Origin of the sequence: Aeromonas sp. QDB14, from assembly GCF_027707845.1 — a bacterium.
GTDB classification, from domain to species: Bacteria; Pseudomonadota; Gammaproteobacteria; order Enterobacterales; family Aeromonadaceae; genus Aeromonas; species Aeromonas caviae.
Window position 1 is genome coordinate 1 of the sequence record NZ_JAPCJD010000003.1, and the last position, 56,772, is coordinate 56,772.

Annotated in this window: 52 protein-coding genes, 1 tRNA gene and 3 rRNA genes (1 of these 56 only partly in view); 28 read left to right on the plus strand and 28 right to left on the minus strand. The window is 61.7% G+C overall.

The window, feature by feature from the left end:
• From PG887_RS01400 to PG887_RS01450, 11 genes are all read left to right on the plus strand, one after another.
• Window positions 1-127 (plus strand): 23S ribosomal RNA (locus PG887_RS01400); the annotation flags it as partial.
• 78 nt (window positions 128-205) lie between these two features.
• Window positions 206-320: ribosomal RNA gene (gene rrf, locus PG887_RS01405) — 5S ribosomal RNA — on the plus strand.
• A gap of 47 nt (window positions 321-367) precedes the next feature.
• Window positions 368-443: transfer RNA gene (locus tag PG887_RS01410), tRNA-Thr, on the plus strand.
• A gap of 22 nt (window positions 444-465) precedes the next feature.
• Window positions 466-580: ribosomal RNA gene (rrf, locus tag PG887_RS01415) — 5S ribosomal RNA — on the plus strand.
• 164 nt (window positions 581-744) lie between these two features.
• Window positions 745-1,710: a transcriptional regulator EbgR gene (gene ebgR / locus PG887_RS01420; RefSeq protein WP_069651541.1), complete on the plus strand. Its 966-nt coding sequence runs from the start codon at window positions 745-747 to the stop codon at window positions 1,708-1,710.
• Between the two features lie 321 nt (window positions 1,711-2,031).
• Window positions 2,032-5,106: a beta-galactosidase subunit alpha gene (gene ebgA, locus PG887_RS01425; RefSeq protein WP_270821040.1), complete on the plus strand. Its 3,075-nt coding sequence runs from the start codon at window positions 2,032-2,034 to the stop codon at window positions 5,104-5,106.
• Window positions 5,103-5,558 (plus strand): beta-galactosidase subunit beta, encoded by a 456-nt coding sequence (locus PG887_RS01430; protein ID WP_270821041.1) that lies wholly within the window; start codon window positions 5,103-5,105, stop codon window positions 5,556-5,558. The genes ebgA and PG887_RS01430 overlap by 4 nt, the downstream gene beginning before the upstream one ends.
• 101 nt (window positions 5,559-5,659) lie before the next feature.
• Window positions 5,660-7,105 carry an amino acid permease gene (locus tag PG887_RS01435; protein WP_270821042.1) on the plus strand — a complete coding sequence of 482 codons (1,446 nt, stop codon included), beginning with the start codon at window positions 5,660-5,662 and terminating at the stop codon, window positions 7,103-7,105.
• 76 nt (window positions 7,106-7,181) lie between these two features.
• Window positions 7,182-7,520 (plus strand): tRNA-binding protein, encoded by a 339-nt coding sequence (locus PG887_RS01440; RefSeq protein ID WP_043170707.1) that lies wholly within the window; start codon window positions 7,182-7,184, stop codon window positions 7,518-7,520.
• Between the two features lie 166 nt (window positions 7,521-7,686).
• Window positions 7,687-9,132, plus strand: a complete 1,446-nt coding sequence (locus tag PG887_RS01445) for an amino acid permease (protein WP_270821043.1) — start codon at window positions 7,687-7,689, stop codon at window positions 9,130-9,132.
• A 295-nt stretch (window positions 9,133-9,427) separates the two neighbouring features.
• Window positions 9,428-10,399 (plus strand): bile acid:sodium symporter family protein, encoded by a 972-nt coding sequence (locus PG887_RS01450; RefSeq protein WP_104455070.1) that lies wholly within the window; start codon window positions 9,428-9,430, stop codon window positions 10,397-10,399.
• A gap of 57 nt (window positions 10,400-10,456) precedes the next feature.
• On the opposite strand, the gene ovoA is transcribed toward PG887_RS01450, so the two are convergent.
• A complete protein-coding gene (gene ovoA / locus PG887_RS01455) occupies window positions 10,457-12,604 on the minus strand; it encodes a 5-histidylcysteine sulfoxide synthase (RefSeq protein WP_270821044.1) in 2,148 nt (715 codons plus the stop codon).
• A gap of 298 nt (window positions 12,605-12,902) precedes the next feature.
• Between ovoA and PG887_RS01460 the strand changes: the two genes are divergently transcribed.
• Window positions 12,903-13,625, plus strand: a complete 723-nt coding sequence (locus PG887_RS01460; protein ID WP_266110138.1) for a GIN domain-containing protein — start codon at window positions 12,903-12,905, stop codon at window positions 13,623-13,625.
• A 72-nt stretch (window positions 13,626-13,697) separates the two neighbouring features.
• Here the strand turns inward: PG887_RS01460 and PG887_RS01465 are convergent, their stop codons facing one another.
• The 3 genes from PG887_RS01465 to PG887_RS01475 form a co-directional block, all read right to left on the minus strand.
• Window positions 13,698-14,204, minus strand: a complete 507-nt coding sequence (locus PG887_RS01465; protein ID WP_270821045.1) for a DinB family protein — start codon at window positions 14,202-14,204, stop codon at window positions 13,698-13,700.
• A gap of 63 nt (window positions 14,205-14,267) precedes the next feature.
• Entirely contained in the window at window positions 14,268-15,116 is an 849-nt protein-coding gene (gene fghA, locus PG887_RS01470; protein WP_039039543.1) for an S-formylglutathione hydrolase, read from the minus strand.
• A gap of 51 nt (window positions 15,117-15,167) precedes the next feature.
• On the minus strand, window positions 15,168-16,295 hold the full coding sequence (locus PG887_RS01475; RefSeq protein WP_010672469.1) for an S-(hydroxymethyl)glutathione dehydrogenase/class III alcohol dehydrogenase: 1,128 nt from the start codon (window positions 16,293-16,295) through the stop codon (window positions 15,168-15,170).
• Window positions 16,296-16,413: 118 nt separating this feature from the next.
• Between PG887_RS01475 and PG887_RS01480 the strand changes: the two genes are divergently transcribed.
• Window positions 16,414-17,319 carry a LysR substrate-binding domain-containing protein gene (locus PG887_RS01480; RefSeq protein WP_039039541.1) on the plus strand — a complete coding sequence of 302 codons (906 nt, stop codon included), beginning with the start codon at window positions 16,414-16,416 and terminating at the stop codon, window positions 17,317-17,319.
• A gap of 166 nt (window positions 17,320-17,485) precedes the next feature.
• Window positions 17,486-17,926, plus strand: coding sequence for a TM2 domain-containing protein (locus tag PG887_RS01485; protein ID WP_033131364.1), 441 nt, complete (start codon window positions 17,486-17,488; stop codon window positions 17,924-17,926).
• Between the two features lie 169 nt (window positions 17,927-18,095).
• Here the strand turns inward: PG887_RS01485 and PG887_RS01490 are convergent, their stop codons facing one another.
• The 4 genes from PG887_RS01490 to PG887_RS01505 form a co-directional block, all read right to left on the minus strand.
• Complete coding sequence (locus tag PG887_RS01490) at window positions 18,096-19,061, minus strand: ABC transporter permease (RefSeq protein ID WP_010672471.1); 966 nt, start codon at window positions 19,059-19,061, stop codon at window positions 18,096-18,098.
• Window positions 19,062-19,063: 2 nt separating this feature from the next.
• Window positions 19,064-20,182, minus strand: a complete 1,119-nt coding sequence (locus PG887_RS01495; protein ID WP_010672473.1) for an ABC transporter permease — start codon at window positions 20,180-20,182, stop codon at window positions 19,064-19,066.
• Window positions 20,183-20,261: 79 nt separating this feature from the next.
• On the minus strand, window positions 20,262-21,839 hold the full coding sequence (locus PG887_RS01500; RefSeq protein ID WP_043153609.1) for an ABC transporter ATP-binding protein: 1,578 nt from the start codon (window positions 21,837-21,839) through the stop codon (window positions 20,262-20,264).
• A 101-nt stretch (window positions 21,840-21,940) separates the two neighbouring features.
• Window positions 21,941-22,939: a BMP family lipoprotein gene (locus PG887_RS01505; RefSeq protein ID WP_041212138.1), complete on the minus strand. Its 999-nt coding sequence runs from the start codon at window positions 22,937-22,939 to the stop codon at window positions 21,941-21,943.
• A 588-nt stretch (window positions 22,940-23,527) separates the two neighbouring features.
• Between PG887_RS01505 and PG887_RS01510 the strand changes: the two genes are divergently transcribed.
• From PG887_RS01510 to uvrD, 3 genes are all read left to right on the plus strand, one after another.
• A complete protein-coding gene (locus PG887_RS01510; RefSeq protein WP_270821046.1) occupies window positions 23,528-25,435 on the plus strand; it encodes a hypothetical protein in 1,908 nt (635 codons plus the stop codon).
• A 4-nt stretch (window positions 25,436-25,439) separates the two neighbouring features.
• Entirely contained in the window at window positions 25,440-25,901 is a 462-nt protein-coding gene (locus tag PG887_RS01515; RefSeq protein ID WP_162540528.1) for a hypothetical protein, read from the plus strand.
• Between the two features lie 68 nt (window positions 25,902-25,969).
• Entirely contained in the window at window positions 25,970-28,141 is a 2,172-nt protein-coding gene (gene uvrD, locus PG887_RS01520) for a DNA helicase II (protein WP_043153584.1), read from the plus strand.
• Between the two features lie 132 nt (window positions 28,142-28,273).
• Here uvrD and PG887_RS01525 read toward each other — a convergent pair whose 3' ends face one another.
• The 5 genes from PG887_RS01525 to PG887_RS01545 form a co-directional block, all read right to left on the minus strand.
• Window positions 28,274-29,266: a retron St85 family RNA-directed DNA polymerase gene (locus PG887_RS01525; protein ID WP_270821047.1), complete on the minus strand. Its 993-nt coding sequence runs from the start codon at window positions 29,264-29,266 to the stop codon at window positions 28,274-28,276.
• A 154-nt stretch (window positions 29,267-29,420) separates the two neighbouring features.
• Entirely contained in the window at window positions 29,421-30,329 is a 909-nt protein-coding gene (locus PG887_RS01530) for a retron St85 family effector protein (RefSeq protein WP_265774005.1), read from the minus strand.
• Between the two features lie 166 nt (window positions 30,330-30,495).
• The gene (locus PG887_RS01535) at window positions 30,496-31,026 is read right to left on the minus strand and encodes an REP-associated tyrosine transposase (RefSeq protein ID WP_270821048.1); all 531 of its coding nucleotides are present in this window, start codon (window positions 31,024-31,026) and stop codon (window positions 30,496-30,498) included.
• Between the two features lie 182 nt (window positions 31,027-31,208).
• Window positions 31,209-32,102 carry a LysR family transcriptional regulator gene (locus tag PG887_RS01540; RefSeq protein WP_270821049.1) on the minus strand — a complete coding sequence of 298 codons (894 nt, stop codon included), beginning with the start codon at window positions 32,100-32,102 and terminating at the stop codon, window positions 31,209-31,211.
• Window positions 32,103-32,380: 278 nt separating this feature from the next.
• Window positions 32,381-33,166 carry a hypothetical protein gene (locus PG887_RS01545; protein WP_270821050.1) on the minus strand — a complete coding sequence of 262 codons (786 nt, stop codon included), beginning with the start codon at window positions 33,164-33,166 and terminating at the stop codon, window positions 32,381-32,383.
• Window positions 33,167-33,403: 237 nt separating this feature from the next.
• Here PG887_RS01545 and PG887_RS01550 point away from each other — a divergent pair, with 237 nt between their 5' ends.
• The gene (locus PG887_RS01550) at window positions 33,404-33,745 is read left to right on the plus strand and encodes an SH3 domain-containing protein (RefSeq protein ID WP_270821052.1); all 342 of its coding nucleotides are present in this window, start codon (window positions 33,404-33,406) and stop codon (window positions 33,743-33,745) included.
• A gap of 101 nt (window positions 33,746-33,846) precedes the next feature.
• On the opposite strand, the gene ydfZ is transcribed toward PG887_RS01550, so the two are convergent.
• Window positions 33,847-34,044 (minus strand): putative selenium delivery protein YdfZ, encoded by a 198-nt coding sequence (gene ydfZ, locus PG887_RS01555; protein ID WP_010672483.1) that lies wholly within the window; start codon window positions 34,042-34,044, stop codon window positions 33,847-33,849.
• A 290-nt stretch (window positions 34,045-34,334) separates the two neighbouring features.
• Between ydfZ and PG887_RS01560 the strand changes: the two genes are divergently transcribed.
• Complete coding sequence (locus PG887_RS01560; protein ID WP_041212145.1) at window positions 34,335-34,835, plus strand: DUF1993 domain-containing protein; 501 nt, start codon at window positions 34,335-34,337, stop codon at window positions 34,833-34,835.
• Between the two features lie 60 nt (window positions 34,836-34,895).
• Here the strand turns inward: PG887_RS01560 and PG887_RS01565 are convergent, their stop codons facing one another.
• The gene (locus PG887_RS01565; RefSeq protein WP_270821053.1) at window positions 34,896-35,552 is read right to left on the minus strand and encodes a DUF3313 domain-containing protein; all 657 of its coding nucleotides are present in this window, start codon (window positions 35,550-35,552) and stop codon (window positions 34,896-34,898) included.
• Between the two features lie 126 nt (window positions 35,553-35,678).
• Window positions 35,679-36,122, minus strand: a complete 444-nt coding sequence (locus PG887_RS01570; RefSeq protein ID WP_270821054.1) for an SRPBCC family protein — start codon at window positions 36,120-36,122, stop codon at window positions 35,679-35,681.
• Between the two features lie 198 nt (window positions 36,123-36,320).
• On the opposite strand from PG887_RS01570, the gene PG887_RS01575 reads away from it, so the two are divergent.
• Window positions 36,321-36,986 carry a chromophore lyase CpcT/CpeT gene (locus tag PG887_RS01575; RefSeq protein WP_041212148.1) on the plus strand — a complete coding sequence of 222 codons (666 nt, stop codon included), beginning with the start codon at window positions 36,321-36,323 and terminating at the stop codon, window positions 36,984-36,986.
• A gap of 53 nt (window positions 36,987-37,039) precedes the next feature.
• Here PG887_RS01575 and PG887_RS01580 read toward each other — a convergent pair whose 3' ends face one another.
• The 6 genes from PG887_RS01580 to PG887_RS01605 all read right to left on the minus strand — a co-directional run bounded on the left by PG887_RS01580 (window position 37,040) and on the right by PG887_RS01605 (window position 42,231).
• Complete coding sequence (locus tag PG887_RS01580) at window positions 37,040-37,678, minus strand: LysE family translocator (protein WP_010672488.1); 639 nt, start codon at window positions 37,676-37,678, stop codon at window positions 37,040-37,042.
• Window positions 37,679-37,763: 85 nt separating this feature from the next.
• Complete coding sequence (locus PG887_RS01585) at window positions 37,764-38,567, minus strand: AraC family transcriptional regulator (RefSeq protein ID WP_010672489.1); 804 nt, start codon at window positions 38,565-38,567, stop codon at window positions 37,764-37,766.
• Between the two features lie 56 nt (window positions 38,568-38,623).
• A complete protein-coding gene (gene rarD / locus PG887_RS01590) occupies window positions 38,624-39,520 on the minus strand; it encodes an EamA family transporter RarD (RefSeq protein ID WP_010672490.1) in 897 nt (298 codons plus the stop codon).
• Between the two features lie 122 nt (window positions 39,521-39,642).
• Window positions 39,643-39,816 carry a hypothetical protein gene (locus PG887_RS01595; RefSeq protein ID WP_010672491.1) on the minus strand — a complete coding sequence of 58 codons (174 nt, stop codon included), beginning with the start codon at window positions 39,814-39,816 and terminating at the stop codon, window positions 39,643-39,645.
• Window positions 39,817-39,940: 124 nt separating this feature from the next.
• Window positions 39,941-41,437 carry an aldehyde dehydrogenase gene (locus tag PG887_RS01600; protein WP_201997349.1) on the minus strand — a complete coding sequence of 499 codons (1,497 nt, stop codon included), beginning with the start codon at window positions 41,435-41,437 and terminating at the stop codon, window positions 39,941-39,943.
• Between the two features lie 251 nt (window positions 41,438-41,688).
• Window positions 41,689-42,231, minus strand: a complete 543-nt coding sequence (locus PG887_RS01605; RefSeq protein ID WP_010672493.1) for a cupin domain-containing protein — start codon at window positions 42,229-42,231, stop codon at window positions 41,689-41,691.
• A 171-nt stretch (window positions 42,232-42,402) separates the two neighbouring features.
• Between PG887_RS01605 and PG887_RS01610 the strand changes: the two genes are divergently transcribed.
• The 6 genes from PG887_RS01610 to PG887_RS01635 all read left to right on the plus strand — a co-directional run bounded on the left by PG887_RS01610 (window position 42,403) and on the right by PG887_RS01635 (window position 48,891).
• Window positions 42,403-43,731 (plus strand): aspartate aminotransferase family protein, encoded by a 1,329-nt coding sequence (locus tag PG887_RS01610; RefSeq protein WP_143238206.1) that lies wholly within the window; start codon window positions 42,403-42,405, stop codon window positions 43,729-43,731.
• A 98-nt stretch (window positions 43,732-43,829) separates the two neighbouring features.
• Window positions 43,830-45,326 carry a CoA-acylating methylmalonate-semialdehyde dehydrogenase gene (locus PG887_RS01615; protein WP_270821056.1) on the plus strand — a complete coding sequence of 499 codons (1,497 nt, stop codon included), beginning with the start codon at window positions 43,830-43,832 and terminating at the stop codon, window positions 45,324-45,326.
• Window positions 45,327-45,409: 83 nt separating this feature from the next.
• Window positions 45,410-46,138 carry a glutamine amidotransferase-related protein gene (locus tag PG887_RS01620; RefSeq protein WP_043153559.1) on the plus strand — a complete coding sequence of 243 codons (729 nt, stop codon included), beginning with the start codon at window positions 45,410-45,412 and terminating at the stop codon, window positions 46,136-46,138.
• Window positions 46,139-46,291: 153 nt separating this feature from the next.
• A complete protein-coding gene (locus tag PG887_RS01625; RefSeq protein WP_029313477.1) occupies window positions 46,292-47,263 on the plus strand; it encodes a LysR substrate-binding domain-containing protein in 972 nt (323 codons plus the stop codon).
• Window positions 47,264-47,323: 60 nt separating this feature from the next.
• Window positions 47,324-48,163, plus strand: coding sequence for a PfkB family carbohydrate kinase (locus tag PG887_RS01630; RefSeq protein ID WP_041212154.1), 840 nt, complete (start codon window positions 47,324-47,326; stop codon window positions 48,161-48,163).
• A 275-nt stretch (window positions 48,164-48,438) separates the two neighbouring features.
• Window positions 48,439-48,891, plus strand: coding sequence for an Rrf2 family transcriptional regulator (locus PG887_RS01635; RefSeq protein ID WP_010672499.1), 453 nt, complete (start codon window positions 48,439-48,441; stop codon window positions 48,889-48,891).
• A 52-nt stretch (window positions 48,892-48,943) separates the two neighbouring features.
• Here PG887_RS01635 and PG887_RS01640 read toward each other — a convergent pair whose 3' ends face one another.
• Window positions 48,944-49,456 (minus strand): ferredoxin-type protein NapF, encoded by a 513-nt coding sequence (locus tag PG887_RS01640; protein WP_010672500.1) that lies wholly within the window; start codon window positions 49,454-49,456, stop codon window positions 48,944-48,946.
• Window positions 49,457-49,593: 137 nt separating this feature from the next.
• Here PG887_RS01640 and PG887_RS01645 point away from each other — a divergent pair, with 137 nt between their 5' ends.
• A complete protein-coding gene (locus PG887_RS01645) occupies window positions 49,594-49,809 on the plus strand; it encodes a hypothetical protein (protein ID WP_010672501.1) in 216 nt (71 codons plus the stop codon).
• Complete coding sequence (rmuC, locus tag PG887_RS01650) at window positions 49,806-51,137, plus strand: DNA recombination protein RmuC (protein ID WP_160837014.1); 1,332 nt, start codon at window positions 49,806-49,808, stop codon at window positions 51,135-51,137. The genes PG887_RS01645 and rmuC overlap by 4 nt, the downstream gene beginning before the upstream one ends.
• Window positions 51,138-51,219: 82 nt before the next feature.
• Here the strand turns inward: rmuC and PG887_RS01655 are convergent, their stop codons facing one another.
• The 5 genes from PG887_RS01655 to def all read right to left on the minus strand — a co-directional run.
• On the minus strand, window positions 51,220-52,662 hold the full coding sequence (locus PG887_RS01655) for a TrkH family potassium uptake protein (RefSeq protein WP_270821057.1): 1,443 nt from the start codon (window positions 52,660-52,662) through the stop codon (window positions 51,220-51,222).
• A 93-nt stretch (window positions 52,663-52,755) separates the two neighbouring features.
• The gene (gene trkA, locus PG887_RS01660; protein ID WP_010672504.1) at window positions 52,756-54,132 is read right to left on the minus strand and encodes a Trk system potassium transporter TrkA; all 1,377 of its coding nucleotides are present in this window, start codon (window positions 54,130-54,132) and stop codon (window positions 52,756-52,758) included.
• A 74-nt stretch (window positions 54,133-54,206) separates the two neighbouring features.
• Complete coding sequence (rsmB, locus tag PG887_RS01665) at window positions 54,207-55,499, minus strand: 16S rRNA (cytosine(967)-C(5))-methyltransferase RsmB (RefSeq protein ID WP_270821059.1); 1,293 nt, start codon at window positions 55,497-55,499, stop codon at window positions 54,207-54,209.
• A 60-nt stretch (window positions 55,500-55,559) separates the two neighbouring features.
• A complete protein-coding gene (gene fmt / locus PG887_RS01670; RefSeq protein WP_270821060.1) occupies window positions 55,560-56,504 on the minus strand; it encodes a methionyl-tRNA formyltransferase in 945 nt (314 codons plus the stop codon).
• 12 nt (window positions 56,505-56,516) lie between these two features.
• Window positions 56,517-56,772 carry the 3' end of a peptide deformylase gene (gene def, locus PG887_RS01675; protein WP_010672507.1) on the minus strand. 257 nt of this gene lie beyond the right edge of the window, so 256 of the gene's 513 nt are visible here — the last part of the coding sequence; its start codon lies off the right edge, out of view — the gene reads right to left on this strand; its stop codon occupies window positions 56,517-56,519.

A 56,772-nucleotide genomic window follows, 5' to 3' on the forward strand; every position in this document is an offset into this window, starting at 1 on the left:
ATGAGTCATCCCTGACCCCTTGAGGGTCCTAAAGGGCCGTTGGAGACCACAACGTTGATAGGTGGGGTGTGTAAGCGTAGCGATACGTTGAGCTAACCCATACTAATTACCCGTGAGGCTTAACCATACAACACCCAAGAAGTGTTTCTGGCCTTGTAGCGAATACGAAACTACTTACGTCAGCTTTCTCAGATTGAAGATTTTGCCTGGCGGCAATAGCGCAGTGGAACCACCTGACCCCATGCCGAACTCAGAAGTGAAACGCTGTAGCGCCGATGGTAGTGTGGCATTCGCCATGCGAGAGTAGGACACTGCCAGGCACCCAATTTTAGATTACGCATTGAGCGTGGTCTTTACCGGTTAGTGTGCTGATATGGCTCAGTCGGTAGAGCGCATCCTTGGTAAGGATGAGGTCCCCAGTTCGATTCTGGGTATCAGCACCATTTTCAAGCAGTACAGCTTTTGCCTGACGGCAATAGCGCCGTGGAACCACCTGATCCCATGCCGAACTCAGAAGTGAAACGCGGTAGCGCCGATGGTAGTGTGGCATTCGCCATGCGAGAGTAGGACACTGTCAGGCACCTATTCAGAAGAGGCCTCCCATTCGGGAGGCCTTTTTGCATTTCTGTCCTCCCGCCGCAATTCCCTGCTTCTATTTCAGTAAAAATGCTGGGCTATCAAGGGATTGCTCGTTACTCTTTAGCCGTTGCCCGATGAACACGTGATGCTGCCTGCGAGGTATTGATGGCTACGTTGAAGGAAATTGCACAGGAGGCGGGGGTATCGCTTGCTACCGTATCCCGTGTGCTGAACGAGGATCCCAGCCTGAGCGTCAAGGACGAGACCAGGCAGAAGATCTTCGAGATTGCCGAGCGGCTGGAGTACAAGACCAGCAGCGCCCGCAAAGGGGTGCACAAGAGCAAGCTGCAGCTCCTGGCTGTCTACGCCTATCCCCAGAGCACCGAGGTCAACGATCCCTATTACCTCGCCATCCGCTATGGCATCGAGACCCAGTGCACCCGCCTCAACATCGAGTTGACCCACTGCTACAACGGTGCCGAGGGGCGTGAGCTCTCTGCCGTCGATGGCATCCTGGTCATCGGCCATCTGCCGGAAGAACGGCTGGCCGTGCTGCGCGGCCTGTCTGCCCAGCTGGTGTTCGTGGATTGCCGCTCTCAGGGCGATTTTGACTCGATTGATGTGGATCTGGCACTCATCAGCCAGCAGGTAGTGGACTTCTTCATCGCCGAGGGCCATCAGCGCATCGGCTATATCGGTGGCCAGGATGATGGCCCGGATCTGCGGGAACTCGCCTTTCGCGATTATGGCCAGCGGCTTGGGGTGGTACAGGAGAGCGACCTCTATCGCGGAGACTTCTCCAGCGCTTCCGGCTACAAGCTGGCGAAGGAGATGCTGGCCGGGGATTGGCCCAGGGCGCTGTTCGTGGCCTCCGACTCCATCGCCATCGGCGTGCTGCGTGCCATCCACGAGAAGGGACTGGCGATTCCCCAGCAGATCGAGCTTATCAGCGTCAACGATATCCCGACCGCCAAGTTCACCTTCCCGCCGCTCTCCACGGTGCGGATCCACTCCGAGTTGATGGGCTCCCAGGGAGTCAATCTGTTGGTCGAACGGCTACGTGACGAGCGTGATATTCCCCTTCGGGTGCTGGTACCGAGCAAGTTGACCCTGCGTGGCACTACGCGCTGATTTTAGTAAAATACCCTGCATTTTAGTCGTGCCATCTTGCGGTGGTGCGACACCCCTACCAAGCAAACTGCTTTGCCATATCATCCAATGACGTCACATCACAATGTTTTATAGTTGATTTTACTGCCATTCAGCCAGCTATCATCAACATCCATGCCACACCCATCCGCCCTATTCCCTTTTATCTTCCGCTTCTGATCTCGCTCACAAAACCATCCGCTCACTGTGATCAGGTTAAAACTTTACCTATTCAAAACTGATATTTAGTAAATATTTATCTAGAGTTTACCCAGTTAACGTTGCCTTGTTCCGGGAGGACATGTGAATAACTGGGAAAACGTCCAATTCGTTGGTGAAAACAGGCTGGCTCCGCGTGCCTACTTCTTCTCTTATGCCGACCACGCGCTGGCGGCCACCATGCAGCGCGAGCTGAGCCGCCGTTTTCTGAGCCTTACCGGTCAGTGGCAGTTCCACTACTTCGACCACCCCCTGCAGGTGCCGGAGGCCTTCTATCACAGCCCCATGGACGAGTGGGGCCAGATCACCGTGCCCAACATGTGGCAGATGGAAGGGCATGGTCAGCTGCAGTACACCGACGAGGGTTTTCCCTTCCCCATCGATGTGCCCTTCGTGCCGACCAACAACCCCACCGGCGCCTATCAGCGCAGCTTCGTGCTGAGCCCGGCCTGGGACGGCGAGCAGGTGATCATCAAGTTTGACGGGGTGGAGACCTACTTCGAGGTCTATGTAAACGGCCACTACGTCGGCTTCAGCAAGGGGAGCCGCCTCACCGCCGAATTCGACATCAGCGCCTATGCCAAAACCGGCGAGAACCTGCTCTCGGTGCGGGTGATGCAGTGGGCGGACTCCACTTACATCGAAGATCAGGACATGTGGTGGATGGCGGGTATCTTCCGCGACGTCTACCTGGTGGGCAAACCGGCGGTCCATGTGCAGGACTTCTTCATCCAGACCGCGCTGGCTGACGACAACCAGAGCGCCACCCTGAGCTGCGATATCCAGCTGGAAAATATGGGTGCGCCTGCCCGTGATCACCGTCTGGTCTGGTCCCTGCTGGATCAGGGCAGCGAGATCGCCAGCGGCTCGCTCGACCATCTCGCCATCGATGGCAAGTGTGATTGCCGCTTCACGCAGGATCTGGCCAACCCCCATCTTTGGAGTGCCGAAGATCCTTACCTCTATCAGCTGCAACTCTCCCTCTACAACGGTCAGGGCGAGCTGCTGGAAGTGATCCCGCAGCGGGTCGGGGTGCGTGAAATCAAGGTCAAGGATGGCCTCTTCTACGTCAACGGCCACTACCTCAAGCTGCACGGGGTGAACCGCCACGATAACGACCACCTCAAGAGCCGCGCGGTCGGCATGGATCGTGTTGAACGCGATATCGTGCTGATGAAGCAGCACAACCTCAACTCGGTACGCACCGCCCACTACCCGAACGACCCGCGCTTCTATGAGCTGTGCGACCAGTACGGTCTGTTCGTGATGGCGGAGACCGACGTGGAGACCCACGGCTTTGCCAACGTCGGCGATCTCAGCCGCATCACCGACGATCCCTTCTGGCAGCCGGTGTTCGTGGATCGCATCGAACGCCACGTGCATGCCCAGAAGAACCACCCCTCCATCATCATCTGGTCGCTCGGCAACGAGTCCGGCTACGGCTGCAACATCAGGGCCATGTACCAGCGCTGCAAGGCGATCGACCCGACCCGTCTGGTGCACTACGAAGAGGATCGCGACGCCGAGGTGGTGGATGTGGTCAGTACCATGTATTCCCGCGTCTCCCAGATGAACTGCTTCGGCGAGTTCCCTATGACCAAGCCGCGCATCCTCTGCGAATACGCCCACGCCATGGGCAACGGCCCGGGTGGCCTCAGCGAATACCAGCAGGTGTTCGACCGCCATCCCCACATTCAGGGCCATTACATCTGGGAGTGGTGCGATCACGGCATCCTGGATCAGGACGAGCAGGGCCGCCCGGTCTACAAGTACGGCGGCGACTACGGCGACTACCCCAACAACTACAACTTCTGCATGGATGGCCTCATCTACCCGGATCAGACCCCGGGGCCGGGCCTGCGCGAATACAAACAGGTGATCTGCCCGGTCAAGGTGCGGGCTCTGGATCTGGCGAGCGGCAAGCTGGCGGTGGAAAACCGCTACTGGTTCTCCACTCTCGACGATATCCGTCTACTGGTCGAAGTGAAGGCCGAGGGCGAACTGCTGGCCAGCCAGCAAATCCGGTTGGAAGGGATTGCTCCCGGTGCCATCACCGAGTTGCAACTCGAACTGCCATCCCTCGATGGGCGGGAAACCTTCGTCCAGCTGCGGGTCATCAAGGCCAGCGCGACCCGCTACAGCGCGGCGGAGCACGAGCTGGGCCAGTACCAGTTCCGGCTGAAAGAGTCGACTCGCCAGCTGCAGCCCTTTGCCAATCCCAACGCCACTGCGTTGCAGATTGCCGACGAGCGGCTCGCGCTGACCTTGAGCGGCAGCGGCTTTGCCCTGCGCTTCTCGCGCCTCGACGGCAAGCTGGTGAGCTGGCAGCTGGATGGTAATGAGCTCATCGAGCGCTCGCCGCGCCTCACCTTCTTCAAGCCGATGATCGACAACCACAAGCAGGAGTACGAGAGCCTGTGGCACCCGAACCACCTGCAGATCATGCAGGAGCACTTCCGCACTCTGAGCTGGCGTCAGCTGGGCGAGGCGGTCGAGGTGACGGTCGAGAGTCTGATCGCGCCGCCGGTGTTCGACTTCGGCATGCGTTGCCGCTACGTCTACACCCTGAGCCCGAACGGCCAGCTGCACGTGGCGCTGTCCGGTCAGCCCTACGGCGGCTATGACGACATCATTCCCAAGATCGGCTTCGAGCTGGGCATTCGTCAGGATCTCGACCGGGTGCACTACTACGGCATGGGCCCGGGCGAAAACTATCAGGACAGCCGCCAGAGCAACTGGATCGACAGCTTCCAGAGTACAGTCAGCGAGATGTGGGAGCACTACCCCTTCCCGCAGGATAACGGCAACCGCCAGCAGGTGCGCTGGGCGACCCTGACCAACCGTCACGGCGCCGGTCTCTACGTGCGGCCCGATGCCCCCATCAACCTGAGCGTCTGGCCCTACAGCTGGGAGCATATCCACGGGGCGCAGCACATCAACGAGCTGGAACCCTGCGGTTATCTCACCCTCAATCTGGATCACAAGGTGCTGGGGCTCGGCTCCAACTCCTGGGGCTCCGAGGTTCTGGACTCCTGGCGGGTGCGCTTCGAGCCGTTCAGCTTCGGTCTGACCCTGCTGCCCATCGCCCGTGGCAACCTCAATCCGGCTGCGCTGGCCGGGCTCGACCTCACCATCAACGGCGGGAGGAACCTCGCATGATCACCCTGGACAACCTGACCCTGTTCAAAAATATCTACCGGGAGGGCAAGAAGTGGGGCCGCTGCGTGGAGGCCATCAACAACCTGCCAAACCTCAAGCCCGGCATCTGCCACTCCATCGGTGACTCCCTCACCTACCGCTTGCAGGAGGGGGCCAGCCCGGCCACCTCACTGTTCGAGGGGCAGCGCCGCTACTTCGACGTTCACTACTACCTGGAAGGGGAAGAGACGGTGGAGTGGGCCCCCAAGTCGGATCTGCGGGTCGAGCAGGCCTATGACGACACCACAGACCGCGAGTGGCTGGCCGGCGAGGTGCGTGAGCGCCAGCAGGTGGGCAACGGCCAGGTGGTGATCTTCGAGAACGATGAGGCCTATCGCTTCGCAGGCGACGCGCCGGTGCGCAAGGTGATCATCAAGGTCACCGTCGAAGGCGGCTACTTCAAAAACAAATAACAAGCCGCTGTTTTTTTACTGACACATACCGGAAGGCGCGGGGCCACCCTACAACCCATGCCCCGCCCTTTCGTGGATAACTACAGGTCTGGAGATGCACCATGTCTGATTCCAAACGGAATACGATAGGCAAGTTCGGTCTGCTGTCGCTCACCTTCGCGGCGGTATTCAGCTTCAACAACGTCATCAACAACAACATCGAAATCGGCCTGGCCTCGGCCCCCATGTTCTTTCTGGCCACCATTTTTTACTTTATTCCGTTCTGCCTCATCATCGCGGAGTTCGTCTCCCTCAATAAAAATTCCGAAGCGGGGGTTTATGCCTGGGTGAAAAGCTCCCTCGGCGGGCGCTGGGCCTTCATTTCCGCCTACACCTACTGGTTCGTGAACCTGTTCTTCTTCACCTCCTTGTTGCCGAGGGTCATCGCCTACGCCTCCTATGCTTTCCTGGGCTACGAATACATCCTCACCCCGCTGACCACCACTTGCTTAAGCATGATCCTGTTCGCCCTGGCGACCTATGTCTCTACCAACGGCGCCAGGATGCTGGGCCCCATCACCTCGGTGACCTCGTCCCTGATGCTGCTGCTGACCCTCTCCTACATCCTGCTGGCGGGCGCTGCCCTGGTGGGTGGCGTGCAGCCGGCCGATCCCATTACGGTGGAGGCCATGGTCCCCGATTTCAGCTGGGCCTTCCTGGGTATTACCACCTGGATCTTCATGGCGGCCGGTGGCGCCGAGTCGGTGGCGGTCTACGTCAACGATGTGAAGGGCGGATCCAAATCCTTCGTGAAGGTGATCATCGTCGCTGGGATCTTTATCGGCGTGCTCTACTCCATCGCATCCCTGTTGATCAACGTGTTCGTACACAGCGACACCCTGAAATACACCGGCGGCTCGGTGCAGGTGTTTGAGGGGCTGGCGGCCCATTTCGGCCTGCCGGAGATCCTGATGAATCGCTTCGTCGGGCTGGTCTCCTTCACCGCCATGTTCGGCTCCCTGCTGATGTGGACGGCGACCCCGGTGAAGATCTTCTTCTCCGAGATCCCGGCCGGCATCTTCGGCAAGAAGACGGTCGAGCTGAACGAGAACGGCGTGCCCGCCCGCGCAGCCTGGATCCAGTACCTCATCGTGCTGCCGCTGATGGTGATCCCGACCCTGGGCTCCAACACAGCGCAGGATCTGATGAACACCGTCATCAACATGACCGCCGCCGCCTCCATGCTGCCGCCGCTGTTCATCATGCTGGCCTACCTCAATCTGCGGCTGAAGCTCGACCACCTGCCGCGGGAGTTCAAGATGGGCTCGCGCACCACCGGCATCGCCGTGGTGTCGGTGCTGATCGTCCTCTTCTCGGTGGGCTTCCTCGCCTCCACTTTCCCGACCGGCGCCGACATCCTGACCATCGTCTTCTACAACGTCGGCGGGATCGTGATTTTCCTCGGCTTCGCCTGGTGGAAGTACAACCGCTACGAAGCCTCCCTCAGCGCCGAAGCGCGTGCCAAAGAGGCCCAGCCGACGGCGCAGGTTGCCATGCAGACGTCATAGCCACGGCATTGAATCCCAATCAAACCGGGTGGCCGTTGGCCACCCGCAAACCGTTGAACCAGAGAAGGAAAAGAGCATGAGCGAGACGATCGAGTTTGCCGAATTCAAGCGGGTCGAGATGAAGGTGGGCACGGTGCTGGAGGTGGTGCGCCACCCCGGGGCCGACAAACTCTACATCGTCCAGATAGATGTGGGTGGCGAGCGGCCGCTGCAGACCGTCACCAGTCTGGTGCCCTACTACAGCGAAGAGGAGTTGATGGGCAGCGAGGTCGTGGTACTGACCAACCTCAAGCCTACCCGAATGCGCGGCGAGCGTTCCGAGTGCATGTTGCTCTGCGCCGAGACCCCGGACGAGAGCCAGAGCGTGCTGCTGCAGCCGCGGGTGCCGATGGCGCCGGGCACTCCGATCGTCTGAATGGTATTGCGAGCCGGTGCGGGAGATTGCACCGGTTCACCAGCGAGGCCGCCCACGCGGTCCGATCATAACAAGAGAGTAAAGCGCGGGGCCGACAGACCCTTGCCGAACACATCACAGAGTCACAGCGTTACCCGCAGGGAGCGCGAGTCCACTGGAGGACACCATGTCTGAATCCGTACGCGGCACCATAGGCAAGTTTGCCCTGTTGTCGATGACCTTTGCCGCCGTGTTCAACGTGCGCAACATCGTCAACAACAACATCGAGCTGGGGCTCAGCTCCGCCCCCATCTTCCTGCTGGCGACCATCGTCTACTTCATCCCGTTTGTTTTCATCATTGCCGAGTTCGTCTCGGCCAACAAAAACTCCGAGTCGGGGATGTACGACTGGTTGAAAAAGCCGCTCGGAACCCGGATGGCCTATCTGGGCTCGTTTCTCTACTGGTTCGTGAACCTGTTCTGGTTCGTCTCCCTGCTGCCCAACGTCATCGCCTACGCCTCCTACGCCATGCTGGGCTATGAGTACAGCTTCTCGCCCATGGTCACCTCAGTCATCTCCATCGTGCTGTTTGCGGCGGCGACCCACATCTCCACCAAGGGGGCGAGCTGGCTCGGCAAGATTGCCGAAATAGTGGCCTACGGGGTATTTGCCCTGTTCGCCATCTATGTGCTGGGCGCCCTCATGGCCCTGAGTGGCGATCATGTTCCGGCCCAGCCCATCACCCTGGAGGCGATGACCCCCACCGTCAACTGGGCGACGCTCGGCATCATGTGCTGGATCTTCCAGGCGGCGGGTGGTGCCGAGACGGCGGCGGCCTACCTCAATGACGTGAAGGGCGGCCAGAAGTCCTTCATCAAGGTGATCATCAGCGCCGGCATCGTCATCGGTGCCATGTATGCGGTCGGTTCCCTCTTGGTGAACGTGTTCGTGCCGCGCGAGAGCCTCACCTATGCCGGCGGCATGGTGGAGATCTTCACCGGCATGGCGCAGTATTTCGGGCTCTCCGAGGCGCTGGTGGGCCGCTTCGTCGGCGTGGTGCTGTTTATCGCCATGTTCGGCTCCATGATGATGTGGACCTCGGCGCCGGTGAAGATCCACTTCTCCGAGATCCCCCAGGGGGTGTACGGCGAGAAGACCACCCAGCTCAACGAGCACGGGGTGCCGGTGCGCGCCGCCTGGTGGCAGTTTGTCTTCGTGTTCGCGATGCTGGTGGTCAACGGTTTCGGCTCCGAGTCGGTGCAGCAGATGATGAACACCGCCATCAACCTCACCGCCGGTACCGCCATGTTGCCGCCGATCTTCATCATGGTGGCCTACTTCGTGTTCCGCTGGAAACATGACGACACCCCCCGCGACTTCCGCATGGGGTCGCGCACCTTCGGGATGGCGGTGGTGTCGGTGCTGATCGCCATCTTCGTGGTGAGCATGAGCGCCTCCGCCTTCCCGGCCGGGGTGGATCTGGTGCGCGCCTTCTTCATCAACGTCTTCATGACCGCGGTCTTCTCGGCGCTGGCCTACTGGTGGATCTCCCGCTTCGAGAAGCGCCAGGCCCGCAAGTCAGGTGGCAACGAGAAGAAAGCGGGCAGCGACACCCTGGCCAGCCAGCGCTGATCGGCTGGGTGAGAAAGCGGAACGGGCGGCCTTGGTCGCCCGTTTTTTTATCCATTTTTAGTCGTTTGGGAGCTGTCAGGGCCGTTTTATCGTCTACTTTTGCTACTCGATATGGCGAAGGCGTTAAGCATTGATGAACAATTATTCGCCGCTCAACTTTGCGCCTCTCCGTTATCGGGGTAAGCTGGAGGTTCGTTTTAGCGGGAGGTGCCAGACATCTCCCGCTCTGTTTCTTGTCCTCCCCAATCCTGACTGCTGCCATGGCTGCAGGATGCCCTTCTGATGGAGACCTTTCGTGCGTCTGGATCCCTTTACTGTTGTGCTGATTGCGGTGGTCACCCTGGCCTCCCTCTTTCCCTGCGAGGGGCAGGTAGCCGTCTGGTTCGGTCTGCTGACCAAGCTGGCGGTGGCGCTCTTGTTCTTCATGCATGGCGCCAAGCTGTCGCGCCAGAACCTGCTGGCAGGCCTCGGCCACTGGCGGCTCCATCTGGTGGTGATGCTCAGCACCTTCGTGCTGTTTCCGCTGCTGGGGCTGCTGCTCACGCCACTGGTACCGGGCTGGCTGAGCCCGGCTATCTACCTCGGCTTCCTCTATCTCTGCGCTTTGCCAGCCACCGTGCAGTCGGCCATTGCCTTCACCTCGATGGCGGGAGGCAATGTGTCGGCGGCGGTGTGCAGCGCTTCGGCCTCCAGCATCCTCGGCATCTTCCTCTCGCCGGTGCTGGTGGGGCTGATGATCAATGTGCAGGGGGAGGGGGTCGATACCTGGCACTCCATTCAGGCCATCATGGTGCAGCTGATGCTGCCCTTCGTGGTGGGGCACCTGTCACGCCCCCTCATCGGTCGCTGGGTTGACAGCCACCGGCCACTCATCGGCAAGCTGGACCAGAGCTCCATCCTGCTGGTGGTCTATGTGGCCTTCAGCGAGGCGGTGGTGCAGGGGATCTGGCACCAGGTCGGCTGGTACGATCTGGCGAGTATCGTGCTGCTGAGCTGCGTGCTGCTGGCGCTGGTGCTGGGGTGGAACGTCTGGATCAGCCGTCGCCTCGGTTTCAACAGGGCGGACGAGATCACCATCGTCTTCTGCGGCTCCAAGAAGAGCCTGGCCAACGGGGTGCCCATGGCCAACGTCATGTTCCCCGCCGCCAGCGTCGGGGTGATGGTGCTGCCCCTGATGATCTTCCACCAGATCCAGCTGATGGTGTGCGCCGTGCTGGCCCGCCGCTACCGCGAGCAGGAGGCCCTGCCCCAGGTTCAGGAGGGGTAAGCGGTCCGGATAAAGAAGAGGGAGGCCATGGGCCTCCCTCTTTCGCTTGCCGCGTCGTCAGCGTTTGCGCCAGACGGTGAGCTGGGCCACCGTGTGCTGGTACTTGCGGGCGGTCTCGCGGATGACGAAGGGGACGTCCCTCGGGGGCATGTGCTCCTCGAACTCCTCCGCCAGCAGCCGTTGCAGCGCCTGATAGGTGCCGAGGGCCTCGCCGTTTTCCCGGATGCCGCCGAGCCAGTTGGCCTTGGGGGTGTAGTCGGTCAGCCAGGTGTAGGGGCTGGTGAGCACCAGCAGGCCGCCGCTGCGAAGGCGCGGCGCAATGTCCCGCAGGAAGCGGGCGGGCTCCCGCAGTCGGTCGATCAGGTTGGAGGCGAGCACCAGGTCGTAGTCGCCGTACCTGGGCTTGAGGTTGCAGGCATCCCCCTGGCTGAAGTGGACCCGCTCGCTCTGCTCGCGACCAAGCTCGTGGCGGGAGAGGCGCGCCTCGCAATATTCCACCAGATCCCCTTCCACCGGCACCGCATAGCGGAAGCTGTCCTGTCTTGCCAGGGTCAGGGCCACGTCGATGAAGCGGGCCGAGTAGTCCACCCCGTCCACGTGGGCGAAGCGGCGAGCCAGTTCGAAGCTGGCGCGACCGGTGGCGCAGCCGATGTCGAGCGCCCGCTCATGGCGGCTGCACAGCTCGCTGGCAAGACCGGCCAGAGCCTCGGCGTAGTTGGCGACCCCGAAGTGGCTCGGACCGTACTGGAAGTCGAGATACTGGGCGACGAGCGTGTCGGTTTCATAAGGGTTCACGATGACGGGCTCCTGATGGCGTGAGACCAGGTAGCGGAAGCCCGCGTGCTGGAAGAAGTGGCGACGGAAGGCGTAGCGGGAGGACTTGAGCGCCTCGTTGCCGGTGCTGATCCAGCTCCCGCCCTTGATGAGGGTGTGCTTGCCGTCGAAGGTGGGGGTGGAGAAGTCGTCGTAGAGGGGGTGCACCTTGAACCCCTCGAAGCCGTCGATGGCGGTGCTGGTCCACTGCCAGACGTTGCCCACCAGATCGAAGAAGCTGCCCTGGGGGCAGGCATCCACCGGGCAGGAGGAGGCGAAGCGGGCCAGGTTGATGTTGCCGGGGGCCTCCATCCAGTCCGGCTGATCGCCGGCCAGTTGTTCCCGTAGCAGCATCCACTCCCCCTCGCTTGGCAACTGGACGGGCAGGCCGGTCTGATCCGCCTTCCAGCGGCAGAAGGCGGCGGCCTCCAGCTGGTTCACCTCCACCGGCCAGTCCCAGGGCATGGGGACCTGCTCGGTCATCAGCCGCAGATGCAATTGTTCGGGTTCATTGGGATCGCCGACCCAGAAGGTGGGCATGCGGGCCTTGGCATACTGGCGCCAGCCCCAGCCTTCGTGGTCCCACCAGTCACGGGTCTCGTAGCCGCCCGCCTGCACGAAGGCCAGGTATTCGGCGTTGCTCACCAGCATGCGGCTGGCCTGGAAGGGGGCCAGCTCGATGTGGCGCTCGCCGTATTCGTTGTCCCAGCCGTAGGTGGCGTCCTGCTTGCCGAGGCGCACCTGGCCGCCGGCCACCGGCAGCAGGGTGTTGACGGGGACGGCGGCGAGATCGTGGCGCGCCTCGGGGCAGACCGGCCACTGGGGCTGGCTGCGCACCCAGGCCAGGGGCAGCTGGCGGATCAGCACGCTGGAGGTCTCGAGGTGGATGCGCTCGTGCTCTATGCCCATCAGGATGACCCAGGCCGGGCTCTGCCAATGGATGGGCAGCTCGATCGGCATCCGCTCGATGAAATCACACACCAGGGCGCGCACCCGGCCGCGGTAGTCACGCAGCTCGGCCACAGTGGGCCAGTCGTAGTGGGTCTCGTCCAGATCGTCCCAGCTCATCTCGTCCACCCCGATGGCGACCAGGGCCTCGATGCGGGGGTCGAGCCGACTCTCGATGAGACGGGCCGCCAACAGCTTGTTGACGAAGAAGGCGGCGGTATGGCCGTAGTAGAAGATGAGCGGGTGGCGCAGGGGGATCGCCTTGTTGAACCAGGCCCGCTCGTCGGCCAGGCAGTCGAACAGCGAGTCGTAGAGATCGAAGGTCTGGCAGAAGTAGGCGAGGAGCTCGCGGCGCTTGTGGTCGGGATCGTCGCCGGTCAGCAGCGGGGTGCGGGTGGGGGCAGGCAGGCCCGGATGAACGAATGAGTGGCTGGCTTGGGTCACGCTCTGACTCCTTGTTGATTCTGGCGGGTGAAGCAGCGATGGAGTGCTCTATACGCACCAGGTATCACTATTGGCTCAACGAACCGGGGCGGCAACCAAAAAAATGGGTCAACGCCCTCCTTCGGGTGTGGTCAGATTGACCAGATTGTGGTCTGAATGACTCTTTGTTGTGGGCCCTTCGAGCCTCGAAATATTGAAATGGATAGATAAATCATGATGTTAACCATATGGCGCAGGGTTTGCTCATTGCCACTCACCTGCCGCGCCGTGCGGCAAAGAGGAAACGAGGAGTAGCGGGATGAAATGGATGCTGGGAGTGGTGCTGGCCCTGGGACTGACCGGATGCAGCTGGCAGGATGACGTCAAGGTGCGCGGGGAGGGGGCCGTGGTGGAGCAGCAGCATCCCCTTGGGCGGGAGGTGACCCGGGTGCTGGCAGGCGTGCCCGCCAACCTGTACCTGGTGGCGGGAGAGAGCCACACCCTCAGGGTCAAGGGGGAGGCCAACCTGCTGCCCTATCTGGTGCTCACCGAGAAGGGGGAGAAGCTGGAGATCGAGGTCAAGGATGGCTACCGGCTCGACCCCACCCAGCCTCTGGAGATCACCATCACCCTGCCGACGTTGCACGAGTTGGCACTGGCGGGGGTTGGCAACGGCGCCTTGCGCGACTTCAAGGGGGATGATCTGGTGCTCTCCCTGGCGGGCACGGGGGACATCGTCGCCAGCGGGCTGACGCTGGATCGGCTGGAGGGCAACATCGCCGGGCTGGGCAACCTGGATCTGGGGCAGGGCTCCGCCCGGGTGATGGCGCTGAACATCGCCGGCGCCGGTGGCGTCAAGGGGGCCGGGCTCGCCAGCGAGGAGGTCGAGGTGAGCATCGCCGGCAGTGGCGAGGTCGAGGTGCGGGCCCGGTCGCGGCTCAAGATAGAGATCGCCGGTGCGGGTGCGGTCAACTACTGGGGCAGCCCAGCACTGACCAGCGAGATCGCGGGCTCGGGTCAGGTGAGCCGGTTGGGGAGCTGATCCCATCCCCGCAACAATGAAAAAGGCCCCTCGGGGCCTTTTTTGCAGGATGCGACACTGTTGGGTGACGCTTCACTCGAGGGGGAGTGCGAGGCCCAGATCGGCGTTCAGGCGCATCAGCAGCCACTGCATGCCAGCGAGGTGCTGGTGGTCATGGCTAACGAGCAGGCGCACCAGACCGTCCAGGGTCACCTCCCCGTAGCCGCCATAGCGGGCGCGGCGCTGCCAGGCGTCGGACGGCACCGTCTTCAGCCATTCGACGGTCTGCAGGCGGGCGGTGCGAAACCAGTCGAGCTGCGCGGCGGTATCCTGCCGGGGGTAATCATGGTCCAGCGCCAGCTGATAGCCATCGAGGGAGGCGAGCTCCGGCAGGCTTTCCGCCAGGGTGCGACGAAACCGCACCTGATAGCCCAGCACCTCGATGTCCAGCAGGTGGCAGAGGTGCCCCCTGGCACTGAAACGCTCGGAGGGGATCCCGGCCCAGTTGGCGGGTTCCCAGTCCAGGTAGTCGGTGGGGACCTGTGCCAGCAGCCGCTCGAACTGGTCCGGCATGGCCAGCAATGTGGTGAAGAGAGGCATCCTTGTCTCCTGTTTCCGGGTGAATGGCCGCCCGCTGACGGGGCGGCCACGAGTGGGTCAGCCTCAGGCTGGTTCGCCCAGGTGGTTGGCGTGAAAGCGCAGGTGCGCCTCGATGAAGCTAGCCACGAAGTAATAGCTGTGGTCGTAGCCAGCATGGCGGTTGAGCGTCAGGGGCCACGCCCGGGTGGCGGCCACTTCGGCCAGGGTGTCGATGCCGAGCTGCTCCGCCAGGAAGGGGTCGTCCAGCCCCACGTCCACCAGGGTCGGCAGGGGCGGGCTGTCGTGGTGGCGCAGCAGTTGGCAGGCATCCCACTCCTGCCACAGCAAGGGGTTGTTGCCGAGGTAGGCGCCGAGCGCCTTTTGGCCCCAGGGGCAGCGGCTCGGGTGGCTGATGGGGCTGAAGGCCGACACCGAGCGGTAGCGACCCGGCTCGCGCAGGGCGGCGATGAGGGCGCCGTGGCCCCCCATGGAGTGGCCGCTGATGGCGCGCTTCGTCGAGACCGGGAAGTGGGTCTCGATGAGCTCGGGCAGCTCCCGGGTGACGTAATCGTACATCTGGTAGTGATCCCGCCAGGGGGTCTGGGTGGCGTTGACGTAGAAACCCGCCCCCATGCCGAGGTCATAGCCGGGATCGTCCGCCACCCCTTCACCGCGGGGGCTGGTGTCCGGCGCTACCAGAGCGATGCCGAGCTCGGCGGCGATGCGCTGGGCCCCGGCTTTTTGCATGAAGTTCTCGTCGGTGCAGGTGAGACCGGAGAGCCAGTAGAGCACCGGCACTTTCTGGCCGGTGAGGGCCTGGGGCGGCAGGTAGATGGCGAAGCGCATCTCGCACCCCAGCACATTGGAGCGGTGGCGATACTGCTTGTGCCAGCCGCCGAAGCTCTTGTTGCTGCTGATGATGTCCAGATTCATGTAAGGACTCCTTGCCCCGCCCATGCATCGATGGGCGGGGCGCTCATGGGATCAGTAGTGGATGACGGTGCGGATGCTCTTGCCTTCGTGCATCAGATCGAACGCCTCGTTGATCTGCTCGAGGGGCATGGTGTGGGTGATGAAGTCGTCCAGCTTGAACTCACCCTGCATGTAACGCTGTACGTAGCTCGGCAGCTCGCTGCGACCGCGCACGCCCCCGAAGGCGCTGCCGCGCCACACCCGGCCGGTGACCAGCTGGAACGGACGGGTGCTGATCTCCTGGCCCGCGCCGGCCACGCCGATGATGACGGATTCGCCCCAGCCCTTGTGGCAGCACTCCAGCGCCGCGCGCATCACCTTGACGTTGCCGATGCACTCGAAGGAGAAGTCGACGCCGCCGTCGGTCATCTCGACGATCACCTCCTGGATGGGCTTGTCGAACGTGTTCGGGTTGATGCAGTCGGTGGCGCCCAGCTTGCGGGCCAGCTCGAATTTGCTCTCGTTGATGTCGATGGCGATGATGCGGCCGGCCTTGGCCAGGCGCGCGCCTATGATAGCAGAGAGGCCGATGCCCCCCAGCCCGAAGATGGCGACGCTCTCACCCTCTTTCACCTTGGCGGTGTTCATCACGGCGCCGATGCCGGTGGTGACGCCGCAGCCCAGCAGACAGACCTCTTCCAGCGGGGCGGCCGGATCCACCTTGGCGATGGAGATTTCGGGCAGTACCGTGTATTCGCTGAAGGTGGAGGTGCCCATGTAGTGGTAGATGGGCTGGCCGTCCTTGGAGAAGCGGGTGGTGCCGTCCGGCATCAGCCCCTTGCCCTGGGTGGCGCGGATCTTCTGGCACAGGTTGGTCTTGCCGGATTTGCAGAACTTGCACTCGCCGCACTCGGGGGTGTAGAGCGGGATCACGTGATCGCCGACCTTGACACTGGTGACACCCTCGCCGACGGACTCGACGATACCGCCCCCTTCATGGCCCAGGATGCAGGGGAAGACCCCTTCCGGATCTTCACCGGAGAGGGTGAAGGCATCGGTGTGGCAGACGCCGGTCGCGACGATCCGCACCCGCACCTCGCCGGCCTGGGGCGGCATGACCTCGACCTCTTCGATGGAGAGGGGCTGACCCGGTCCCCAGGCGATGGCGGCTTTACACTTGATGCTCTGAACCTGTGCCATGAATGACGTCCTCGTAGTGGTTGGATGAACGGAAATGAGTTCGGAGATCCAGTGTAGTTTCCCGCCGATTTGGTGATAATAACGCTAAGTATCAAATCACTTTTACACACAGGTAATAATGTTCGGCTGGGAAGGGGTCTGTGAATTTGTCAGCGTGGCGGAGCAGGGGGGCTTTACCCCGGCCGCACGCAAGCTCGGGGTGTCGGTGGCCCAGGTGAGCCGCCAGGTGGCGCAGCTCGAAGACAGGCTGCAGGCCAAGCTGCTGCTGCGCACCACCCGTCAGGTGCGTCTCACCGAACTCGGGGAGATCTATTTTCGCCACTGCCGCCAGTTGCTGGACAACCTCTACGAGGCGGAGCTGGCGGTGGGACGCCATCAGGCGGTGCCCCAGGGCTCCTTGCGCATCACGGCACCCGTCTCCTACGGCGAGAGCCGCATCGCTCCCCTGGTGAACGACTTCATGGTGCGCTTCCCCCAGCTGGAGGTGACCCTCAACCTCACCAACCAGTTGCTGGATCTGGTGCACGAGGGGTTCGATCTGGCGATCCGCCTCGGCCACCTCAAGGATTCGACGCTGGTGGCCCGCAAGCTGGCGCAGCGGGTACCCTATGTGTGCGCCTCCCCCGCCTACACCGCCCGCCACGGCATGCCCAACAGTCTCTCGGAGCTGGCCCGTCACACCTGCCTGGTGGGCAACGGGGACGAGTGGCACTTCACCCTGAACGGTAAACCCCACAGCGTGCGGGTACGCGGTCTGCTGCAGTGCAACAGCGGCCACGCCCTGCTGGATGCGGCCATCAAGGGGATCGGCATCATCCAGTTGCCGGACTACTACGTGAGCGACCACCTCGCCCGGGGGGAGCTCATCGAGCTGCTGCCGGAGCTGCGGGCCCCCGAGGAGGGGATCTGGGCCCTCTATCCCCACAACCGCCACCTCTCCCCCAAGGTGCGGCTGCTGGTGGACTATCTGGCCGAGCGCCTCAGCGATCCCCACCAACCCGCTCTGGTTCGGCCCATCGGTTGATGGGGGCGATACAGGTATAAGAAAGAGGCTTGAATGGGTTGGTAGAATACAAGTATTCATAAATGAATTTTTGTTTCAAATGAGCTTTTGTTGTTGTAGCCTGTCAAACGCAATAGACCTGCTCATACCGGGTCTTTATCCTCTTATTGCTAAAGGACAGATAATAATGAAAGGCACGGTTATTGATTTTAATGAATCAGCTCGTACTGGTTTGATTTCTGGGGATGATAGTAATAGATATCAGTTTGACATTATTGAATGGAAAGGGAATCAGCTCCCGAAGAGTGGCTTGAAAGTTGATTTTTCTATTGAAGGCGAGCATGCAAAAGCCATCTATGCCATAGCCTCTAATGCTGGTTCTTCCAAGAAGGTCGCAGCTGCGCTGTTTGCATTTTTCCTGGGCGCTTTCGGTGCTCACAAGTTCTACCTGGGTTACACCAAACAAGGTGTGATCATGCTGCTGATATTTCTGCTTGGTTTCATTCTGCTTGGTTTGCCGTCGGTTGTTATCGGGATCATTGCCTTCATCGAATTTGTTGTTTATATCTCCAAGTCAGATGAAGAATTTGAGCAGACCTATATTATCAATAAGAAAGTATGGTTCTAGCCGATAAATTACCCGGCTAATTACAGGTTTATTGATATGTTGTGCTGATGAAGGAATAACCCGTTCTTTGACAAGGCCGGGTTATTTTTCTATTCAGCCAAGAACATCCTGGATATCTCAAAGAAAAGGCCCGCATGTGCGGGCCTTTTGCATGGCATGAAGGGCGGGGCTATTCCCGCTCCTTGACGTAGGGGGTGCCGAGGGCCTTGGGGGCCACCGCCTTGCCGATGAAACCGGCCAGCAGGAAGACCGTCAGGATGTAGGGTAGCGCCTCGATGGCCTGCACCGGGATCGGGAAATCGCCGATGCTGACCCCTTGCAGCCGGATGGCGACCGCGTCGAGGAAGCCGAACAGCAGACAGGCCGCCATGGCGTTCCAGGGGCGCCACTTGCCGAACACCAGGGCCGCCAGCGCCATGAAGCCCTTGCCCGCGCTCATGTTGGGGATGAACTGGGCGGTCTGGGCCACCGCCAGATAGGTGCCCCCGATCCCCGCCAGCAGGCCGCCGATGATGAGAGCGGTGTAGCGCATCCGCACCACGGAGATACCGGCGGTGTCGACCGCCGCCGGGGCTTCGCCCACCGCCCGCAGCCGCAGGCCGAAGCGGGTGCGGAACAGCACCCACCAGGCCAGGGGCACGGCAGCGAAGGCCACGTACTCCAGCAGGGAGTGACCGCTCAAGAGCTCGCTGTAGAGCTGGCCGATGACGGGCACGTCATAGAGCTCCTTGGCATAGGGCAGGTCGATGGGGGCGAAGCGTGCCGCACCGGAGAGTGCCGGGGTCTGGCCCCCCTGATCGAACCAGTAGCGCCCCAGGGTCACGGTGAGACCGGCCGCCAGGATGTTGATGGCCATGCCGCTCACCACCTGATCACCCCGGTGGGTGATGGTGGCGAAGCCGTGCAGCAGGGCGAACAGGATGGAGATCCCCACCCCGACCCCCAGCCCAATCCAGGCGGAACCGGTGACGGCGGCCGCCGCCGCACTGGCGAAGGCGGAGGCCAGCAGCTTGCCCTCCAGGGCGATGTTGACCACCCCGGAGCGCTCGCAGAACATGCCGGCCATGGCCGCCAGGATCAACGGCGGCGCGGTACGTATGGTGGCATCCAGCATCAGGATCAGCATTTCGAACATGATCAGGCTCCTTTCACTTGGGCGGCCGGGCGGTTGGCAAAGGCCAGATAGGCCTGCTCGATGCGCGGGCGCAGCATGTGCTCCAGGGCGCCGCAGAACAGGATCACCAGACCCTGCAGCACCACGACGATGTTGCGGTCCACCCCGAACTCGAAGCTGAGCTCGGCGCCGCCCTGGTAGAGGAAGCCGAACAGCAGGCTGGCGATGATGACGCCGACCGGGTGGTTGCGGCCCATCAGGGCCACCGCGATGCCGGTGAAGCCGAAGCCTTCCACGAAGTTGAGCTTGATCTGGTGCAGCTCACCCTGCAGCACGTTGAGGGCGAAGAAGCCCGCCAGCATGCCGGAGATCACCATGGCCAGGATCACCACCTTGGGGTAGGAAATGCCCGCATAGGCGGAGGCACTCTGGCTTGCGCCCACGGAGCGGATCTCGTAGCCCCAGCGGGTATGCCAGATGAAGACCCACACCAGGGCCGCACAGATCAGCGCCCAGAAGAAGCTGATGTTGAGGGGGCTGTTGGGCATGGCGATGCCGAAACCGGCCGCCAGCTCGCTCATCTTCGGCAGCCAGCTCGCCACGGCGAACACCTTGCTCTCGGTGGCCATGGATCCTGGCGGCTTGAAGACGTCTACCAGCAGGTAGGCCATCAGGGAGGCGGCGATGAAGTTGAACATGATGGTGGTGATGACGATGTGGCTGCCCCGCTTGGCTTGCAGCCAGGCCGGGATGAAGGCCCAGGCCGCGCCGAACAGGCCGCCGGCGATGATGGCGAGCGGCAGCAAGAGTGCGAACGGCAGCACGTCCCCGAGCAGCAGACAGACCAGACCGACCCCGAGGCCGCCGATATAGGCCTGCCCCTCACCGCCGATGTTGAACAGGCCGGCGTGGAAGGCCACCGCCACCGCCAGACCGGTGAAGATGAAACCGGTGGCGTAGTAGAGGGTGAAGCCTATCCCCTCGCCGGTGCCGAAGGCGCCGTACCACATGATTTCGGCTGCCTCGATGGGGCTGATGTCGAGGTAATAGAACAGGATGGCCGACACCAGGAAGGCCAGCAGGATATTGACTGCGGGCAGCACGCCCACGGATATCCAGGCAGGAACACGTGCTTGGCTCATGAATGGGCCTCCTTGATATCGTCGGGGACTGGTGTGTTGACCATCATCAGGCCGAATCCGTTACAAGTGGTTGTGACCTTCATGATGTGGCTCCTTGTGATTGGCTTGCCGCCACGTCGTCAGGAACTATGTTCGCCATCATCAGGCCGATGGTGCGTTCATCCGCCCTGGCGCCGTCCAGCTCGCCGACGATGCGGCCATCGGCGATGACCAGAATGCGGTCGGAGAGGCTCATGATCTCGTCCAGCTCCACCGAGACCAGCAGCACTGCCTTGCCCTTGTCGCGCATGGCGATGATCTGCTGGTGGATGTACTCGATGGCGCCGATGTCGACGCCCCGGGTCGGCTGGCCGACCAGCAGCACATCCGGGTCCTGCTCCACTTCCCGGGCGATCACCAGTTTCTGCTGGTTGCCGCCGGAGAAGTTGGCGGTCTTGTGCTCCGGGCTCGGCGGGCGCACGTCCCACTTCTCCATCTTGGCCTGGCAATCCTGGCGGATCGCCTCCTTGTCCTGCAGCCAGCCCTTGTTGTACTGGGCACGGCGGTGATAACCGAGGATGAAGGCCTCTTTCGCCTCGAAGCGGTTGATGAGCCCCATCTTGTGCCTGTCTTCCGGGATGTGGCCCAGGCCGAAGTTGCGCACCTGCTCCGGATCGGCCGGGTGGCTCTGGCTTACCTCGTGGCGCTGCGCCCCGGCGATGGTGAAGCCGCCCTTGCTGGGCTTGAGGATGCCGCCGAGCATGCTGAGCAGCTCGGACTGGCCGTTGCCGGAGACCCCGGCGATGCCGACCACTTCCCCCGCCCGCACTTCGAAGCTGACGGATTTGACCCGTTCCACCCCGGCGTCATCGACGTAAGAGAGGCCCTCGACCTTGAGCTTGGCCTCGCCCGGCTGGGCGGTGCCCTTGTCGACCTTGAGGCGCACCTTGCGGCCCACCATCAGCTCGGCGAGCTGCTCCTTGTCGGTGTCTTTGGTGGCGACATGGGCCACCATTTCACCCCGGCGCATGATGGAGACCTGATCCGTGATGGCCAGGATCTCCCGCAGCTTGTGGGTGATGAGGATGACGGTCGCCCCCTGATCCCGCAGCTTTTTCAGCACTTCGAACAGGTGATCCGCCTCTTGCGGGGTCAGCACCCCGGTGGGTTCGTCCAGGATCAGGATGCGGGCACCGCGATAGAGCGCCTTGAGGATCTCGACCCGCTGTTGCAGGCCCACCGGCAGATCCTCGACCTTCTCGTGCAGCGGCACCTCGAGACCATAGTCCCGTGCCAGCTCGCCCAGCAGCTTCTCGGCGGCCGCCAGGCTCTTGCCCAGGCGCCAGCCGTTCTCGGCCCCCAGGATGACGTTTTCCAATACGGTAAAGTTGTTCACCAGCATGAAGTGCTGGTGCACCATGCCCACCCCGGCGGCAATCGCATCTTGGGAGCCATGGGGTTTGAACGGATTCCCGTCGATCAGCATCTCGCCTCTGTCGGCGTGGTAGAAACCGTAAATGATGCTCATCAGGGTCGACTTGCCGGCGCCATTTTCGCCGACGATGCCGTGAATGCTGCCTTTACGAACCTGAAGGTCGATCTGCTTGTTGGCGTACACGTCGCCGAACCGCTTATCGATACCCCTTAATTCGATGGCATAGCGATCTGTCTGGTCCATGATGCAGTCCTTGCGGGTCATGAAGTAGAGACTAAAAACCGGCCCGTGCGGGCCGGTCATCACTGGTTGAGAGTCGTAGCTGTGACTCGGTATTTGCAGGATCAGTACTTACAGGAGTTGTCGCTCATGTAGTCGTGCACCTTGATCTTGCCGGCGATGATGTCGGCCTTGATGCTCTCGACCTTGGCTTTCATTTCCGGGGTGATCAGCTTGGCGTTGTTCTCGTCCAGCGCCCAGTCAACCCCGCCTTCGGCCAGACCCAGAGACTGGATGCCCGGCTTCCAGCTGCCCTTGGCGGCGTCATCCCAGCTCTTGTACGCGGCCAGACCCACGGACTTGACCATGGAGGTCAGCATGGTGCCCGGTTGCAGGTGGTTCTGGTTGGAATCCACACCGATGGCCAGCTTGCCTTCGTCCTTGGCAGCCTGATAGACACCGATCCCGGTGCCACCGGCGGCGGCATAGACCACATCGGCGCCCTTGGCGAACTGGGACTTGGCCAGTTCTGCACCCTTGGCCGGGTCGGCGAAGGCCGCCGGGGTGGAGCCGGTCATGTTCTGATAGACGTCGATCTTCGGATTGATGTACTTGGCGCCCTGCTCATAGCCGCACTGGAACTTGCGGATCAGCGGGATGTCCATGCCGCCCACGAAGCCGACCTTGCCGGTCTTGGAGGCGATGGCTGCCAGGGCACCCACCAGGAAGGAACCTTCATGCTCCTTGAAGATGAGGGACTGGACGTTCGGCTTGTCGACCACCATGTCGATGATGGTGAACTGGGTGTTCGGGAACTCGGTGGCAACCTTCTCTACTGCGGAACCCATGTTGAAGCCGACGGCGACGATGGGGCCGTTGCCACGGCTGGCCAGACGACGCAGGCCCTGCTCGCGCTGGGCTTCATTCTGGGGTTCGAACTCCTTGACCTTGACGCCTTTGTCCTTGTTGTAGACTTCGACGCCGTTGCGGAACACGGCTTCGTTGAAGGACTTGTCGAATTTGCCTGCGGTGTCATAGATGACGGCGGGCTCGGAGGCTGCCTGGGCGGACAGGGCAGCGAGGGTGAGGGCGGCCACGGTGGCCAGCTTGAGCACTTTAGTCACGATCGTATCCTTGATTGTTATGTGAGGGTCCACAACCTGTCTTGGCAGGTCATAAAGCACGCTGGCTAACTGTAAGTGAGCCAGCCCGTTGGTCAAGGGGATCATAGAGGAAAAACGTTTGCGTTAACGGTTTGAAATATAAGCAAATTGCCTTATAAGTGTTTGTTTTATGGTGTTTTTGCAGAATTAAATTCCGGGATTAATAGGGCTCGATCGACATTTGTGTTTGGATTCATGACGTTAGGCGCAACCGTTTTCCTACCCTGATGAAAAAACTGGCTTCCATCGGCACCAGCCCTGCGGCCTCATCGACGCCACGTTGGCGGGCGGGCTGGCTGATCGCCAGGAGGTCCGCCCCGGGTGTGACAGCCCAAGATGGGTGGCTATTTCCTCTCCCAGGGCCGTCGTCTGTGGCCGTTTTTCCTGCTCGCTCGGGGCCTACGTGATGGCAAGCACACTCATATGGAAATGCATTGGTGTTTGTCATATGGGTACGCTAGGTTATACCCGGATTAACTTGGCCCCCGGGATGGGGCCGTATTTTTGACATTTGTTCGGGTGATAAAAATGAAAAAAAACGTGCTGAGTATGGCAGTGGCTTGTGTGTTGTCCGGTGTCATGTTGACCGCTTGCGGGGGCGGTGGTGACGATAACGGTGGCGGCAGCAATGGTGGCAACAATGGCGGTGGCACCGACACCGGCAGCAAGCCTCTTCACACTGCCGTCTTCCTGGATTCCGTCGTGGGTGGCCTCGACTATCGGTGCAACGATTACACCGGTGTCACCAATGCCAAGGGTGAATTCCTGTTTGATGATGGCGACACCTGCGAATTCGCATTGGGCAACCAGCGCCTGGGGGCGGTGACCCTCAAGGCGGGCAACTCGCTGGTGACCCCTTACACCCTGGCGGGTGACGACAAGGAGAAAGCGATCCGCATTGCGGCATTGCTGCAGACGCTCGACAGCGACAGCAATCCGGAGAACGGCATCACCCTCGACAAGGCGCAGGTCGCGCAACTGGGGATCGTCGAACTGGGTAGCGATGACGCCTTCAACACCTCCCTGGTTGAGGCGCTGAAAACAGCGGGCCTCACCAAAGCCGTCGTCTCTCTGGCTGCGGCGAAAGCCCACCTCTCCGCCACCCTGGCTGGCGTCAATGGCCGCTCCGTGGCGGTCGACAAGGTGCTGAGCGATCTGCAGGGACTGACCGATCTGAAAAACCTGGACGTCGAGAGCAAGTTCAAGGAGTACAAGGAGACCCTGCAGGCCGAGACCGGTGAGAGCGGCAAGGCCGATCGCCAGATCGTGCTAGCCATGCTGACCATGCTGGAGGTGACCAACAACCCCGTGGTGGCTGAACGCCTGGGCTTCACCTCGTCCGCCATTGGCAGTGGTTACAGCACCAGCCTGGCCAAGGTGATGGATGTCATCATCCACACCCCCGGCACCGCCTCCGTGGCGCTCAAAGGTGGCAAGGGATATACCCGTGACGTGGCCAAGCTGATGGGCGCCTATGCCGACAGCCTGGAAAACGTCGCGGCTGCCCTGGCCGATATCCAGGATCCGGATTACAGCGCCACCTATGGCGATGACGATACCGTCACCCTCAACCTCGACGGTGCCAAGGCACTGCGGGCGTCTGCGATGGCGATGGCATCGGCCCTCAACATCGCCGCCTCCTACCAGTACGGTCCGGACAGCGCCTATGTCACCCAGCAGGAAGAAGTGACCTTGCCGCGTATGCACATCAAGGACACCTGGGGCATGCAGCCGACCACCACCTATGAAGAGAGCAGCAGCACCTTCGAGACCCAGTTCAGTCAGCAGGAAATCGAGCCGGATGCGCTGGTGGCGCACGCCGATTTCTTCCGTTTGACCGACGATGCCAAAGCACGGTTGGCCAAGGCCAAGTCGCAGTTGAAGGATGCGGTGAGCCTCGCTCTGACCATCGATCAGAGCAAGCTGGACGAGTCGTTGACCCAGGATGAGATCGAGGCCAATGCCGCGACCCTCAAGGAGCTGGCGAACCACTTTGCAGGCACTGTGCCCACTATCCAGTGGGAAAGCGTCGAGACCCGATACGTCAATACCGGCATGGGCTGGCAGCCTCAAGAGGTGGGGGTGAAGTACAACATCAATGTGCTGCCGTTCTTCGATGAGATGCTGGATCGCAGTGACATGACCATCAAGGTGACCGGCGGCTGTGATGGCGCCGTGGGGGCGCGGGATGCCGAACTGTCCAAGGCCATGGGAGAGCCCATGTGTCTCATCACGAGCGACGAGTTCAAGGTGCTTGCCCAAAGCGATCGCGGCACACTGAAGAACATCGGCTGGATGCAGGAAGATCAAGAAAGCCACACCGCCATCTATGCCAAGGGGGTGGGTTATGACTGGTCAACCCAGATGACACCGGTGGTCGGGTCGACCTTTGACAAGGTCTTCGTCTCCTGTACCGACCTGGATGACAACAAGGTCAGCTGTGCCGATCAGCTGTAAGCCAGTGGGAGCGCTCCTGACGGGGGTGCTCCTGTTGTGGATGCCGGTGGCACAGGCTGCCGGCATGCTGACGCGCTACACCGATTATCGGGAGCGTGTCTTCGATCGTCAGGGTCAGTTGCAATATCAATTGACCACCCACGAATACTTGCAGCGGATGCCCAGCGGGCGTCCGTCATTGTCCAGTCTGTTTGCGTTGCGAGAGATGCAACGAGCATCACTGCAGCTCAAGCAGGGCACCTTGATGGTGAATGACGTCATCGTGCGCTTCGAGCATGGGCATTATCAGGACGGCATGTTGATGATGGGGAACACGGAAGTGACCCTGCCTGAGGGTCGCATGCTGGCCGCTTCACTTCGATTTGATCCCGTCCAGCAGGTGCTGGATGCCCCCCGCGCCCGGTTGCTCAGCTTTTCCGGTGAGGTACTGGGCCAATACCGGGACTATCACCGCCCCCTTCGTTGATCCTGCCGGTTGGTCTCTGGCGGCTCAGGCCGTATAATCCCCGCCTGTATAAATAAACAGGAGTGGTGATGGACGTTTCAACCCTGCTCGACGGGCTCAATGACAAGCAAAGAGACGCGGTGGCGGCCCCCCGTTGCAACCTGCTGGTGCTGGCCGGTGCCGGTTCGGGCAAGACCCGGGTGCTGGTGCACCGTATCGCCTGGCTGATGCAGGTGGAACGCTGTTCACCCTTCTCCATCATCGCGGTCACCTTTACCAACAAGGCGGCGGCCGAGATGCGCGGCCGGGTCGAAAAAGTGATCGGCGACGGCGTGCGCGGCATGTGGATCGGCACCTTCCACGGCATCGCCCACCGCCTGCTGCGGGCCCACCATCTGGATGCGGGCTTGCCGCAGGATTTCCAGATCCTCGACTCGGACGATCAGTACCGCCTCATTCGCCGGGTGCTCAAGGCCCTCAACCTCGACGAGAAGCACTGGGCCCCGCGCGCCGTGATGGGCTACATCAACGGCAAGAAAGATGAAGGCTTGCGCCCCGGCGACATCGACCTTTATGGCGACCCCGTCACCCGCACCTATCAGCAGATCTACAAGACCTATCAGGAGACCTGCGATCGCTCCGGGCTGGTGGACTTTGCCGAGCTCCTGCTGCGCGCCCATGAGCTGTGGCTGAACAAGCCCCACATCCTCGAGCACTACCGCGACCGCTTCCAGAACATCCTGGTGGACGAGTTCCAGGACACCAACGGCATCCAGTACGCCTGGCTGCGGATGCTGGCGGGCGACACCGGCAAGGTGATGATCGTCGGCGACGATGACCAGTCCATCTACGGCTGGCGCGGCGCCAAGATCGAGAACATCCAGCGCTTCCTGACCGACTATCAGGGGGCCGAGACCATTCGCCTCGAGCAGAACTACCGCTCCACCGCCAATATCCTCAAAGCCGCCAACAGCGTCATCGCCAACAACGCCGAGCGCCTTGGCAAGGAGCTGTGGACCGAAGGGGCCGAGGGGGAGCCGATCTCCCTTTACGCCGCTTTCAACGAGGTGGACGAGGCCCGCTTCGTGGTTGGCCGCCTCAAGGATTGGAAAGAGAAGGGGGGTCTGCTCGCCGATTGCGCCATCCTCTATCGCTCCAACGCCCAGTCCCGGGTGCTGGAAGAGGCGCTGATGCAGGATGCCATGCCCTATCGCATCTACGGCGGCCTGCGCTTCTTCGAGCGCCAGGAAATCAAGGACGCCATGGCTTACCTGCGCCTTATCAACAACCGGGGCGACGACGCCAGCTTCGAGCGGGTGGTCAACACCCCGACCCGCGGCATCGGCGATCGCACCCTCGAGATCCTGCGTAACAACGCCCGGGATCAGGGCCAGAACCTCTGGCAATCGGCCAAGGCACTGCTCAATGACAAGGTGCTGACCGGTCGCGCCGGCAACGCGGTGCGCGGCTTCGTGGATCTCATCGACGCGCTGGAGGAACAGGTCTCCCTGCTGCCCCTGCACCAGCAGGCGGATATCGCCATCCAGCACTCCGGCCTCAAGGCCATGTATCTGGCGGAGAAGGGCGAGAAATCCCAGGCACGGGTAGAGAACCTGGACGAACTGGTCACCGCCTGCCGCCAGTACCAGCGCCCGGACGAGCTGGAGGATATGAGCGATCTCTCCGCCTTCCTCGCCCACGCGGCGCTGGAATCCGGCGAGAATCAGGCGGACGAATATGCCGACGCGGTGCAGCTGATGACCTTGCACAGCGCCAAGGGGCTGGAATATCCCCTGGTGCTGCTGGTCGGTGTGGAAGAGGGCATGTTCCCCAGCCAGCAATCCACCGAGGAGTCGGGGCGGCTGGAGGAGGAGCGGCGCCTCTGTTACGTGGGCATGACCCGCGCCATGGAGAAGCTCTACATCTGTTATGCCGAGAGCCGCCGCATCTATGGCCGCGAGATGTTCCACAAGCCGAGCCGCTTTATCCGCGAGATGCCCGCCGAGTGTCTGGAGGAGATTCGGCTGCGCACCCAGGTCAGCCGCCCCACCCAGTACGGCCGCTTCAGCCAGAACGAGGTGCAGCAGAGCTTCGACGCCAGCGGCATCAAGCTCGGCCAGCGGGTGCTGCATCCGAAATTCGGGGAAGGCATAGTGCTCAACTTCGAAGGTGTCGGCCAGCAGAGCCGGGTGCAGATCCAGTTCGACGACGTCGGCGCCAAGTGGCTGGTGACCGCCTATGCCAGATTGGAAGCACTCTGACTATTCTCGCTCTTGATGCAACCAATCCGGCTTAAGCCGGGTTGGTTTTATCTATCGTTCATTGCGAGCGTTTTAATAACGCGATCGTCAGAATTCGATTCGCTATTCGAATCTATTCTATACAACGATGGTTTAAATTTCGCTCAGTGTGCTGACAGCCATATTATTATGTTTGGCCACCATATCCTTAAGCTCTTGAGGAACACTTGGGTATTTTAATGATAGTTTTTGAATGTACCTAATTAAGTGCTTGTAGTTTTTTTTGTCGACGCCATAAATATAAGATAATAGCCCTATAATATGAGACAGGTCATCATTTTTCCCTACCAACAGATGATGAATTTTTGCTTTGATGCTACGCAGCATTACTCGCCCTATGCCGACACTACGTTCAGTAACAACAAGCCCTGTAATTCTTTTATTTTTTTTAGTTCCGGAGAAGTAAGTTTTATCTTTGTTTATAACAAATTTTTCATCATGGATGATGAATTTAGCCATGCTATATACTTTGGTTATTTTTTTAGCTGTTTGTGCGGAAAATGTAATATCATCAGCATATCTAGTGTACGTAATGCCTTTTTTACCTGCATAGCCAGATATCCTTGCATCCAACCTTGAACATACTAGATTAGCTAGCTTAGGTGATGTTGGAGCACCCTGAGGTAATCCGCCATTGTAGACACAAAGATTTGTTAAGGTATGACTAACGTGAACATTATACCCAATGCTTCTGAAAATACTGAAAACATAGCCTGATTTTATGCTTGGGAAAAAATCTTCCAAGTCTAGACTTAGGATATAATTAGCTCCAATATGGGGGGTTGCATTGTCTAAAGTAGACGAACCTTTTTCAAATCCTTTTGAAAATTTTGAAGCAGAGAGCTTATCTAGAATATTTCTCAATATCCAACTCTGCAGTGCCTTGAGATCTCGGGATGGTTGAGATATTTGACGATGCCCCCCGCTTTTCTTAGGCATTAGAAAGGTATTATAAAATCTTTTATGCTGGGTAGAGAGTAAAATAATTCGCTCTCTTGATATACGAGTTAGAAACGATAAATCATCAAGAGTGGTTATGGCTGGAAGCCCCAAGTTTTTTAGGGTATAAATCGTATTTTTTTGCATAGGTAGTGCACGTCTCTACGGCTTAAGAATACTCGTTTCAATGTGCGGTTCAAGCGCGGTAGCGCTTGCTCCGCACATTGAAACTCATTGGCCAACAATGGTCTGGATTATCTGTGGGATGGCGAAACACCATCCAGCGGGAAATTCCCACTCGCTAGAGACGTGCACTGCGTTCTATCCTATCACGTCTAAGAGTCGAATGTCTACGATTCTCCACATTCATAATTTCCAACCTAGTATTGTCTAGACGCGTAATCTCTGAATTATTTTTGACATACTGGTATCCAGTTAATGTTATTTTATATTCATAACCAGAGCGAGTAATCATATTATTATTAATTAGGGACCCGAGAGATGACTTCAAAGCTATTTCACATAGTCCTTTATCCTCCTCTGTTGCATGCATTAATAGTTTTAGCAGGATAAAATAATCAGCATTTTCTATAAGATAAATGCAAGGAAGAACAAACCTTTCAGTCTCAAGCAAGTTGGCAATATTTCTCTTTACTGGGTGTTGCTCTTTAATTGTTTTAATTTGAGCAGTGATTTTTCTTAGAATAGCTCTGCTATCTTCATGCTCAGCTTCCAAACTATCATATTTAACTTGCATTACTTTACCACTCTTTGACTCCTTAATTAATCTATAGGGGCCATAATTTATAAAGCTTTTAGCATTTTTATATTTTTTGTCGGACAATACAATCATTTTTCTGGCCAGTTCTGTATTGTTAGAAAATGCACCTAGTTCAGCAAATGAGCCTGGACTTTCTGGGCATATTATTATGACGTCAACACTTTTTGCTAAAATACTTTCTAAGTTTAGAAGGCTATATTTACCTTGGCCAGCCAAAAGATCATCAAAAATATCTTCTGGGTATAGAAGTCTATACCTCTTTTTATCCCCTAAAATATTCGCTACTTTAGATCTAGCTTTGCTCTTGTCATTAATGTCTGCACCACATAAAAAGATGGTGCTTATTTTTTCTTGCTGAGGAATTAACAAGTTTATTTCTACAGCTTCAGATATTATTTCTAAATGTTCATCTTTTAAATTATGTTTCATTTTATTCTAGGTGCGTTAAATGATGAATGTTAGTTTTATACAATTAATAAGGTTTTTTTTCTAGCTTTTTCACGGGGAAAGGTTTGATTAGGGAGGTGTAATCGGACGATCGCGTATGGGGTAATCGTCTCTTCGATCATTCACAAAGGCAAAACCCTTGAGGGGTTTACTCCAATTCCCCTAACGACCCATCAACTGACCCGCACCAATCCTGCAGATAGATGCCGTTTGCCATGTAACGATGGAAGGTGGAGTAAGGCCAATCGGCCACCCGTGAGACATGACCATGTTTGAGGGGGTTGATATGGACGTAATCCATATGGTGGCGGTAATCCTGCTCATCCCGGATCAGATGTTCCCAATAATGGCGTTGCCAGATGCCCCGCTCCCCGTTGCGTAACCGGGTCTGGCTGCGGCGCTCGTTGACCGGCAAGGCGCGGGAGAAATGGCTTTTAATGAGCCGCCACCGCAGGGGGAAATCGGTGTCCCCTTCCGGCAGAGAGAGAATGCAGTGGAGATGGTCGGGCAACACCACCCATGCGTGGATGGCGAAGGGGTGAGCCTGCTGCACCTTGGCAACGCTGTGGCGCAGCAGGTCGATCTGCTCCACCAGCAATCGGTTGTTGCGCCGCTCCAGCAGGTTGACGGTAAAGAACCAGGTTCCGCCGGGCCACCATGCCCGCCGCCAGTTGGCCATGCCTTTCCCCTTGTTTAGGCTGAAAAGCCAAGCATAGCCTCGCCGCCATATACCCAATCACGCGAACGTCTGATGACGCGATCGTCCGATTACGCTTCGCTAATCGAACCTACACGCCGCATAAGATGGGTTATCGGTATCGTGGCCGAGAGGCACAAACCCCAGGCTCCCGCCTGTCTGGCTCACCGCAACTGAAACGCCTTGACGAGAAATTCGATAAAGAGCCGTACGTTGCGGGACTGCTCCTTGTGGAAGGGGTAGACGGCGAACAGGGCGTGGGGGTCGGGTTGCCAGTCGGGGATCAGTCTGACCAGGGTGCCGTCCGACAGGTCGTTCGACACGAATTCATCCGGTACCAGGATCACCCCGAGCCCCTGCACCGCCGCCTGTTTCAGGGCGATGCCGTTGTTGGCGCAGAAGCTGGCGGGGGGCAGATCTACCGCCACGCTTTCCGCGTCCCGGGTGAAGAACCACTTGTTGGGGGAGGAGGAGAGGCTGTAGCGCAGGCAGTTGTGGCCCTTGAGATCCGCCGGGTGGGCGGGCTGGCCCGCCTCCTTCAGGTAATCGGGGGCCGCGCAGAGCACCCGCGGCACCTCGCACAGGGGTTTGGCGCGCAGGGTGGAGTCCTCCAGAGTGCCAGCCCCCCGGATCACCACGTCCAGCCCCTGATCCACCAGATCCATGTAGGCGTCGCTCAGGATCACCTCGATGCCGATCTCCGGATAGCGGCGCTGGAATTCGCAGACAAGGGGGTTGAGGCGGATCAGCCCGTAGGACATGGGCATGCCGATCCTCAGCCTGCCCCTGGGGGTGAAGGAGGCGGCCATGATGGACTGGTCGGCGGCCTCCAGGCTGTCCAGCACGGCGCATATCTGGCCGTAATAGGCCATGCCCGATTCGGTGACGCTCAGCCGCCGGGTGGTGCGGTTGATCAGCGCAATGCCGAGAAAGGCTTCCAGCTCGTTGATGTTCTTGCTGACCGCCGCCTGGGAGAGGCGCAGGTCGTCCGCCGCCGCCCTGAAGGTGCCCATTTCCACTACCCGGCGAAAGACGTTCAGCGCCGTGATCTTGTTCATCCTGCCCCCGTTAATTCACTACTGGTAAATGATGGCGCCATCATTGCGCACTTTTATCACAATAGTGCGGATCCCCGGGGTGTCCACCCCCCCATCCCCCGCCAGACAGAGAGTTGCCGGTGGCAGAGCGGCCCGGATCATGGCCCTCTGGGTGTGGCGGGCCCGGCAGAGATGCAGACGAAAGAGAGGCGATGAGCCCCGGGCACCCCGGCCCGTGACGGCAGGCATAAAAGCAGGCGGCAGGGCCCGGGCCCCGCCGCCAGATGGCACGCACCGGCTTACTGCACCTTGCCGGGGGCGGGGGGCAGGGTGATGCCGACATCGGCCCAGGGGTTGGTGCCGAGCAACTGGGCGTGGGGCACATCCGCCTGGTAGCGCATGGTGAACGCCTTGGGCCCGTGGGCGAAGGCCACCAGCAGCCCCTGTTTTGCATCCATCAACCCGGCGTGCATGCCGAGCCCGTGATAGCTGATCCGCACGGCCTTGTCCGCAAGGCCCACTTTGTCTATCTGGAAGCGGGCGATACTGCCGTCTTTGAGGGTAAAGCCCCAGCGGAACGGGCCGCCGCTGACCACCGTCATCACCTCGTCGATGTCGGTGCCGTCCTCGGCGGAGTTGACGTGCATGCGGCCATATTTGCCGAGCACGGCGCTGCGGGTGCGCTCGTCCAGCGCCATCAGGTCATAGACCTTGGGGTAGGGGCCGACGCCGGTCTCTTCGGTGGCGACGCCGCCCCCTTGCACCGCGGGCGCGCGCCCTGCGAGCCTGGCCTGCTCCAGCAGCTCCCCCTGACTCAGGTTGAAGGCCGAGATCAGGGCGCCGTGCTCCGCTTTGGTCAACGCGCGGCGGTGGGAGGCTTCAAGCAGCGGCCTGGCGGCCTCGGGGATGTCGACGGTGACCACGTTGACGCCGATGGGGTTGAGCGCGTTGTTGACCGCCTCGACCCCGCTGACGGCGGCGCGGCCATCGCTGAACTGCACCGAGACGATGTCACCGGCGAAGGTGTTGAAAGAGAAGGCCGAGGCGAGGGTGCCGGCCAGCAACGGGATAAGGGTGAGTTTCATACAAGACTCCTCGTTAAGGTTCGAGAAGCAGTCTAGGGCGGTGATGTGTTCACTGAAATGACACTTGGATGATATGAAAATTCACTGACAGTAATGAATCGTGGGGATCAGGGTCGTCGGCCCGCCCCGGGGGAGCGTGCCCTCTGCCAGAGGGTGTGAGCCCGGTTGACGCAACGGGGCCCGGCTTGTGGTATGACTCGGGGCGTCACCAAACAGAACCTGTCGGAGGAAGAGACAATGCTGGCGTTGATCACCACGGCGCACCACACCTGCTACCCCAATCCCATCGCCTTTCGGGCCGGAGAGCGGGTGCGCATCGGCCACGAGGACGACGAGTTCCCGGGCTGGGTGCGCACCTTTACCGCAGACGGCAACGAGGGGTGGGCGCCCCTGTCCATGCTGACCCCGATCAGCGCCGAGGAGGCGCAGGCGCGCCAGGACTATACCGCCCGGGAGCTGGACGTGGCGGTGGGGGAGCGGGTACGGGTGGATCGGGAGCTGGCAGGCTGGCTCTGGGTTCACAACGAAGCGGGGGGCTCAGGCTGGATACCGGCAAGCTGCATCGCCTCGCCCTCATAAGGTGCAGCGGCTCGGAGAAGGAGTAGAGCGGAGAGAGAAACCCGGCCAGCGACGGACGTGCGGCCGGGTGAATTGTAAAGAGTAGGGTGACGGAAAACGGATCAGCCTAGTCTAATCAACTCGATGGGGGCGTAGCGCTCCTGGCTGTTCGTCAGCAGCACGCACTTCTCATGTTCCGCCTCATAGGGGGTCAGGTTGTCGGTGTGCGCCTCCTTGAGGGTGTCGACCGCGCCGGTGGCGGCAATCATCACCCGTTGGCCCAGGGTCAGCACATTGCGGTTTCGATCGTAGATCTTCATGGCATTCTCCTTGTGGGATGGGTGCCCCGGCCCGTGCCGGGGCAACGGGCTCCAGACTACGCCCCTCGAAAAACGAGATGCCTGTCACAGATCAAAAAAAGGGGAAAGAGGGACTCGGTGCGGCGACGGGGTATGGCGCGCTGGCCTCGCAGCCCGCCGGTGATCGCCACCGCCTGTCGCAGGGCAGGAAGAGCGCCCCCGCTTTTCATCCCCTCGGGCTCGAACTGCAAGGGGGATGCGCTATAGTGGAGCCGCTCGTTTTACTGCCTTCAACCAACCGAGAGTGCATTATGAATCGTGATATCGCAGCCCAGTTCATCAAGATGCTGACCAACCTGGACCAGTGTCTGGCCAAGGCCGAGGCCCACGCCGAGGCGAAGAAATTCAACGTGGACAACTTCTTCAATGAGCGCCTCATCGTCGACATGCTGCCCCTGAGCAAGCAGGTGCTGATCTGCTGTGACAGCGCCCGCGCCGTGGTGGCCACCGCCAGCCTGAGCGAGCCGCCGGTGCTGGGGGATGATCCCAAGACCATGGCGGATCTGCGCGCCCACGTGGCCAAGACCATCGCCTATCTGCAAGGCAAGCTGGACGCCGATTTCAGCCAGTATGCGAGCGGCCACTACTACCCCTACTGGGCCGGTGGCAAGGGGATGGACGGCCATAGCTGCGTCCACGAGTACGGCATCCCGAACTTCTACTTCCACCTCACCATGACCTATGCCCTGCTGCGCCAGGCCGGGGTGGATCTGGGCAAGCGGGATTACCTGGGCGGTCTGAACCTGCAATAAGCCGCGCTTCAGTGACGACAAAGCCTGCCCCCTGGCAGGCTTTGTCGTTTTCGGCCCGGCTCAGCGCCCCAGGTTGTCGGCCAGTTGTTTGGCGCGACTTGCGGCCCACTGATCGATCATCTTCTCCATCTCCAGGGCGGTGATGGGGGAATCCTTGTGGGTGGTGTCCGGGCTCTCGCGAGCGTCCATCACCCGCACCAGCAGCTTGCCGCTCTGGGCGTCGAGCAACTGGGCCATGCTGCCCACCTTGAGCAGATAGGGCTCCTTGCCTATCACCTCGCGGGTGACGTTGATGGCGATCTTGGCGGGCAGCAGATCCCGCAGCTTGGGGTCGGGCCGGGTCAGGTCGAAGTTGGTGATGGCCGCCTGCACCCGCATCACGCCGGGACCGGGTTCGGTAGCCATCTTGATGCCCTGGCTCATCAGTTCGCGCTGGAAGGTGGCGTGGTAGTAGCGGCCGATCTCGTTCTGCTCGTTGGCGGTCAGCAGATACCACTGGCCGTTCTCCTGGCGGATGAACTGCAAGGGATCGAGCAGTACCTGATGGTACTGGCGCAGATCCACGCCGGGCTCCTTGTAGATGCGCTGGTTGGGGTTGCTCTCGCTTTGCTGGAAGGCGGTGAGCGGGATCGCCTGCAGGCTGTGGGTGACCTGGTTCTTCACGGCGCACCCGCCCAGCAGGGCGGCGGCCATGGTCATCATCAAGACTCGTTTCATGGGGGCTCCTGGCGGTGGATGGTCGCTGCAAGAACGCAGCCCGCCCTGCCCACAGAGATACCTGATCAGGCCCCTCTCTCACAAGGGGTATCTGTGCGGGGCCACCGGGGGAGCCCCCGTGTCGGGTCACTCGGCGGGGATCTCGGGCTCCACCAGGGTGGCGAGCTGCATCAGGGACTCCTGCCAGCCGAGGTAGCACATCTCCACCGGGATGACCGCCGGAATACCCGCCTGTTCGATGGCGAGATCGGTGCCGCACAGCACCTGGGTGAGGGTGATGGTGACCTGCATCTCCCCCGGCAGGTTGGGGTCGTCGAAGCGGTCGGTGTAGCGGATGTGCTTGCCCGGCTCCAGCGCGAGATACTCGCCGCCGAAGGCGTGGGTGTGGCCGCTGGCGAAGTGGGTGAACGACATCCTGAACTGGCCGCCGACCCTGGCATCCAGCGCCGCCACCTTGCAGGTGAAGCCATGGGGCGGCAGCCATTTGGCCAGGGCGTCCGGCTCGATAAAGGCTCTGTATACCCGCTGTGGCGGGGCCTTGAGCACGCGGTGCAGGGTGACTGTGTTCATGGGGGACTCCTCTTGGCGGCAACAGGGACGGGTCGCAGCAAGGATAGCCATCATCCCCGTGGCCTGCGGGGGTGCGTCGCCTCCTTTCGCCTGCAGAGAGGATTTTTCGTTTTCTCTTCAAGGAGTTGATCAAGATAGAGGTTATTGTCACCGTTCGCTCATATAATCGCCGCCATGCAAGCGACTCGGAAGGATTCGATGACACAGCTGATGGCGGCCCTGCTGGGGCTGTTTTACGCCAGCCTGATCTGGGCGGCGCCCGTCCCCTTCGTGACGGCCCCCGGCCCCCATGCCACGCAGGGGAGGCTGGAGCCCCTGCTCTCCTGGTTCTCGGGGGAGTTTTCCAGCCAGGAGCAGGCCACCTTCGATGCCCGCTTCACCAGCGCCGAGCTGCGGCTGGTGGAGATCTGGCCCGGGGAGGGCCCCTTTCGCTGGGTCTATGCGGAGCAGTTTCTGACCGAGCGGGCGCAGCGACCGTTTCGCCAGCGCATCTACCGCTTCTCCTCCCTGCCCGATGGCCGCATCCTGATGGCCGAACTGACCATGCCGAGGGCCACGGATTTTGCCGGCGCCTGGCGTCGGCCCGAGCTGCTTGACTCCCTCACCCCGCAGCAACTCTCTCTGCGCGAAGGGTGCGAGATCTGGCTGACCCGCCAGCCGGGTGGGGAGTACAAGGGACAGACCCGGGTCGGGCATTGCGCCACCGATTTTGGCGGTGCCACCACCCTGGTGCAGTACCTCTGGATCGGCCCGGACAGTGTCCGGCTGCTGGACAGGGCCTATGACAACGGCGCCCATCAGCGCTGGGGCAGCCCGGGGGAGGGTTACGTCTACCTGCGCAAGGGGATGCGGCGCGGGGAGTAGTCACGCCGTCCGTCAAGGCCCCTCCCTGCTTGCCGCCATAAAGAACGTGCCGGTCAGGCCGCCGGCCAGTGCCCTTGCAGATCCACCAGGATGGAGAGGCTGACCGCGCCAAACAGCAGGCCCGTCATCAGGTTGAGCGGGCGCTGGATGCGGCCGAGCAGGTGCTGGGCGCGGGGAGTGGAGAGGCTCCAGGCCAGGGCGCTGAACCAGACGAGGGAGAGCAGGAACAGCTCCAGGATCAGCAATCCCCGGGTCAGGCCATCCACCTGGGGCGTCACCATGGCGGCCAGCAGTCCCATGAAGAACAGCATCGCCTTGGGGTTGAGCAGATTGGTGGCCAGCCCGCTCTTCACCCCCTTGCGCCAGCCCGGCCGCTCGCCCCCGGCGCGCAGCGCCAGATCCCCGCTTCCCTGCCATGCCGCTTTCAGCGCCCCCCAGCCCAGCCAGCCCAGATAGAGGGCACCCACCAGTTTCACGGCGAGAAAGAGCCAGGGCTGGCTTGCGATCAGCAGGCTGATGCCGGTCAGGCTCAGGGTGGCGTGGAGCAGGATGGCGAGCGCGATGCCAAGGGCCGCTCCGAGGGCGGTGGGCCTGTGCAGGCTGGTGCGCAGGATGAGCGCGAAATCCGGGCCCGGGCTCGCCAGGGCGACGAGGTGGACGAGACCCAGGGTCAGAAACAGGCTGGTGAACATAAAAGACCTCCGACAGCGGTATGGAGGTGACAGCATGGGGCAGGACGGGGGACGGGAGATTGTAAAAGATTGCAGCGGCGACGATTCAGGCGGGCAGCATCTGCTGGCGATACTCCGCCGGGGTGAGCCCGAAGGCCTGACGAAAACCGTGGTGGAAGTGGCTCTGATCGAAGAAGCCCACCGCCAGTGCCACTTCGCTCACCGGCAGACCGCTGCCGAGCAGGCGCTTGCCCTGTTCGAGGCGCAGCCGCTTGAGCCAGGCATAGGGGGTCATGCCGGTCTTCTTCTTGAACTGACGCAGGAAGGCGAAGCGATCCAGCCCGAACAGGGCGGCCAGGTCTTCCAGGGTGTGGCGCTCGTCCAGCCGGGCCAGCAGATGGTCGCGCAGGAACCTGAGCTGGGGATCCGCCAGGGCGTGTCGCTCGGGGGCGAGCCGGAACAGTTCGCCCAGCAGGGCCAGCAACTGGCTCTCCGCCAGCAGGCCGTCGGGGGCAGGGCCGTCCAGGTGCATGTGCAGGCGGGCAAAGCCCTGATAGAGGTCGGGGCGGCTCTGCAATCCCTGGTGGAAAAAGGGCTCGGGGTGTTCCGGCAGCCAGCGGGCCAGCTGCTCGGGGGCGATGGAGAAGACCCGCACCTCGTACCCTTCCGGCAGCAGGCTGAGGCCGTCGTGCATTTCGTCCGGGTTGACGGTGGAGAGTTCGCCGCGCACCAGGTTGTGGCTGTTCCCCTTGTGGATGAACTTCTGGCCGCCCCGCTGCACCAGACCGATGTGATAGTCCAGATGCACGTGGCGGCCATAGCTGAACTCCCTGTGGTGGGAGTGGGAGAGTTCAACCCCCGGCAGCAGCCGGGATTGCCAGTAGTGGATGCGGGATTGGGGTGCGTTCATCCCCTATTGATACCCCGAAAGCGGCCCCGTGGCTTGTAGATTATTGCGCTGGCGCCTCAGCCGGCCTCCTGGCGCCGCTTGCCGCTGCGCAGGCCATCCAGGCTGAACAGCACCAGGGCGCTCCAGATGCAGCCAAAGGTGATCATCTTGTCCAGCGCCAGCGCCTCGCCATACAGGGTCACCGCCAGGATGAACATCAGGCTGGGGCCTATGTACTGGAAGAAGCCCAGGGTGGAGAGTTTGAGCCGGGTGGCCGCTGCGGTGAAGCAGAGCAGGGGGGCCGTGGTGACGGCGCCCGCGGCGATGAGCAGCAGGTTCAGGTGCCAGTCATTCTGGGTGAGGTGGCTGGTGGGGCTGTCGGCGATGCCCCACAGATAGAAGGCGGCTGGCGGCAGCATGATCAGGGTCTCGATGAGCAGGCCGGTGAGGGCGTCCAGGGCCAGCTTCTTGCGAATGAGGCCGTAGATGGCGAAGCTCGAGGCCAGCACCAGGGCTATCCAGGGCAGGGAACCGAAGGCGATGAGCTGGACGGCGACACCGACAAAGGCGAGCCCTACCGCCCACCACTGCAGGCGGCGCAGCTTCTCGCTCAGAAACACCATGCCGAGCAGCACGTTGAACAGAGGGTTGATGTAGTAGCCCAGGCTCGCATCCAGCATGTGGCCGTTGTTGATGGCCCAGATGAACAGCAGCCAGTTGCCGCCGACGGTGACGGAGGTGAAGGCCAGGGTGAGCAGCACCTTGGGCTGGCGCAGCACCGCCTGCACCTTGTGCCACTGGCGTCCGAGCAGCACCAGCACCATCAGCAGGGCGCAGGACCAGATCATGCGGTGGGTCAGGATCTCGGCGGCCGGCACGGCGGAGAGGGACTTGAAGTAGATGGGTGCCAGGCCCCAAAGGGTGTAGGCGCCGAGGGCATAGAGGACGCCCTGGCGCTGGATCTGTTGTTGCATGCGGATAACCTTCACTGGAGTGCGGATGTCGGGAAACATCGCAAAAAGTCAGTGTAGCGATCCTTTTGCAGGGAAAGAAGACAATAAATGGGTCTGACGGGATTTTAACAGCAGGAGCGACTTCAGCGACCGCCCCCGCGGCGGATCTTCTCCACGTCCATCAGCAGCCACAGCATGAGGGCGATGGCGGAGATCCAGGGGCCCCAGGTGACATAGGCTTCCCCCTGACCCAGCACGAAGAACAGCAGCGGCAGTCCCACCACCAGAAACAGTACACTTCCCAGAAAAAACAGCATTTTTATCTTTAAATTTAATGGCTTGCTATTTGACGATTATATCGATTGAGCGAGAGGATAAAAGAGTAAAAATGAGAAAGGGGGATTTCTCCCCCTGTTTTGTTGATAAGCGTCATTTATGACGTTATTCGAGCTGGATCCAGGTGCTTTTCAGCTCGGTGTACTTCTCCAGGGCGTGCAGGGACTTGTCGCGCCCGTTGCCGGACTGCTTGAAACCGCCAAACGGCATGGTCATGTCGCCGCCATCCCAGTTGTTGACGAAGACGGTGCCGGCGCGCAGGGCGCGCGACCCTTTCACCGCCTGGTTGAGATCCGCCGTCCAGATGGCGGCCGCCAGGCCGTAGTCGGTGTCGTTGCCCAGCGCAATGGCCTCTTCCAGGGTGTCGAAGCCGGTCACCGCCAGCACGGGGCCGAATATCTCCTCGCGGAAGATGCGCATCGTCGGGGTCACGTCGTCGAAGATGGTGGGTTCGATGTAGTAGCCACCCTCCTCGGGCTGGGTACGCTTGCCTCCCAGCAGCAGCTTGGCGCCCTCCTGCTGGCCGATGGCGATGTAGTTGAGCACCTGCTCCATCTGGATGTGGTCCACCATGGCACCGATGCGGGTGGTGGGGTCGAGCGGGTTGGCCGAGATCCACTCGCGGGCATGGGCCAGCAGCCGCTCCATGAACTGGGGCTTGATGCTGTTTTGCACCAGCAGGCGGGAGGCGGCGGTACACACCTCGCCCTGGTTGTAGAAGATGGCGCCGGCCGCGCTGCGGGCGGCTGCGTCCAGGTCAGGTGCATCCGCCAGTATGATGTTGGGGCTCTTGCCGCCGCACTCCATGAAGGCGCGCTTGAGGTTAGACTTGCCGGAGCACTGCACCAGATGCTTGCCGATCTTGGTGGAGCCGGTGAAGGTGATGCAGTCGACGTCCATGTGCATGGCCAGCGCCTCGCCCACGGTGTGACCAAAGCCCGGCAGCACGTTGAACACGCCGTCGGGGATGCCCGCCTCCTTCGCCAGACCCGCGATGCGCAGGGCGGTGAGGGGGGATTTCTCGGAGGGTTTGAGGATCACCGAGTTGCCGGTGGCGAGCGCCGGGCCCAGCTTCCAGCAGGCCATCACCAGGGGGAAGTTCCAGGGCACGATGGCAGCCACGACACCGAGGGGCTCGCGGGTCACCAGGGCCAGGGCGGACTCTTCCACCGGGGCGACCTGATCGTAGATCTTGTCTATCGCCTCGGCGTTCCAGGCGATGCAGTTCGCGGCGGCGGGGGCGTCATACCCCATGGCGTCGCCGATGGGCTTGCCCATATCCAGCGACTCCAGCAGTGCCAGCTCCACCAGGTTCAGGCGCATCAGTTCGGCGAAGCGCTGCATGATGAGCTTGCGCTGCTTGGGAGAGAGGCCGCACCAGCGCTTGTCGTCGAAGGCGGCACGGGCCGCCTTGACCGCCAGCTCGGCATCGGCGGCGTCGCAGGAGGCGACCCTGGTCAGCAGTTGGCCGTTGGCCGGATTGATGCAATCGAAGGTGGCGCCGTTGACGGCATCCCGGTAGGTGCCGTCGATAAAGGCTTGCGAGGGCAGGGTCAGATGGGCGGCCTTGTGTTGCCACTGGGCCAGGGTCAGGTCACTCATGTTCACTCCTTGAACCGGCAGAAAGTCAGTCTCCGCGTATCAATATGCTAAACATCCTGCCGCTTGTAAATCCATCTTGTAACAATTCATTAAACACTGACCCCGAACAACCCGGGCCAACGGCGGGGCAAACCGGGCGCCCTGGCCTGTGGTGTCGGGGGTCGCGCGGCGGGGCGGGAGCCCGTGTCGCTGGCCTGATCCCCGGGTCGGGCAGGGGTGGATCCCGGCGGGCTGTTCCGGGAGAAGGCCCGTCAGAAGCTGGCGGGCGTGTTGGCCGAGATCAGCACGCACTCCTGATCCCCCACGTTGCGAAAACGGTGGGGGGTGCGGCTGTCGAAGTAGTAGCCATCCCCCGGTGCCAGCAGGTGAACCTGCTCGCCCACGGTGACTTCCACCTGACCCCGGATGACGATGCCGCACTCTTCCCCTTCGTGACTCAGCATGTCGTCACCGGTGTCGGCGCCCGGGGGCAGTATCTCCTGCATCATGCCGATGGCGCGGTTGGCGCGGCTGTGACCCACCAGACGGTAGCTGATGGGGTGGGTGCCGAGATCCGGCATGTCGTCCGCACGGAAGATCACCTCGGAATCCATCTCCGTCTCGTCGGTGAAGAAGCTGGCCAATGACATGGGGATGCCTTCCAGCACCTTGCGCAGGGAGGCCACCGAGGGGCTCACCTGATTTTTCTCGATCTGGGAGATAAAGCCGTTGGTCACACCGGAGCGTTTTGCCAGCTCGCGCTGGGAGAGGGCCGCCTTGGTGCGAACCGCCTTGAGGCGGTGACCGATATCCATCGATAGACACTCCTTGACTGTTTACTATTATTAAAATTGTGTTAAATATCTTATACCACCCCTGAGGGGTGACACCAAGCCGGGCGATAAAAGCCCTTTTTTATGGATTCAAGTGTTTAATTTAATAGGCATGAGCCGGGTGTTACTAAACGCCTTAAGGATGAGGTGACCATGAAACCTGTCAGCGACATCAATACCCCCGACATGTCCGCATTCTGGATGCCGTTCACCGCCAACCAGCAGTTCAAGGCGGCGCCGCGCATCCTGAAGTCGGCAGAGGGGATGTATTATCACTCAGAGGATGGCCGCAAGATACTGGATGGCACTGCCGGACTCTGGTGTTGCAACGCAGGCCATGGTCGGCGCGAGATCGCCGAGGCGGTCTCCCAGCAGATCTCCCACCTCGATTTTGCCCCCACCTTCCAGATGGGCCACCCCCTGCCGTTCGAGCTGGCCAACCGGCTGGTGGAGATCGCCCCCAAGGGATTCGGTCACGTCTTCTATACCAACTCCGGATCGGAGTCCGTGGACACCGCGCTCAAGATTGCGCTGGCCTGGCAGCGGGCTCGCGGCCAGGGGACCCGTACCCGGCTCATCGGCCGCGAGCGCGGCTACCACGGGGTGGGTTTTGGCGGCATCTCGGTGGGGGGCATTCCCGGCAACCGCAAGTGGTTCGGCTCCCTGCTGACCGGGGTGGATCATCTGCCCCACACCCTCAACATAGGGAAAAATGCGTTCACCAAGGGATTGCCAGCAGAAGACCTCACCCTGGCCGATGAACTGGAGAAGATTGTCTTCCTGCACGACGCCAGCAACATCGCGGCGGTGATCGTCGAGCCCATCGCCGGCAGCACCGGGGTCATCATGCCCCCCAAGGGCTATCTCAAGCGGCTGCGGGAGATCTGTACCAAACACGGCATCCTGCTGATTTTTGACGAGGTGATCACCGGTTTCGGCCGCCTCGGCTCCCCCTTCGCCGCTCAGGAGTTCGACGTCATCCCCGACATGATCACCTGCGCCAAGGGGCTCACCAACGGCGCCATCCCCATGGGGGCCGTGCTGGTGCAAAACCATATCTATGACGACATGATGGCGGCGGGCAAGGGGGCCATCGAGCTGTTCCACGGCTACACCTACTCGGGTCACCCGGTGGCGGCGGCGGCGGGTCTGGCGACCCTCGAGATCTATCGCAACGAGAACCTGCTCAGCCGCGCCGCCGATCTGGCAGGCTACTGGGAGGAGGCGGCCCATTCCCTCAAGGGCTGCAAGCACGTGAAGGACGTGCGCAACTACGGCCTGGTGGCGGGCATCGAGATCGAATCCATGCCCGATGCGCCGGGCAAGCGGGCCTACGAGGTGTTCGTACGCTGTTTCGAGAAGGGGGCGCTTATCCGGGTGACCGGCGACATCATCGCCCTGTCGCCTCCCCTCATCATCGAGCGCAGCCAGATAGACGATCTCTTCACCCTGCTGCAGGACGCCCTGCAGGCCCAGGACTGACCCCCACATCACACAGGATGGCGCTCGTCCCGGGCGTCATCCCCCTGTGCTGCCCCGGCGCGGCGAGGGGAGGACGGATGACCCATCACGGAGGATTTATGAGTTACAGGATCGACAACTTCATCGACGGCGAGACGACCGAGAGTCGCAGCGAGCGTTTCGGTGCCATCTTCAATCCGGCCACCGGCCAGCAGCAAGGCTCCGTCGTTCTCAGCACGGCCGACGAGTGTGCCGAGGCGATTGCCTGCGCCGAGCGCGCCTTTGGGGAGTGGGCCCAGACCCCGCCGCTGGTGCGGGCCCGGGTGCTGTTTCGCTTCAAGGAGCTGATGGAGCAGCACAGGGACGAGTTGGCCCAGCTCATCAGCCGTGAGCACGGCAAGGTCTTCTCCGACGCCCAGGGGGAGCTGACTCGGGGGCTGGAGGTGGTGGAGTTTGCCTGCGGCATTCCCCATCTGCTCAAGGGGGAGCACTCCCTCAACGTGGGCCGCGGGGTCGACAGTCACTCCATGATGCAGCCGGTGGGGGTCTGCGCCGGCATCACCCCGTTCAACTTCCCTGCCATGGTGCCGCTCTGGATGTTCCCGGTGGCCCTGGCCTGCGGCAACACCTTTATCCTCAAGCCCTCGGAGAAGGATCCGTCCCTCTCCCTGCGCATGGCCGAACTGCTCAAGCAGGCGGGCCTGCCGGACGGGGTGCTCAATGTGGTCAACGGCGACAAGGAGGTGGTGGACGTGCTGCTGACCGACCCGAGGGTCGGTGCCGTGTCGTTTGTCGGCTCCACCCCCATCGCCCAGTACATCTATGCCACCGCTTCGGCCCACGGCAAGCGGGTGCAGGCCCTGGGCGGCGCCAAGAACCACATGGTGGTCATGCCGGATGCCAATCTGGATCAGGCGGTTTCCGCCCTGATGGGGGCCGCCTATGGCGCGGCGGGCGAGCGTTGCATGGCGATCTCGGTGGCCGTGGTGGTGGGTGACGAGACCGCCGATGCCCTGGTGGCGAAGCTCTCGCCCCTGGTGGCGGCCCTGCGGGTCGGCCCCGGTCTCGGTCAGAGTCCGGAGAACGAGATGGGGCCCCTCATCAGCCGGGAACACCTGGCCAAGGTGCGCGGCTACGTGGATCAGGGGGTGGCCGAGGGGGCCCAGCTGGTGGTGGATGGCCGGGGCCTGAGCCATGGCGAGGGCTACTTCATCGGGGGCAGCCTGTTCGATCGGGTCGGCCCCGAGATGCGCATCTACCGGGAGGAGATCTTCGGCCCCGTGCTCGCCATCGTGCGGGCCCCGGACTACGAGACGGCCCTGCGTCTCATCAACGAACACGAGTATGGCAACGGCACCGCCATCTTCACCGGTGACGGAGATACCGCAAGGGACTTCACCACGCGGGTTCAGGTCGGTATGGTAGGGGTGAACGTTCCCATTCCGGTGCCCATGGCGTTTCACAGCTTTGGTGGCTGGAAACGGTCCATCTTCGGGCCGCTCAACATGCACGGGCCGGATGGGGTGCGCTTCTACACCCGGATGAAGACGGTGACCGCCCGCTGGCCCCAGAGCCTGCGCGCCGGCGCCGAGTTCTCCATGCCGACCATGAAGTGAGCCACCGGCTCGCTGCCATGGCTTTAATCTCTTGCCCCCGCAGGCCGCCGGTCTGCGGGGGCGCTTCTGTCAAGGAGTAACAGATGCGACTGGGTATTCTCGATTGTGACCGGCTGGACCCCGATTTGGTGGGGGATTTTGGTCCCGTTTACTCCGAGATGTTTATCAAGGGTTTCCGGGCGTTGGCCCCCGAGCTGGAATTTCGGGTCTGGTCCGCCCTCGACGGCGATCTGCCCCTGGATCTGACCGAATGTGATGCCTGGCTCATTACCGGCTCGCGTCACGATGCCTACAGCGACATCCCCTGGATCCTGGCGCTGCGCGACTGGATCCGCCGGGCCCACGATGCCAACGTCAAGCTGGCCGGAGTCTGCTTCGGCCACCAGGTGATCGCCCAGGCGCTGGGAGGGGAGGTGATGAAGTCCACCAAGGGGTGGGGGCTGGGGGTGTCGGTCCATGCCATGCAGACGACAAAACCCTGGATGGCGCCGGGTCTGGACACCATCCGCATCCTGGCAAGCCACCAGGATCAGGTGGAGCAGCTTCCGCCGGGGGCGACCCTGCTTGCGGGCAACGACTTCTGCCCCAACTTCATGTTCCTGCAGGGGGATCACATCGTCGCCATCCAGGGGCATCCGGAATTCTCGGTGGCGTACAACCGGGCCCTGATCGAGCGGCGACGGGACAGGCTGCCCGATGCACATTACCAGAGCAGTCTCTCTTCCCTGGAAGGGGAGGTGGATTCCGCCACCATGATGCAGTGGCTGCTGCAGTTCCTCGGCATCCTGCCGATCGGGGCCGACGCGCGCTGAACCCTGTTTGTCATATCCACCGCGCTGATGCTAGATTTTGTAGCAAAATGAAGGATCAAGCGGCGATATGCCCAGTCCGGATGATACACTGGCCGCCATTTTTGGCGGCCTAGTCCATCGACGAGCGCCGCGTCAGTCTGTGAGGGGGCAACCTTGAAACTACAGCAGTTGAAGTATCTGATCGCGGTGCGGGACCACAATCTCAACGTCTCCGTTGCCTCCGATGCGCTCTATACCAGCCAGCCTGGGGTGAGCAAGCAGATCGGCTTGCTGGAGAGCGAGCTGGGGGTGCGCATCTTCGAGCGCCGCGGCAAGCACCTGCACCGGATCACCCCGGTGGGGGAGGAGATCATCAAGTGTGCCGAGGCCATGCTCAATATCGAGAGCAAGATCAAGGCCATCTCCCGGGAGTACCTGGATCCGACCGTGGGCACCCTCAACATCCACACCACCCATACCATCGCCCGCTACCTGCTGCCGAAAAGCGTCACCTACTTCACCAAAAAGTACCCCAAGATCTCGTTCCACCTGCATCCTGTGATGTCCGCCACCAAGGAGCAGATCAGCAAGGGATACTCGGATTTTTCCATCGTGGCCCACGAGATAGGCTTCGACAAGGAGCTGATCGCGCTGCCCGCCTACCTCTGGACCCTCTCCCTAGTGGTGCCCCAGGAGCACCCCCTGGCCAAGGTGAAGAAGCCGACCCTGGAGCAGCTCTGCCAGTATCCCATCCTGAGCTACGAGAGCGGCGCCACCGGGCGTCAGGTGCAGGACAAGGTGTTCCAGGCTGCCGGCCTCACCCCCAACTACTACATGACGGTGATGGATGCCGGCGTCATCAAGCGCTACGTGGAACTGGGCTTTGGCATCGGCATCATCTCCTCCCTGGTAGCCAACGATAGCGATGCCCCCGGCCTCGTGGCCATCAATCTGGAGCACCTGTTCGAGCCCTGCCCGGCCCAGATCTGCTTCAGCAAGAGCATCCTCTTGCAGAACTACATGTATGACTTCATCAGCTCCTTCTCCCCCCATCTCACCAAGGAGATGATCCAGAACGTGATGCAGCAGCCGACCCAGGCGCGCATCGACGAGCTGCTGTCAGGGGTGGAGCTGCCCGTCTACTGATCCCGCTTCCGTTTCTGTGCCGGCACCCCGGGGTGTCGGCCTCCTCCCGCCGAGGTTTCCATGTCCCGCATCCTGCTGCTCGCCAATCTCAACTGTGATCATGTGCTCTCCCTGGCCGAACCCCTGGTGGCGGGGGCGCGGCTGCAATACGTGGATCAGGGGCGCAGGCTCGGCGGCGGCGCCGCCAATACCGGCATCGGACTGGTGTGGGCGGGGCATGAGGTGATCATCGCCTCCCGGGTCGGGCTGGACGACACCGGTGACTGGCTGCTGGAGCAGGCGGCCTCATACGGCCTGGATTGCAGCCATGTGGAACGCTTTGGCGGCGAGACCGGCGAGCTGCTGGTGCTGGTGGACGCCACCGGTGAGCGCACCATCCTCAGGCGCCCACGTCGTCCGGATCTGCCGGGGGATCTGCCGACCGAAGGGGTGGACTGCCTCTATGTGAACTATCCGGGCACCGCCATCGTGGGCTACATGCGCCAGATGCTCGCCAAGAGTTTCGTGGTGGCCCAGTATCCCAAGGGGGGGCAGGCCCGCCGCCCCTGCCACGTGCTGGTGGCCTCCCGCTCCGATCTCGGCGAGGTGAGCGATCCCTGGCAGCATGCCCGCCAGCTCGCGGGGGAGCAGCTCGAATGGCTGGTGCTGACCGAGGGCAAGGCGGGCGCCGTGGCCATTCACGGGGAGGAGCAGGTCAGGGTGGCGGCGCGACCGGTCTCCGTGGTGGATACCACGGGGGCGGGGGATGCCTTCGCGGGCGGCCTCATCCACGGTCTTGCGCGGGGCATGGCCATGGCCGATGCGCTGCAGTGCGCCGTGGACTGGGGCGCCTTCGCGGTGGCCTCCGAGAGCTCCATCCCCTCCCAGGCGCTGCGCAACTGGCTGAAGCAGCCCCACTGAACTCGCCGGACAACGGCTCCGGCGATGGCAGAGGAGGTGGGGGGTTGTCGACGGAAACCGCCAAAACCCCTCGCTGAGGCGGCAAGTTTGCGATCAATCAAAGAAAGTGTCGATTTATGTACATCTTCGTCGACACCCGCCCAGGCTGCTCTTACCCTTGTGACTTCACGACTCGGTCGAAGAAGCCCATCCCGTGCGCACGCATGTGCAGACCCCCTCTTTGGCCACCGGCTGTCGTCCTGATTTCTGGCTTGTAGTAAGAGGCAAGTGCGACCATGCAACTGACACGATTTACCGACTACGCCCTGCGTACCCTGACCTTCCTGGCCATCCAGCCCGGTGATCGCCTGTCGACCATCACGGAAGTGGCCGACACCTTCGCCATCTCCCGCAATCACGTGGTCAAGATAGTGCATCAGCTCGGCATCAAGGGTTACATCGAGACGGTGCGTGGCAAGCATGGGGGCATCCGCCTCGGCCGTGCCGCCGTCTCCATCAACCTGCGCGATGTGGTGATGGACATGGAGCACGTGCTCTGCCCGGTGGACTGCAAGCGCGAAAACTGCCGTCTCTCCGGGGGCTGCCGCATCCAGGGCATTCTACGCCGCGCCATGCACGCCTTCCTGGAGGTGCTGGGGGAGTACACTTTGGCGGATGCGGTGCGGGATCCCACTCGTCTGTGCCACCTTCTCGGTATAGAGCAGGATAATATCCTGACCATGGCATGATGCCACGGTGAATGACAGAGGGGCCTGCGGGCCCCTCTGTCATTGCCAGCGGTCAGAGCTGGGGTACAAGGGTGATGGCTCCGTGCAGACAGGCGAGGCCACAGGCGCCGCAGCCATCGCAGGCGGCCATGTTGACGGTCACTCCCTCGCTGCCGACCTTGATCGCCTGCTGGGGGCAGGCATCTTCGCACAGCAGGCAGTAGTAGCCCTGACGGGCCTGGCAGCTCGCCTCTATCCTGACCCGGGTCTGCACCTGGCGGCCGAGGCAGAGATCCAGTGCGCCCGTGGGGCAGGCTCTGGCGCAGCTGCCGCAATAGCTGCACTGGCCACAGGCGAGATCCAGCACTGGGGTACCGGCGATGGGGCTGCCGTCATATTCGGGGCGATCGGCAGGTTTGATGAGGCCGTTGGGACACGCCTTGAAGCAGTCGCCACAACGGGTGCAGAGGGTGAGGAACTGGGACTCGTCGATGGCCCAGGGCGGGCGTGCCTCATGGCAGACCACCTCGGGTCTGCGGGGGCTCCCCCATGCGTGTGCCAGCCAGCGACAGAAAAAATGCGTCATGCCCACCTCTATACCTATTAGGGGTTAATTTTATCCAGTTTTAGGCCGGCAAGCCAGAGAATAGCGGCGGGCAGGATCGCAAGCCGGGTTGCCCTTGTGTAAGCTAGGCGGGTCTTTTTGCGGGATTGAATGAACTCATGTGGCTATTTCTGTGGCGTGCTTCTCTGCTCTATGTCTTCCCCCTGCTGATGTGGGCCTACTGCCATCTCAAGGGTATCGAGTTCAGTGAACTGGATACCGGGGTCAACAGCCACAAGTGGGTGGTGCTGGCGGCCTATCTGCTCTATGTGCTGATCTGGTTACTGCTCAACCGCTATCTCGAACTCTTCCTGCGCCAGCGGGGGCGCCGATGACCCCGCTGCTGACCTGGTGGCCTGCCATGCTGGCTGGCGGGCTGGCGCTGCTGTTCGGCTGGTGGTGGGGGCGACGCAGCGGCCGTGAAGAGGCGCTGCTGCTGGAGGAGCGTTATCAGGGGTTGCAGGATCGCTGGGACGCGCTGCAGGACGAGAAGATGCTGGCTCAGCAGAAGCTGGATCAGCAGCAGACCCTGCTGCTCAAGCTCACCGCCCGCCTCAAGGAGGCCGAGGCGACTCTGCGCAGCGAACGCATCGCCAGCGCCGAGAAGCTGCAACTGCAACAAGAGGCTGAACAGCGCCTCAGCCAGCAGTTCGAGAACCTCGCCAATCGTATTTTTGAACAAAATGCTGGAAACTTCCGCGAACTGAATCAGAACAGCATGGATCTCCTGCTGACTCCACTCAAGGAGCAGCTCGAGGGCTTTCGCCGCCAGGTGGGAGAGACCCACGCCCAGGAGACGGCCCAGCGCCACAACCTCAAGTTCGAGCTGGAGCGCCTTGCCGAGCTCAACGCCCGCATGACCGAAGAGGCGGCGGCGCTGACCCGGGCCCTCAAGGGCGACAGCAAGCAGCAGGGCAACTGGGGGGAGGTGGTGCTGGCGCGGATCCTCTCCGAGTGCGGCCTGCGCGAGGGGCATGAGTACCACACCCAGGTCAACATCGAGGTGGACAAGGGCAAGCGCTACCAGCCCGACGTCATCGTCCACCTGCCCCAGGAGAAGGACATCATCATCGACGCCAAGGTGTCGCTGACCGCCTATGAGCGCTGGTACAACGCCGCTGATGATCTGGAGAAGGCGGTGGCGCTCAAGGAGCACGTCGCCTCGGTGCGCAACCATATCCGCGAGCTGGGCCGCAAGGATTACCAGCAGTTGCCCGGGGTGCGCACCCTGGACTATGTGCTGATGTTCGTGGCGGTGGAGCCTGCCTTCCTCGCTGCCCTGGAAGCGGACCCTTCCCTGGTGCGCTACGGGCTGGAACACAACATCCTGCTGGTGAGCCCCACCAACCTGATGGTGGCGCTGCGCACCATAGAGAACCTGTGGCGCTACGAGCGGCAGAACCAGAACTCGCGCCAGATAGCGGAGCGGGCCGGCCGCCTCTACGAGAAGCTGCGGCTGTTCGTGGAGGAGATGCAGCAGATGGGGGGCAGCCTGCACAAGGCGCAGGAGAGCTACGACAAGGCGATGGGGCGGCTGGTCAACGGTCGTGGCAACCTGATCGCCCAGGCCGAGCGCTTTCGCGAGCTGGGGGTCGAGGTGACCAAGCCCTTGCCGGACGCGCTGGTGGACCGGGCGCTGGAGCGAGAGGAGTCGGCGGACTGAGGGGAGTCGTCATTCGCCGGGACAACGAAAAGGGCAGCCATTGGCTGCCCTTTTCGTTTCATGCAACAGCCTGGACGGCTGCTTATTGCTTCCAGAAGGAGGGGAAGAAGAGCACCGCCACCGTCAGGATCTCGAGGCGTCCCAGCAGCATGCCGAACGACAGTATCCACTTGGCCGCATCCGGCAGACTGGCGAAGTTGGTGCTGGGACCGATGACAGGCCCCATGCCCGGGCCCACGTTGGCCACGGCGGTGATGGAGCCCGAGATGGCGGTCAGGGGGTCCAGTCCGATGGCGGCGATCAGGGCGGCGATGAGCAGGATGATGGCGAAGTAGACCAGCACGAAGGAGATCAGGGAGCGGATGATGGCGTCGTTGACCGGACGGCCGTTGTACTTCTGGGGAAACACGGCGGAGGGGTGCATCAGCTGGCGCATCTGTTTCTTGAACAGGGCGAAGGCCACCTGGACCCGAAAGATCTTGAGCCCGCCCGAGGTGGAGCCGGAGCAGGCGCCGAGTGCCAGCAGGATGATGAAGATAATGGTGGTGAGCGGGCCCCAGGTGCCGAAGTCGCCGAGTCCGAAACCCGTGGTGGTAAGCACGGAGACGATATTGAAGCTGCTGATGCGCAAGGCATCCATGAAGCCGTAGATGTCTCTCACCCAGAGATAGAAGGTGACGACCAGGGTCACCCAGACGATCAGCCAGAAGAAGCCCTGCACCTGGGCATCCTTGAACAGGCTGTTGTCACGGCGGGAGAGAGCCTGCACATAGAGCAGGAAGGGCAGGCCGCCGAGGAACATGAAGAGGGTGCCTATCCAGTGCGCCGCGTGGGAGAAGTGGGACATGGATTGATCGGAGGTGGAGTAGCCGCCGGTGCTGAGGGTCGTCATGGCGTGGTTGACCGCTTCGAACAGGTTCATGCCACTCACCCAGTAGGCGAGGAAGCAGAGCATGGAGAGTACCAGATAGACCAGCACTATGTTGTTGGCCACCGTTTTGGCGCGGGGGGCGCTCTTGTCGGACCAATCCGAGCTCTCGGTCTGGAACAGCTTCATGCCCCCGACGTTGAGGTAGGGCAGTACCGCCACCGCCATCACGATGAAGCCGACTCCGCCCAGCCACTGCAGGATGGATCGCCACAGCAGGATGCTGTGGGCCATGCCGTCGAGCCCCGACAGCACGGTGGATCCCGTGGTGGTGACCCCCGACATGGTCTCGAAGTAGGCGTCGGCAAAGTCGATATGGGTGATGAAGACGAAGGGCAGGGCCCCGAAGACGCAGGCGACCACCCAGACCGAGGTGGTGAGCAGGAACATCTCCCGCACGCCGAGGTGAAACTCTGCCTTGCGACCGTAATGGAGGCAGAGCAGGGCGGCACCATGGGTGATCAAGACCGACTTGAGAAATTCGACGAAACCTTCCGAACCGGTCAGCAGGGCCAGCAGGGTGGGCAGCCACATGAAGAGCGCCAGCTTGGAGAGTACCAGCCCGAGCGTGAAGACGATGGGATGCAGCTTGATCATGCAAGATAACCTGGTCGTTGATTGAAAAAAGACCCGGACCTTTCCTGAGAAAAGGGGCCGGGTCCGGATACCGTTGCCAGAGACATGGCCGGCTTACAGGAAGAAGGGACTGGGCTGGAACAGACGCTCCACTTCCGGGATGTACTTCTTGTCCACCAGGAACATCACCACGTGGTCATCCTGCTGTATCTGGGTGCGATCGTGGGCGATCAGCACCTCGTCACCGCGCACCACTGCGCCTATGGTGGTGCCCGGGGGCAGCTTGAGCTCGCCCACCGTCTTGCCCACCACCTTGGAGGTGTTCTCGTCCCCGTGGGCGATCGCCTCGATGGCTTCGGCCGCCCCGCGGCGCAGGCTGTAGACGTTGGCGATGTCGGCACGGCGCACATGGGTCAGCAGGGCAGAGATGGTGGCCTGCTGGGGGGAGATGGCGATGTCGATGGAGCCGCCCTGTACCAGGTCCACGTAGGCGCCGCGCTGGATCAGCACCATGGTCTTCTTGGCCCCCATCTTCTTGGCGAGCAGGGCCGACATGATGTTGGCCTCATCCTCGTTGGTCACCGCGATGAAGACGTCGATCTGGTCGATGTGCTCCTCCGCCAGCAGCTCCTGATCCGCCGCATCGCCGCAGAAGACGATGGTGTGTTCCAGGTGTTCGGAGAGCTGCTCCGCCCGCTTCTGGTTGCGCTCGATGAGCTTGACGCTGTAGCGCTTCTCTAGCTGGCGGGCGAGGCCGGCGCCTATGTTGCCGCCGCCGACGATCATGATGCGCCGGTAGGGGCTCTCGAGGCGTTGCAGCTCCGACATCACGGCGCGGATATGGCCCGCTGCGGCCACGAAGAACACCTCGTCATCGGCTTCGATGATGGTGGTGCCCTGGGGGCGGATGGAGCGCCCCTGGCGGAAGATGGCGGCGACCCGGGTTTCGATGTTGGGCATGTGTTCCCGCAGGGTGGAGAGCGCATTGCCCACCAGGGGGCCGCCGTAATAGGCCTTGACCGCCACCAGGCCCACCTTGCCGTCGGCAAAATCCACCACCTGCAACGCCCCCGGATACTCGATCAGGCGACGCACGTAGTCGGTTACCAACTGCTCGGGGGCGATCAGGTGATCCACGGGGACGGATTCGGGCAGGAACAGGCGATCCCGCTCCACCAGATAGGCGGGGGACCGAATGCGCGCCACCTTGTTCGGGGTGTTGAACAGGGAGTAGGCGACCTGGCAGGCGACCATGTTGGTCTCGTCGCTGTTGGTGACGGCGACCAGCATGTCGGCATCCTGGGCGCCGGCTTCGCGCAGCACCCTGGGATGGGCGCCGTGGCCGTTCACCACCCGCAGGTCGAATTTGTCCTGCAGTTCGCGCAGGCGCTCGCTGTCGGTGTCGACGATGGTGATGTCGTTGTTCTCGCCGGCGAGATTCTCGGCCAGGGTGCCACCCACCTGACCTGCGCCCAGAATGATGATTTTCATAAGGCCATCTTACTCAAGGTTGTTGCTTCGTAATGAGGCGGCCCGTCACCGGGCCTGCCATCCGCCGGTTCGGCCTACAGCTTGATGAGCTTGGCATAGTAGAAGCCGTCCATCTCCGCCTCGCCGGGCAGGAACTGGCGACCCGGACAGGCCGGGGTGTCTTCTGCATGCAACGGCACCAGGCGGGCATCCGGGGTATCGGCCAGGAAGGCGCGGATCTGCTCCCGGTTCTCTTCCGGCAACACGGAGCAAGTGGCGTAGAGCAGGGTGCCGCCGTGCTTCAGCTTGCCCCAGAGGGCATCGAGAATGCGGCGTTGCAGCTCGGCCAGCTCGCGGATGTCCTGATCCCGGCGCAACCACTTGATGTCGGGGTGACGACGGATGACGCCGGTGGCGGAGCAGGGGGCATCCAGCAGGATGCGGTCGAACTGCCCCTGTGGCCACCACAGATCCGGCGTGCTGGCATCACCGTGGATCACTTGGGCCTGAAGGCCGATGCGATCCAGGTTCTCCTGCACCCGCTTGAGGCGGTTGTCGTCGGCGTCGACGGCAACCACGCCGGCAAGGGCCGGCTGGCGTTCCAGCAAATGGGCGGTTTTGCCGCCGGGGGCGGCGCAGGCGTCCAGCACCCACTCGCCTGGCTGGGGATCGAGCAGGGCGGCGGCCTGCTGGGCGGCACCGTCCTGCACCGAGCAGTCACCCTGCTCGAAGCCGGGCAGCTTTGTCACGTCGCAGGGGCGCTCCAGCAGGATGCAATCTTCCCCTTCCACACCGGCCATGGCCGGGATGCCCGCCTCGCTCATGCGGGCCAGCATGGCCTCGCGGCTCAGGCGCTGGCTGTTGTTGCGGATCCACATGGGCGGGCGCTGGTTGTTGGCCTCCATGATGAACTCCCAGTCATCGGGATAGGCCTGACGCAGGCGCTTGGTGAGCCATTCGGGGTGGCCGAGGCGGACGCTGGGAACGCGGTCGATGCGCAGCAGGATCACTTCGGCGCTGCGCTGGAAGTTGCGCAGTACGCCGTTGATGAGGCCGCGCAGGGAAGAACCCTTGAGCAGCTTGACGGCGTTGACGGTCTCGGCCACGGCGGCGTGAGCCGGAATGCGGGTATAGATGAGCTGGTAGAGGCCGACCAGGATGAGGTAGTGGAAGATGCGGCTCTTGTTCTTGAGCGGCTTGTCCATCATCTCGCTGACCGCCGCATCGAGGCGGGGCAGCCAGCGCAGGGTGCCGTAGCAGAGTTCTTGCAGGAGGGCGCGATCGCGAGGGGCGACCTTCTCCTGGGCAGCAGGCAGAACGGCGGAGAGAGATTGGCCCTGATCCAGCACCTGTTGAATGACGAGAGCAGCCTGTGCGCGTGTTTTCATAGCGTTACCTTAGATGCACAAGTCGGGGCCAGGGCCCCGCTTGTGTCAATTCAATCCAGATCAAATCAGTTGCGTGCCAGGTTCAAACCAGTCGCGGCGAGAGTTGAGCAGATCCGAAACGGACATGGCCTTCTTGCCGGGAGGTTGCAGGGTCAGCAGGCGCAGCACGCCCTGGCCGGTGGCAACCTCGATCCCCTGCTTGTCGGCCTTGAGCAGGGTACCGGCTGCCTGGCCGTGCGCCTTGGGAAGGACTTCGGCCTGCCACACCTTGACGGTCTGTCCGGCGACCTCGAACCAGCTGATGGGCCAGGGGTTGAAGGCACGGATGCAGCGTTCGATGGCAACGGCGTCCATCGACCAGTCGATGCGGGCCTCTTCCTTGGAGAGCTTCTCGGCGTAGTTGGCCAGCGCATCGTCCTGGGGCTCGGCGGCGGTGTTGCCGGCAGCCATGGCGTCCAGGGTATCGACCAGTGCCTGCGGGCCCAGACCGGCCAGCTTGTCATAGAGGCTGGCAGAGGTCTCATCACTGGCGATGGGGCAGGTTACCTTGCGGATCATGGCGCCGGTATCCAGCCCCACGTCCATCTGCATGATGGTGACGCCGGTTTCGGCATCCCCCGCCCAGATGGAGCGTTGAATCGGGGCGGCACCGCGCCAGCGCGGCAGCAGGGAGCCGTGCACGTTGATGCAACCCAGGCGCGGCGTATCGAGCACCGCCTTGGGGAGGATGAGGCCATAAGCCACGACGACCATCAGATCGGCACCCAGAGCAGCCAGTTCGGCCTGCGCCGCTTCATTGCGCAGGGAGGCAGGTTGATAGACCGGCAGATCGTGGGCCAGCGCCAGCTCCTTGACCGGGCTGGCGGTGAGCTTCTGGCCGCGACCGGCGGGCTTGTCCGGCTGGGTATAAACGGCGACGACCTCGTGGCCGGAAGACAACAACGCCGCCAGATGACGGGCGGCGAAGTCGGGGGTACCGGCAAAAATCAGTTTCAGCTTGTTCAATGGAGCGGATCCTCAGAGGACTTTGCGATCTTCACGGGCCATCTTTTCCAGCTTCTGACGAATGCGCTGGCGCTTGAGCGGGGACAAGTAATCCACAAACAGCTTGCCGACCAGATGATCCATCTCATGTTGTATGCAGATGGCGAGCAGATCGTCCGCTTCCAGCTCGAAGGTGTTGCCGTGGCGATCTTGCGCCCTGACCTTGACCCACTCGGCGCGCGGAACCAGAGCACGGTTGCCGGGCACGGAGAGGCAGCCCTCTTCGATG

Coding starts and splice junctions, on each gene's coding strand:
- PG887_RS01440 (WP_043170707.1), top strand. CDS start 7,182: ATGAGCGAGACGATCGAGTTTGCCGAATTCAAGCGGGTCGAGATGAAG.
- PG887_RS01460 (WP_266110138.1), top strand. CDS start 12,903: ATGAAATGGATGCTGGGAGTGGTGCTGGCCCTGGGACTGACCGGATGC.
- PG887_RS01575 (WP_041212148.1), top strand. CDS start 36,321: ATGACACAGCTGATGGCGGCCCTGCTGGGGCTGTTTTACGCCAGCCTG.
- PG887_RS01430 (WP_270821041.1), top strand. CDS start 5,103: ATGATCACCCTGGACAACCTGACCCTGTTCAAAAATATCTACCGGGAG.
- fghA (WP_039039543.1), bottom strand. CDS start 15,116: ATGAATCTGGACATCATCAGCAGCAACAAGAGCTTCGGCGGCTGGCAC.
- rmuC (WP_160837014.1), top strand. CDS start 49,806: ATGACCCCGCTGCTGACCTGGTGGCCTGCCATGCTGGCTGGCGGGCTG.
- PG887_RS01645 (WP_010672501.1), top strand. CDS start 49,594: ATGTGGCTATTTCTGTGGCGTGCTTCTCTGCTCTATGTCTTCCCCCTG.
- PG887_RS01605 (WP_010672493.1), bottom strand. CDS start 42,231: ATGGATATCGGTCACCGCCTCAAGGCGGTTCGCACCAAGGCGGCCCTC.
- PG887_RS01500 (WP_043153609.1), bottom strand. CDS start 21,839: ATGGACCAGACAGATCGCTATGCCATCGAATTAAGGGGTATCGATAAG.
- PG887_RS01465 (WP_270821045.1), bottom strand. CDS start 14,204: ATGCCTCTCTTCACCACATTGCTGGCCATGCCGGACCAGTTCGAGCGG.
- PG887_RS01475 (WP_010672469.1), bottom strand. CDS start 16,295: ATGGCACAGGTTCAGAGCATCAAGTGTAAAGCCGCCATCGCCTGGGGA.
- PG887_RS01560 (WP_041212145.1), top strand. CDS start 34,335: ATGAATCGTGATATCGCAGCCCAGTTCATCAAGATGCTGACCAACCTG.
- rsmB (WP_270821059.1), bottom strand. CDS start 55,499: ATGAAAACACGCGCACAGGCTGCTCTCGTCATTCAACAGGTGCTGGAT.
- PG887_RS01445 (WP_270821043.1), top strand. CDS start 7,687: ATGTCTGAATCCGTACGCGGCACCATAGGCAAGTTTGCCCTGTTGTCG.
- PG887_RS01620 (WP_043153559.1), top strand. CDS start 45,410: ATGCGACTGGGTATTCTCGATTGTGACCGGCTGGACCCCGATTTGGTG.
- PG887_RS01600 (WP_201997349.1), bottom strand. CDS start 41,437: ATGAGTGACCTGACCCTGGCCCAGTGGCAACACAAGGCCGCCCATCTG.
- PG887_RS01485 (WP_033131364.1), top strand. CDS start 17,486: ATGAAAGGCACGGTTATTGATTTTAATGAATCAGCTCGTACTGGTTTG.
- PG887_RS01435 (WP_270821042.1), top strand. CDS start 5,660: ATGTCTGATTCCAAACGGAATACGATAGGCAAGTTCGGTCTGCTGTCG.
- PG887_RS01580 (WP_010672488.1), bottom strand. CDS start 37,678: ATGTTCACCAGCCTGTTTCTGACCCTGGGTCTCGTCCACCTCGTCGCC.
- PG887_RS01480 (WP_039039541.1), top strand. CDS start 16,414: ATGTTCGGCTGGGAAGGGGTCTGTGAATTTGTCAGCGTGGCGGAGCAG.
- ydfZ (WP_010672483.1), bottom strand. CDS start 34,044: ATGAAGATCTACGATCGAAACCGCAATGTGCTGACCCTGGGCCAACGG.
- PG887_RS01565 (WP_270821053.1), bottom strand. CDS start 35,552: ATGAAACGAGTCTTGATGATGACCATGGCCGCCGCCCTGCTGGGCGGG.
- PG887_RS01640 (WP_010672500.1), bottom strand. CDS start 49,456: ATGACGCATTTTTTCTGTCGCTGGCTGGCACACGCATGGGGGAGCCCC.
- PG887_RS01635 (WP_010672499.1), top strand. CDS start 48,439: ATGCAACTGACACGATTTACCGACTACGCCCTGCGTACCCTGACCTTC.
- PG887_RS01545 (WP_270821050.1), bottom strand. CDS start 33,166: ATGAAACTCACCCTTATCCCGTTGCTGGCCGGCACCCTCGCCTCGGCC.
- PG887_RS01610 (WP_143238206.1), top strand. CDS start 42,403: ATGAAACCTGTCAGCGACATCAATACCCCCGACATGTCCGCATTCTGG.
- PG887_RS01540 (WP_270821049.1), bottom strand. CDS start 32,102: ATGAACAAGATCACGGCGCTGAACGTCTTTCGCCGGGTAGTGGAAATG.
- PG887_RS01510 (WP_270821046.1), top strand. CDS start 23,528: ATGGCAGTGGCTTGTGTGTTGTCCGGTGTCATGTTGACCGCTTGCGGG.
- uvrD (WP_043153584.1), top strand. CDS start 25,970: ATGGACGTTTCAACCCTGCTCGACGGGCTCAATGACAAGCAAAGAGAC.
- rarD (WP_010672490.1), bottom strand. CDS start 39,520: ATGCAACAACAGATCCAGCGCCAGGGCGTCCTCTATGCCCTCGGCGCC.
- PG887_RS01570 (WP_270821054.1), bottom strand. CDS start 36,122: ATGAACACAGTCACCCTGCACCGCGTGCTCAAGGCCCCGCCACAGCGG.
- PG887_RS01530 (WP_265774005.1), bottom strand. CDS start 30,329: ATGAAACATAATTTAAAAGATGAACATTTAGAAATAATATCTGAAGCT.
- PG887_RS01525 (WP_270821047.1), bottom strand. CDS start 29,266: ATGCAAAAAAATACGATTTATACCCTAAAAAACTTGGGGCTTCCAGCC.
- ebgR (WP_069651541.1), top strand. CDS start 745: ATGGCTACGTTGAAGGAAATTGCACAGGAGGCGGGGGTATCGCTTGCT.
- PG887_RS01535 (WP_270821048.1), bottom strand. CDS start 31,026: ATGGCCAACTGGCGGCGGGCATGGTGGCCCGGCGGAACCTGGTTCTTT.
- PG887_RS01615 (WP_270821056.1), top strand. CDS start 43,830: ATGAGTTACAGGATCGACAACTTCATCGACGGCGAGACGACCGAGAGT.
- PG887_RS01630 (WP_041212154.1), top strand. CDS start 47,324: ATGTCCCGCATCCTGCTGCTCGCCAATCTCAACTGTGATCATGTGCTC.
- PG887_RS01550 (WP_270821052.1), top strand. CDS start 33,404: ATGCTGGCGTTGATCACCACGGCGCACCACACCTGCTACCCCAATCCC.
- PG887_RS01595 (WP_010672491.1), bottom strand. CDS start 39,816: ATGCTGTTTTTTCTGGGAAGTGTACTGTTTCTGGTGGTGGGACTGCCG.
- PG887_RS01585 (WP_010672489.1), bottom strand. CDS start 38,567: ATGAACGCACCCCAATCCCGCATCCACTACTGGCAATCCCGGCTGCTG.
- trkA (WP_010672504.1), bottom strand. CDS start 54,132: ATGAAAATCATCATTCTGGGCGCAGGTCAGGTGGGTGGCACCCTGGCC.
- PG887_RS01495 (WP_010672473.1), bottom strand. CDS start 20,182: ATGAGCCAAGCACGTGTTCCTGCCTGGATATCCGTGGGCGTGCTGCCC.
- PG887_RS01490 (WP_010672471.1), bottom strand. CDS start 19,061: ATGTTCGAAATGCTGATCCTGATGCTGGATGCCACCATACGTACCGCG.
- PG887_RS01655 (WP_270821057.1), bottom strand. CDS start 52,662: ATGATCAAGCTGCATCCCATCGTCTTCACGCTCGGGCTGGTACTCTCC.